Raw genomic sequence first — 56,509 nt, 5'->3', positions numbered from 1 at the left:
CCGCCGACCCGTTCCTCACCGCCGAGGAACGCCCGCCTCGGTGCGGCGCCATCGTCGAGGTGGTGTGGCCCCGGGGAGAGATCGAGCCCGCATCGGAGGGCGGCCTGGGCGAGAACGTACTGATAACAGGGTGACGTTCCGGCAGCAGCCTTAACGGCCGGTTAACCATTCCCGACAAACCTGACCGGGCAGGCAGGAGATGTTCGGGAAGGCTGGGACCGGAATGCTGACAAACATGATTCTCGCTCTCGCCCTGGTCGCGACCTCGGTGGCGGCCGCGCTGATCGCGCTTCTGCTCGTAAGCGTGCTGAGAAGCCGCCAGCAGCCACGGCCGCGGATCGCGGACACCGCGCCTGCGCTGGAACCGACGGTCTTCCTCTTCGATGACCGGACGCTCGTCGACGCGACCGCTCCGGCCTGGGCTCTGCTTCAGGCGACCCCTGTTCGCGGCGACGAGTGGTCGCGCCTGTCCGCCTTCCTCGCGCCGCGGTTCGAGAACTTCGAGGCCCGCATGGGGCGGCTCGCCGAGGAGGTCGTGATCGAACTGGCCGGGTCTGGCGACGCCCCCCTGCGCCTCAGGGCCGAGTATCACGAAGGTCTTGCGAGGATCACCCTTTCGGACCTCACCTCGGAGGGTCAGGCCGTGCTTGTCGACGGGATGTCGCAAAGGGCGCTGGAGGATGAGGTCACCAGTCTGCGCAAGGCTGTCGATTCAGCGCCGATCCTCGTCTGGCGCGAGGACGCCCGGGGTGACATCGTCTGGGCGAACCGGGCCTACCTCCTTCAGTCCGGCGCGCTCGAGGCCGAGGACGAGCTGACCTGGCCGCTCCCCGCGCTCTTCGAGGCTGCGCCAGACGCCAAGGCGGACCCGACCGTCCGGCGCGCCCGGATCGAACGGAACGGCAAGGCCCCGCTCTGGTTCGACTGTCACTCGCTTCCCGCTGCCGACGGTTCGCTGCATTACGCGCTGCCCGCCGACACGGCGGTCAGCGCGGAAATCTCCCTGCGTGAATTCGTTCAGACGCTGACGAAGACCTTCGCCGAGCTTCCGATCGGCCTCGCGATCTTCGACCGGCAGCGGCAACTGCAGCTGTTCAACCCGGCTCTGATCGACCTGACGACGCTCGGCGCCGATTTCCTCTCGGCGCGGCCCACGCTCTTTGCGTTCCTCGACCGTCTGCGCGACGCGCGGATGATGCCGGAGCCGAAGGATTACAGCAGCTGGCGCCAGAAGATGGCCGAACTCGAGAAGGCGGCGGCAAGCGGGCGCTTCGAGGAAACCTGGGCGTTGCCGTCGGGCCAGACCTACCGTGTCACCGGCCGGCCCCATCCCGAGGGCGCCGTGGCCTTCCTGATCGAGGACATCTCGTCCGAGGTTTCCCTGACCCGCCGCTTCCGGTCGGAACTGGAGCTAAGCCAGGCGGTCATCGACGCGATGGACGAGGCGATCGCGGTCTTTTCCACGGCCGGCGTGCTCATCCTGTCGAACCGCGGCTACGCCCACCTCTGGGGAACGGACCCCGGCACGACACTGGGAGAGGTCGGGATCGGTGAAGCGATGAAGACCTGGGAGGCGCAGGGCAACCCGGACCCCGTCTGGGCCGAGGCGCGCGACTTCGTGACCGAAATCGGTCCGCGCGCGAGCTGGGAGGCCAACGCCGGGCTGCGCGACGGCCGTTCGGTCGCCTGCCGCTTCGTTCCCCTCGCAGGCGGCGCGACGCTCGCGGGGTTCCGGGCCATCGGGGAAGCGCCGGCCCGGCGGGATGCGCCGGCGTCACGCGCCGGGACCGCCGGACAGAAGGCCCGCGCGGCCGCCGTCTGACACCCCAGCGAAGCGGCCTTGCGGCTCCTGCGGGGGAGGGTAAAACTCCCCCATGTCGCACGCGCAACTCTTTGATCCGATCACTCTCACGCTCCGCCTCGGGTCCGAGGACGAGACGCGCGCGCTTGCCCAGAAGATCGCGCCCTTGCTCACGCCCGGCGACACGCTTCTCCTCGACGGACCCATCGGCGCGGGAAAGACCTTCTTCGCACGGACCCTTATCCAGACGCTCCAGGAACGCGACGGACGTGTGGAAGAGGTGCCCTCGCCGACCTTTACCCTCGTTCAGACCTATGAGGTGGGCGGGGTCGAAATCTGGCATGCAGACCTTTACCGCCTGACATCACCTGACGAGATCACGGAGCTGGGCCTTGAGGAGGCTTTTGCCAGCGCGATCTGCCTCGTCGAATGGCCCAACCGGCTCGACGATCTGACGCCCGAAAATGCACTGACCCTGAAGTTCAGGGCCGAGCCCGGGACGGAGGCGCGACTGGTCGAGATGGCGGCCACCTCGCCACGGTGGGCGCCGCTCCTTGCAGACCTCGCAGGCTGGACTGGCGGCGATGACTGAGCGTACGGGTCTCGCATCGGCATTCCTCGAAAGCGCGGGCTGGGGAACGGCCGCCAAGACCCCACTCGCCGGCGACGCCTCCGCCCGGCGCTATTTCCGGCTGAAGCGGGGAGACCTCGCGGCCGTCCTGATGGACGCGCCGGCCGACAGGGGGGAAGACATCGCGCCTTTCGTCCGGATGGCGCGATGGCTCCGCGGCGCAGGCTTCAGCGCCCCGGATATCCTCGCCGAAGACGCGGACCGGGGCTTTCTGCTTCTCGAGGACCTGGGCGACGACCTCTTCGCCTCGCTCATGGCAGAGGACCCATCCCGCGAAGTCCCGCTCTACTCCGCCGCCGCGGATTTCCTGACGGATCTGCACCGGCACCAGCCGCCCGGCTGGCTCGTCCCATACGACCCAAGGACCCTTGGCGAGATGGTGCGGATCACATCCGAGTGGTACCTGCCGGCCCTGGGCGCGGACCCTTCGGCGGCCGAAGACCTTCCCGCCCTCGTCCGCGATGCTGGCGAGCGGCTGCTTTCCGACACCTCCGTCGTGTGCCTCAGGGATTTCCATGCGGAAAACCTGATCTGGCTGCCGGAAAGAGAGGGGACCGCGCGCGTCGGGCTTCTCGATTTCCAGGACGCCTTCGCCGGGCATCCGGCCTATGACCTCGTCTCGCTCCTCCAGGACGCCCGGCGCGACGTGCCGCGGCCGGTGGAGGCGATGATCGTCGCGAGGTTCCTCGACGCGAATGGATACGAGCACGAGCGTTTCTCCGCGGCCTATGCCCTGCTCGGCGCCCAGCGCAACCTTCGCATCCTCGGCGTCTTCGCCCGCCTTGCCCTGAGCGCGGGGAAGCCGCAGTATCTGCGCCTGATCCCCCGGGTCTGGGGCTATGTCCGGCGCAATCTCGCCCATCCCGAACTCGCGGCGCTGGCGCGCCTGGTCGGCGAAAGCTTCCCAGACCCCGAACCGAAAACACTGCGAAAGATCGCCGAGAGATGCCTGCCGCCTTTCCCCTGATGCTCTTCGCCGCAGGTTTCGGCACGAGGATGGCGCCCCTGACGGACGACCGGCCGAAGCCTCTCATCAAGGTGGGGGGCCGGGCGCTCATCGACCACGCGCTGGCGCTGGCCGACGAAAGCGGTGTCGTCGCGCGGAAGGTCGTGAACCTGCACTACCTCGCCGACCAGATTCGCGCGCACCTTTCCGACAGGCCCGACATCGCGCTCTCGCACGAGACGCCCGACATACTCGACACCGGGGGCGGTCTCAGGGAGGCGATGCCGCTTCTCGGCGCTGAACATGTCATGGCACTGAACACCGACGCGGTCTGGACCGGCCCGAACCCGCTCGCGGCCCTTGCCGGGGCCTGGGACGCAGACCGCATGGACGCGCTGCTGCTTCTCGTTCCCCGTGAAAGGGCGCTTGGCCACACGGGTAAGGGGGACTTCGCCATCGATCCCGAGGGAAGGCTGACGCGGTCGCCGGGACATGTCTACACCGGGGCGCAGATCCTCTCGACCGGCGTTCTCCGGCATGTGCCGGACCGGGTCTTCTCGCTCAACCGCGTCTGGGACATCGCGCAGTCCCGCGGCCGTCTGTTCGGGATCATCCACGAGGGCGGGTGGTGTGATGTCGGCCGGCCGGATTGCATCGCGATCGCCGAAACGATGCTCCGCGAGGCCGCGGATGTTTGAGCGTTCCGACAAGCCGCGCCTTTTCGCGCTGCCCTCGGGGGCGGACTTCCCGCGACTTCTGGTCGAGGGTCTCCTCGAACGGGCCGGCGCGATGCCGCCCGAGGCGCTCGCCCGCACGACGCTCTACGTCAACACGCGCCGGATGCAGCGCAGGGTGCGCGAGGTGTTCGACGACTTCGGCGCGCGGCTTCTGCCGCGCCTGCGCCTCGTCACGGATATCGGTTCCGACCCGCTGTCGGGCCTCCCCGCGCCGGTTCCCTCGCTGCGCCGGCGGCTCGAGCTTGCGCAGCTCGTCCGGGGGCTCGTCGAGCGGGAAAGCGATTTCGCCCCCGGAACGGCGGTCTTCGACCTCGCGGACAGCCTCGCCGACCTCATGGACGAGATGCACGGCGAAGGCGTCCCGCCCGAGGCGCTGGACCGGCCGTCTCTCGCGGAAAATCACGCCGCGCACTGGGAACGCAGCCTGAAGTTCATCCGCATCGTCGCGCGCTATTTCGACGCCGACGCCGCGCCGGACGCCCAGGCACGGCAGCGGCGCGTGATCGAGGCCCTTGCGGCGCGCTGGCTGACGTCTCCGCCGGAGGATCCCGTGATCGTCGCCGGTTCGACCGGATCGCGCGGCGCGACGGCTCTTTTCCTCCGCGCGGTGGCGGCGCTGCCGCAGGGCGCGGTCGTCCTGCCGGGATACGACTTCGACATGCCGGACGCGATCTGGAACAGCCTCGACGCGGGCCCGAGCCCGGCCGAGGACCACCCGCAGTACCGCTTCCAGAGGCTCGTGCGGGACCTCGGGCTTTCGCATGGCGACGTGGCGCGCTGGACCGGGCACGAACCGCCCTCGCCGCCGCGGAACAGGCTCCTTTCGCTGGCGTTCCGGCCCGCGCCGGTCACCGACCAGTGGATGAGCGAGGGGCCCCGCCTGACCGGCATCGCCGAGGCGACCGAGGGTCTGACCCTGATCGAGGCGCAGGACCCGCGCAGCGAGGCCGTGGCGATCGCCCTTGCCCTGCGCGAGGCGGCGGAGACCGGGGCCCGCGCGGCGCTGATCTCTCCCGACCGCCTGTTGACCCGGCGCGTTGCGGCCGCGCTCGACCGGTGGGGGGTTCTTCCCGACGACAGCGCCGGGCAGCCGCTCGCGCTTTCACCACCGGGAAGGTTCCTGCGGCATGTCGCGGCCTTGGCGGGCCGGCGCGTGACGATGGAGGCGCTGCTGACGCTCCTCAAGCACCCGCTGACCGCTACGGGCTCGGGCGAACGGGGTCCGCATCTGCGCTTCACGCGGGAACTTGAGCTGCACCTGCGCCGCCACGGACCCGCCTTCCCCGACCACGCCGCCCTCTCTGCCTGGGCCGCCAGCCGGCCCGAGGACGGTCGCGCCGAATGGGCCGAATGGCTCGGGCGAACGCTCCATGGCGTCGAGGCCGCCGGGGAAGCGCCGCTTGCGGACTGGGTCGAAGCCCACCTCATGCGCGCAGAGGCGCTTGCGGCCGGCCCCGGCGGCACAGCCGAGGCAAGCGGCCTGTGGCGCGAGGCCGCCGGTGCCGAAGCGTTCCGTGTCATGAGCGAGCTCCGCCGCGAGGCAGAACATGGAGGACCATACACGCCTGCGGGCTATGGCGACCTCCTCGCCTCGCTCCTGGGCGCGGCGAGCGCGCGACAGGCGGAGATCCCCCATCCGACCGTGGCGATCTGGGGCACGCTCGAGGCGCGCGTTCAGGGTGCCGAGCTTGTCATCCTCGGCGGGCTCAACGAAGGCGTCTGGCCGGAGGCCCCGCCCCCCGACCCCTGGCTTTCGCGCCAGATGCGGCAGAAGGCGGGACTTCTGTTGCCGGAACGCAGGATCGGTCTTTCGGCGCATGACTTCGAACAGGCCGCCTGCGCCCCGCGCGTCATCCTGTCGCGCGCCGTGCGCGACGCCGAGGCGCAGACGGTCGCCTCGCGCTGGCTGAACCGGCTCACGAACCTCCTCGACGGGCTCGGCGCGAATGGCGGCCCGGAGGCTCTGGAGGCGATGAAGGATCGCGGCAAGCACTGGCTTTCCCTCGCCGCCGCGCTGGAAACCCCGACCGCCGAGGTTCCCGCCGCGCCACGCCCGGCCCCACGCCCGCCGGCGGCCGCGCGCCCCCGCGAGCTGCCGGTGACCGAGATTTCGCGCCTGATCCGCGACCCTTACGCCGTCTATGCGAAACGCATCCTGCGGCTGCGACAGCTCGACCCGATCCGGCCGGAGCCGGATGCCCGCGAACGCGGCACCGCACTGCACCGGATCGTGGAAGATTTCGTGCGCGGCCATCCCGATGCCGAAACGCCGGAAGCCGCGCGCGCCCGGCTCATGGCGATAACCGACCATGTCCTGTCGGAGGAAATCCCCTGGCCCGCCGCCCGCAGGCTCTGGCGCACGCGGATCGAAAAGATCGCTTCCGCCTTCGTCCGCACCGAAGCTGCGCGTCTTGCGCGGGGCAGGCCGGAATTGCTGGAAGACCCCGGCGCCGTCGTGCTTCCCGAAATCGGCTTCACCCTGACCGCGCGCCCCGACCGGATCGACGTGCTCGAAGATGGGCGGGTGCATATCTACGACTACAAGTCCGGCAAGCCGCCGTCGGAAAAACAGCAGAGACTTTTCGAAAAGCAGCTTCTCCTCGAGGCGGCCATGGCCGAGCGCGGCGGTTTCAAGGCTCTCGGCCCGAGCGAGGTGGAAGGCGCGACCTATATCCGGCTCGGCGGCGAGGGTGAGGAAGAACCCGTGGACGTCGGCCAGGACACTCTGAACCAGGCGTGGGAGGGGCTGATCCGCCTGATCGCCCGCTACCTGTCGAAGGAACAGGGCTACACCTCCCGCCGCGCTGTGGCGAACACCCGCCACGAAGGCGATTACGACCACCTCGCCCGCTGCGGCGAATGGGAGACGAACACACCCCCCGAACCCGAGGACGTGGGCTGATGCGGCGCGACGAAGCTTCCGAACGGCAGGTCCAGGCCGCCGACCCGGGCACGTCCACCTGGCTTTCCGCGAACGCCGGTTCCGGCAAGACGCGCGTTCTGACGGACCGCGTGGCGCGGCTTCTCCTCGAAGGGACCGAACCGCAGCACATTCTCTGCCTGACGTACACCAAGGCCGCCGCGGCCGAGATGCAGAACCGCCTCTTCGCCCGGCTCGGCGCATGGGCGATGCTGCCCGAGGAGAAGCTCCGGGACGAACTGAGGAAACTTGGCGAGGATGGCACGATCGGGACCGAGATGCTCGCCAAGGCCCGCCGCCTCTTCGCGCGCGCAATCGACGCGCCGGGCGGGCTGAAGATCCAGACGATCCACTCCTTCTGCGCCGCGCTCCTGCGCCGTTTCCCGCTGGAGGCCGGCGTATCGCCCGATTTCACCGAGATGGACGACCGCGCCGCCAACCTGATGCGCGCCGAGATCGTCGAGGAACTGGCGGACGGCGCGGACATCGCGGCGGTGGACGCGGTGGCGAGTCTCATGTCGGGCGAGGACTTCGCGCCCCTCCTCGGGGACCTCTGCCGCAACATCGAGGAGTTCTCCCACCCGCTGAACGCCGAGGCGGCCTGGAGCCTGTTCGGCCTTCCGACGGGGTTCGATGCCGGCGCGCTTCTCGGTGAGGTCTTCCTGGGCGGAGAGGCGGAGCTGATCGCAAAGCTCCTGCCGCTTCTACTCGGAAGCTCCACGAACGACGTGAAAGCCGGGAACAAACTCGCGGCGGCGGACTTCTCCGCACCGGGGCCGGCGACGCTGGCGATCTTGGAAAACGTCCTGCTCACCGGTGAAGGTGCGAAAGTGCCTTTCAGCGCCAAGATCGGCTCATTCCCGACGAAGGGCCTTTCGAACGGGCCGGCGGCTCCGTTGATCCCGGCGCTCGAGGCGCTGATGCTGCGCGTCGAAGCGGCGCGCGAACGGCGGATCGCGCTGGCCGCCGCCGAAAAGACCCTCGCGCTCCACCGCTTCGCCGCCGCCTTCCTGCCGCGCTACACGGCGCGCAAGGCCCTGCGCGGCTGGCTCGACTTCGACGACCTCATCACCCGCGCCGCCGCGCTTCTGTCCGACCGGAGCGTCGCGCAGTGGGTGCTCTACCGGCTCGACGGCGGCATCGACCACATCCTCGTCGACGAGGCGCAGGACACGAGCCCCGGACAGTGGACGGTGATCGAGCGCATCGCCGAGGAATTCACCTCGGGCGAGGGCGCGCGGGACCGGGCGCGCACGATCTTCGTCGTCGGCGACAAGAAGCAGTCGATCTACTCCTTCCAGGGAGCGGACCTGCGAGAGTTCGAGCGGATGCGCGAGCATTTCATGGCGAAGTTCGCCGCCGTCCGCCGCCCGATGCAGAGCCTCGAGCTTCAGCATTCGTTTCGGTCATCCGAGGCGATCCTGCGGCTCGTGGACCTCACGATGGACGCACGCGTGAACCACGGCCTCGGCGGGCAGACCACGCATATCGCCTTCCACGAGGCCAAGCCGGGGCGCGTGGACCTCTGGCCGCCCGTCGAGAAGGTCGAGGAACCGGAACCGGAGAACTGGTACGACCCGACCGACCTCCTGGGAGAGGAACATCACACCCTGCGCCTCGCCCGGCGCATCGCGCGCGAAGTGAAGCGGATGATCGACGTCGGCACGCGGATCAAGACGTCGACAGGGCCGCGCGCCATCCATGAGGGCGACGTCCTGATCCTCGTCCAGCGCCGGTCGCCTCTGTTCGCCGAGGTCATCCGAGCCTGCAAGGCGGAAGGGCTCGAAGTTGCCGGGGCGGACCGCCTGAAGCTTGGCGCGGAACTCGCGGTCAAGGACCTCGGCGCGCTCCTGTCGTTTCTCGCGACCCCGGAGGACGACCTGTCGCTCGCCGCCGCGCTCCGCTCGCCCCTTTTCGGGTGGTCCGAGGCCGATCTCTACGCCCTCGCCCAGCCCCGCGCGCACAAGGAATACCTTTGGGCCGCGCTTCGGCAAAAGAAAGAGGAACACCCCGAAACGCTCGAGATCCTCTCGGACCTCCTCGGCCGGGCGGACTACCTCAGACCCTACGAACTGATCGAGCGCGTGCTGACGCGCCATGACGGCCGCCGCAGACTTCTCGCCCGCCTCGGCCCGGAAGCGGAGGACGGCATCGACGAACTTCTTTCCCAGGCCCTCGCCTTCGAGCAGAGCGAGGTGCCGAGCCTCACCGGCTTCCTCGTCTGGCTTCAGACCGACGATGTCGAGGTCAAGCGCCGCCTCGAAGGCGGCGGGCGTTCGATCCGGGTGATGACCGTCCACGGCGCAAAAGGGCTCGAGGCGCCGATCGTCATCCTGCCCGACACGGCGAAATCCAACCCGCCGATGCGCGACGAGGTCTTCAGGGTCGGACAGGGCCACGCGGTCTGGAAGACCGGCAAGACCGAAAGCCCCGCCATCATCGCCGCCGAACGAGCGGAGATGGAGGAGCGGAGGCGTGAGGAACGGATGCGGCTCCTCTACGTCGCCATGACGCGGGCGGAAAGTTGGCTCATCGTCTGCGCGGCCGGCGATGTGGGCAACGGCGAGGACAGCTGGTATTCGCTGATCCGGGACGGGATGGAAAAGGCCGGGGCCGAAACGAATCTGACCGCGGTCGAGGCCGAACTGGGCTTTGGCCCCGTGCAACGGATGCAGTACGGCGACTGGCCGGAACCAAGACGGGACGAGAAGGGCGCGGAAACCCGGCTACCCGCACTGCCCGGCTGGGCGCTGTCCCGAGCCCCGGCGCTGCCGGAACCCGACAAGGCGCTCTCGCCCTCGGACCTCGGCGGCGCCAAGGCCTTGCCCGGCGAGGCGGCGGAGCGCGACGAGGAGGCCGCCAAACGGCACGGGCGGCAGTTGCACCTGCTTCTCGAACATCTGCCTCTCTGGCCCGAGGCGGAATGGGCCGACGTCGCGCGAACCTTGCTGGAAACCGGCGAGGATTCGGCACTTCCGAGTGAAATAGAGCCGCTTTTCGAAGAGGCGCGCAGGGTTCTGACGGCCCCTGCGATGCGCGCCTACCTCGGGCCTTCGGCGCTGGTGGAGGCCGAAATCACCGCGCGTCTTCCCGAACTCGGCGGCCGGCTCATCCACGGCGCCATCGACCGGCTGGTGGTCGAAGCCGACCGGGTCCTGGCGATCGACTACAAGTCGAACGCAGTCGTTCCGCCGTCGGCGCGGGAGGTGCCCGAGGGCATCTTGCGGCAGATGGGTGCATATGCCGCGGCGCTGTCCCGGATCTATCCCGGCAGAGAGATCGCAACCGCAATATTGTGGACGAGGACGGGAGAACTGATGGCGCTCGATCCCGAGGTCGTGAGGGAAGCGCTGACATCCACCCCTATCCCTTGACGCCACCCCACCCCACCAATACCTTCCCATCCGACAAATTCCCAAGGAGACGAAACATGGCCACCGTTGCCGTCAGCGATGCAACTTTCGACGCCGAAGTGCGTCAGTCCGACATTCCCGTCGTCGTGGATTTCTGGGCTGAGTGGTGCGGCCCGTGCAAGATGATCGGTCCGGCTCTCGAAGAGCTGTCGAACGAATACGCCGGCAAGGTGAAGATCGTGAAGGTCAACGTCGATGAAAACCCGAACTCGCCCGCGCAGATGGGCGTTCGCGGCATCCCGGCGCTGTTCCTCTTCAAGGACGGCCAGGTCGTCTCCAACAAGATCGGCGCCGCGCCGAAAGCGGCCCTGCAAAGCTGGATCGACTCCTCGATCTGAGCGACGCGAAACACGGGGAAAGGGGCGCCAGGGGGCGCCCCTTTTTCGTGCGCCGTTGCAGCCGCCCGGGTGCGCGGCCATATAGTCCCTGACAAATGGAGGGCACGCGATGGCGGAAGACAGGTTCCCCGGCTGGCATGGCACGACGATCCTTGCGGTGCGGAGGGGCGGCGAGGTCGTGGTCGCCGGCGACGGGCAGGTGAGCCTCGGCCAGACGGTGATCAAGGGGACGGCCCGCAAGGTGCGGCGCCTCTCGCCGGGCGGGAAGGATGTCGTCGTGGGCTTCGCTGGCTCCACCGCGGATGCCTTCACCCTTCTCGAACGGCTGGAAAAGAAACTCGAAGCCGCGCCGGGGCAGCTTCAGCGCGCCTGCGTCGAGCTGGCCAAGGACTGGCGCACGGACAAGTACCTCCAGAAGCTTGAGGCCATGCTGATCGTGACGGACGGATCGATGATCCTCGTCGTGACCGGCGCTGGTGACGTGCTGGAGCCCGAACACGACGTCGCCGCAATCGGATCGGGCGGAAACTTCGCGCTCGCCGCCGCGCGCGGGCTGATGGCAACCGACCTTCCGGCCGAGGACGTGGCCCGCAAGGCGATGGCGATCGCGGCCGATATCTGCGTCTACACCAACGGCAACCTGACCGTGGAGAAGATCGGTGGCTGACGCGAACGGCTCATTCGGCGCCGATGACGTCCGCGCGGCCGTTCAGGGCGGCATCCTGACCGAGGCGCAGGCGGCCTCCCTCCTCGCGCTGGCGCAATCGCGTGCCGGAACGCGGGGCGCGATGGGGCCGGAGGATGAACCCTTCGAGTTCTTCCGCGGCTTTTCCGAGATCTTCGTTTCCGTCGGTCTCCTGATCCTGCTCTCCGGGGTCGCGGGGCTGGTCAGCGTCGTTGGCGGACTCGGCGCGGTGATGCTCATTCCCCTCGTCATGGCCGGCGTCGCCTGGTGGTGGGCCGGTTACTTCACGCTGCGGCGGCGGATGAACCTGCCCTCGATGGTCCTCGCCTCGGCCTTCGGCCTGGGCATCTTCAGTTCGGCATTCGCGATACTCGGCGACGCGGATTCCCCGGCCCGCTCCGCCCTTGTCGGTGCCTGTCTCCTCGCCGGGGGGGCAATGGCGGCCTGGTACCGCCGTTTCCGTCTGCCGTTCGCGATGTTCGTCCTCGGCCTCTTCGGACTTGGCGCGATCTACGCGATGACAGCCTCGCTGGAGGCGATCCGTGGCTTCGGCGGCGGGTTCCACGGCGGCATATTCGACCTGAGGAACAGCCCTCAGTTCTCGCTCGCCACGCTGGTCTTCGGACTTCTGGCCTTCCTTGGCGGCATGTGGTTCGACACCCGCGACCCGCACCGCCTCGGCCGCTACGCCGCTACCGGGTTCTGGCTGCACCTTCTCGCCGCGCCCGCGCTGGTCAACACCGTGGCGCTCACGCTCTACAACATCGGCGGCTCGACGGGCATGCTCGCCACCGCCGCCGCACTGACGGCCATCGCCGTCCTCGCCCTCGCGATCGACCGCCGCAGCTTCCTGACCGCGGGCATCGTCTACATGGCGCTCCTGATCGCCTGGGCGGTGCGCGGCGACGGCGCGGCGAGCTTCGGCCAGTGGGTCGCGATCCTTCTCATCCTCGGCGCCTTCATCACCGCGCTCGGCACCTGGTGGGTGCCCCTGCGCGCGGGCCTGATGCGGGCGCTTCCCGACTTCCCCGGCAAGTCCCGCCTGCCGCCCTATACGGAGGCCAAATGACCAACCTCACCCCGCGCGAAATCGTCTCGGAACTCGACCGTTTCATCATCGGACAGAAGGACGCCAAGCGCGCCGTCGCGGTGGCGCTCAGGAACCGCTGGCGGCGCAAGCGCCTATCGGAGGACCTGCGCGACGAGGTCTATCCGAAGAACATCCTGATGATCGGGCCGACCGGCGTCGGCAAGACGGAAATCTCCCGCCGGCTCGCGAAGCTCGCCAAGGCTCCGTTCATCAAGATCGAGGCGACGAAGTTCACCGAGGTCGGCTATGTCGGCCGTGACGTCGAACAGATCATCCGGGACCTCGCCGACATCGCGATGGTCGAGACCCGCGAACGGATGCGCGAGGAGGTCAAGGCCCGCGCCCACAAGGCCGCCGAGGAACGCGTGATCGAGGCGATCGCCGGAGAGGACGCGCGGCCCCAGACGCGCGAGATGTTCCGCGAACGGCTGAAGCGCGGCGATCTCGACAACCAGATGATCGAGCTTGAGGTGGCGGAAGCCGGCCCGACGATGCCGACCCTCGACCTTCCCGGCCAGCCCGGCGCGAATATCGGGATGCTGAACCTCGGGGACATCTTCGGAAAGGCCTTCGGCGGCCGGCGCATCCGCAAGCGCATGACCGTGGCCGAAAGCTACGAAGTTCTGATCGGCGAGGAGGCCGACAAGCTTCTCGACGACGAGGCGGTGAAGGCCGCGGCGCTCGATGCCGTGCAGGAGAACGGCATCGTCTTCCTCGACGAGATCGACAAGATCTGTGCGCGCGCGGAAACCCGCGGCGCCGATGTCAGCCGCGAGGGCGTCCAGCGCGACCTCCTGCCGCTGATCGAGGGCACGACCGTTTCCACGAAATACGGCGCGGTGAAGACCGACCACATCCTCTTCATCGCCTCGGGCGCCTTCCATATCGCCAAGCCGTCGGACCTCCTGCCGGAGCTTCAGGGCCGCCTGCCGATCCGGGTGGAACTGCGCGCGCTGACCGAGGAGGACTTCGTCCGCATCCTCACCGAGACCGACAACGCGCTGACCCGGCAATACGCCGCCCTCATGAGCACGGAAGAGGTGAACGTCACCTTCTCCGAGGACGGGATCGCGGCGCTCGCCCGCATCGCGGCCGACGTCAACCGCAGCATCGAGAATATCGGCGCGCGGCGGCTCTATACCGTCATGGAGCGGGTCTTCGAGGAGCTTTCCTTCACCGCGCCCGACCGTTCCGGCGAGGCGGTGACGGTGGACGCGGCCTTCGTCGAGAAGAACGTCGGCGATCTTGCGCGCTCGGCGGATCTCAGCCGTTACGTTCTCTGATCGAAGGCTGGCAGCGCCTCCGCGTTTCGTCTATCCGGGCGTCAGACAAACGCGGAGCGTGGTGCAGTTGGTCCGGGTCCTATTTCTCGTCATTGTGGCTGCGCTCGCGGCTTGCGCGCCCCGAGGCGCGATCACCGTTGTCCCCTCTGCGGCCTCGGTCGGCACCACGCGGACCGTCTTCGTCGGCACCACCCGGGCTTCCGACGCCGAGAATGGCGATCTCTTCGGCTTCCCGCGGAGCCCGGAAACGCGCTTCGCTCGGTTCGACGTCTCCGTGCCTCCCGAGCGCAAGCCAGGAAAGATCGTCTGGCCAAAACCGCATCAGGCGCCCGATCCGGCAACAGAGTTCCTGACCACGCGCGAGGACCTTTTCGAGACCGAGGGTGACTTCCGAGCCGAGCTTGCACGAGCGCTCCGGACGGAGCCGAGCGGCGAACGCGAAGCGATCGTCTTCGTCCACGGCTTCAACAACACCTTCGCGGAAGGGCTCTACCGCGTCGCGCAGCTTGGCCATGACCTCGAACTTTCGGGCGTCAGCGTCCATTATTCGTGGCCCTCGCGCGCCAATCCGCTTGGCTACGCCTATGACCGGGACTCCGCGCTCTTCGCGCGCGACGGCCTGCAGGATCTTCTGAATGAGGTTTCCGCGGCAGGGGCTGACAGCATCATCCTCGTCGCGCATTCGATGGGATCGGCCCTGACGATGGAGACGCTGCGGCAAATTGCGATTGCCGATGACCGCCGGGTGCTGCCGAAGGTTGCCGGCGTGATCCTCATCTCTCCCGACATCGACGTCGACGTGTTCAAGGCCCAGGCCGCCCGGATGGGCAAACTGCCGCAGCCCTTCATCATCTTCACGTCGAGCAAGGACCGCGCTCTCCAGCTGTCCGCCCGCCTGACCGGGCAGCGGGACCGCCTCGGGAACCTCGAGGACATCGAGGAGATCGCCGATCTCGACGTGACGCTTCTGGACGTGAGCGCTTTCTCTGAGGGCCTCGGGCATTTCGCGGTCGGCGACAGCCCGCTTCTCCTTCGGATTCTCGGCCGGATGACCGATCTGGATGCGTCCTTCGCGGCGGATCCCACAGGCCGGACGGGCCTTCTGCCCGGGGTCGTGCTGACGGTGCAGAACGCCACCGAAATCGTCCTGAGCCCCGTCGCCGCGATCGGAGGCGCGGCGCAATAAGGCTGGGCAAAACGCCGAGCCGGGTGCAAGAAGGCGACAGCGAACCGGAGCCCGGCCGATGTCATTCCTTCTGTTCCTTCGGGAAAATGCCCGTTGGCTTGCCGCCGGCGCGCTCCTGTCCTTCCTGTCGAGTTTCGGGCAGACCTTCTTCATCTCGATCTTCGCGGGCGAGATCCGGGCCGAGTTCGGATTGAGCCACGGCCAGTGGGGCGCGATCTACTCGATCGGCACCGGCGCTTCGGCGGCACTCATGCTCTGGGCGGGCGGGCTCGCCGACAGGTTCCGCGTCATGGTGCTCGGACCGGCGGTCGTGGTGCTTCTCGCGCTGGCCTGCACGGCGATGGCGCTCAATCCTTCCGCCCTTCTTCTTCCGTTCGTCATCTTCGCGCTGCGCTTCACCGGACAGGGCATGGCAAGCCACGTTTCCCTCGTCGCGATGGCGCGCTGGTTCGTGGCGACGCGCGGGCGGGCGCTTGCGGTGGCGACGCTTGGTTTCCAGGCAGGCGAGGCGACCATGCCGCTGAGCTTCGTGGCGCTGAAGCGCCTGTTCGACTGGCACTCGCTCTGGCTCTTCGCCGCGGTCTTCGTGCTGGCGACCATTCCTGTCCTCGTCTGGCTTCTGAAGGAGGAGCGCACCCCCCAGGCCATGGCTGAGATCAATTCCTCGCCCGGAATGGGTGGCCGGCACTGGACGCGCGCCGAGGCGCTGCGCCATCCGCTCGTCTGGACGCTTCTTCCGGGGCTCGCAGGCTTTTCGGCCTTCAACACGGCGTTCTGGTTCCAGCAGGTTCACTTCGCCGCCGTGAAGGGCTGGGAACACCTGTCACTGGTTGCCCTTTTCCCGCTGGGAACCGGTGCGTTCATCCTGTCCACCGCCGCTTTCGGCTGGGCGCTCGACCGCTTCGGCTCGCCCCGGCTCATGCCGCTCTACCTGCTGCCGGTTGCGGCGGGCTTCACGTTCCTCGGGCTTGCGCCTTCGGTCCCGGTCGCGGGCTTGGGGATCGTCCTGATAGGTGTCGCGGGCGGCGGGCAGGCCACGCTGCCCTCCGCCTGCTGGGCTGAGTTCTACGGCACGCGCAACATCGGTTCGATCAAGGCCGCCGTCGCCTCGGCGCTCGTTCTGGGATCGGCGCTGGGACCGGGGATTTCGGGGTTCCTGATCGACGCGGGGATCGCGATGCCGACGCAGCTCCTGGGATACGCGGTCTGGTTCATCGCCGCCTCGGCACTGATGGTCCGCCCGATCGCCCGGGCCCGGGCCGAGTTAGGCGCGACGGCGCAGGTAGACGTAGTAGGCACCTGAGCCGCCGTGGCGCAGATGCGCCTCCGTCACCTGGAGGACGACCGCGCCCAGGGGCGGAAGCGCCAGCCATTGCGGCACCTGGTGGCGCAGGACGCCGTATCGCTGCGGGATCGGCCCCTCGTCGCGACCGCGCTTGCCCTTCCCGGTGATGACCAGCGTCAGCCGCTTGCCCTCCGCGTGCGCCCGAAGGATGAAATGCGTGAGCTCCGAATGCGCCTCGGACACCGTCATCCCGTGCAGGTCGATCCGTGCCTCGGGCTTCAGCTTTCCCCGCGTCATCTCGCGATGCATCTTGCTGTCCATCCGCAGCGGCGCCTGAGCGAGACGTTCCCCGGGCGTCGGCGCGAGATCGTGGCGCAGGGGGAATTCCGGCGACGATTGCCCGATCCGGAATTCCTTGACCTCCGGCCGGGTCTTCTTGGGCTTGACGGCATCCGGCAGTTCCAGGGGACGCTGCGGCATCGGATGCATCGCTTTCGCCGTGGAAGCGACGCGCGACCAGAGCTCCCGCTCCTCCGGCGACAGGTGGCGTGGCTTCCGGGTCATGCCCGGCCTTCCGAAAGCGGCAGGAACGTCACCATCCGCCCGGCCCGCCGCATCGCGCCGGCGATCCGGCCAGCTTCCGGTCCGGACCCGCAGAAGAGGTCGCCGCGCTGCGGCCCCTTGATCGCGCTTCCTGTATCCTGAGCGACGGTCAGCCTTCGAAGTTGTTCCGGGCCGTCGACCGCCACCCAGACCGGCGCGCCAAGGGGATGATGCGCGGGATCGACCGCAAGCGTGCGTCCCGCCGTCACGGACCGCCCCATCGCGCCGAGGGGTCCCTTGTCCTCCGGCAGATCCAGAAGACGGAAGAAGACGAAGGATGGATTGTGGCGCAGAAGTCCGGCGACCTCGCCCGGATGCGCGGCGCACCAGCCCCGGATCACCTGCGCGCTCATTTCCGCTTCCGCGATCTCGCCCCGCCGGATCAGTTCCTCCCCGATGGAGCGATACGGATGCCCATTCTTGGCCGCGTGGCCGAAGCGCCGCACCCTTCCCCCCGGAAGCCGCACCCGGACCGAACCCTGAACCTGGACGAAGAAGGCCTCCACCGGGCTCGAAAGCCAGATGAGCTCGCGCCCCGCCAGCAGCGACCTCGTCTCTATCTCGGCCCGGTCATGCCAGGGCTCTCCCGGCACGAGACCATCGGGAACGGAATGGAGCGGATACGCGAATTCCTCCGTCGCCTCGGCGCGACCTTCAAATTCCGGCTCGTAATAGCCGGTGAAAAAGGCTGGCGGCTCTCCCAACGTCACGGCATGGAAATGCCGTTCGAAGAATCCGCGGGGGTCTGCCCAGTCACCCCTTTCGGGGCGGGGCCAGCCCGCGGGCAGCAGATCGGCGGTTTCGCTATAGGCCGAGAGCGCGGCGCCGTGGTCATCCGCCTCCCAGCCAGGCAGGGAGGCGGGCGAAACACGCGCCGCAGGGGACATCATTCCCCCGTGGCGACGAGCTGCCAGTTCGGATCGTTCGACCCCATGACGCGCTCGAACGTCCACACGTCGCGCATCTTCTTAACTTCCTTCGCGCTGCCTTCGATGATCTGACCGGCGCTGTCGCGCACGACCGAGGTCATGTCGCCCTGGAAGCGCACGGAAATCTCGGCCTCGCGCGTGTCCCGGTTGAAGGTCGCATCGGCGAGGGACACCTCGCGCACGCCTAGGAACTGGGCCTCGACCGTCAGGCCCTGGGCCTCCCGCTCGGCAACGACGGCGGCGAAACTCTCGTAGACGTCATTGGCCAGGAACGGCTTCACCGTCTCGAGTTCGCCCTTCTCGAAGGCCATCAGGATCATCTCGTAGGCGCCGCGCGCGCCCTGAAGGAATTCGCCCACCTTGAACTGAGGCTCGACCTGCTTCATGCCCGCAAGGGCCTTCGCCTGTGGGCTTCCCTCTTCGGCGTGGTCGGTGATGTCGAGGTCGGGGCCGCCTTCGATCACCTCGAACCCGCGGCGCGCGGCCTTCTCGCTGGGCGAGGGCATCGGCGCCGGCGGCTTCTCGAAGCCCTCGCGGGAGCCGAGAACACTCCGCAGCTTCAGGATCAGGAATACCGCGATCCCGGCCAGAACAAGCAGTTGGATCACAGCGTTACTCATGAGGGGTCCTCGGCTAGGGGCAGAAATCGGTTCGCCGGGGTTGGTATCTCCGGCACTCCCCACTTATGTAAGTGACGGGTGCGGTCAAGTCCACAACGGCCCGGCCAGCACCCGAAACCGCAGAGGACCCGAAATATGTGGCTTTTGCTGGCCTTTCTGGCCGTGCCCCTGATCGAAATCGCGCTCTTCATCCAGGTGGGGAGCCTGATCGGCGTGTGGCCCACGCTGGCGATCGTCCTGTTGACTGCGGTGGTCGGGACCATGCTCATGCGCACTCAGGGCGCGGCGACGCTTCTGGACCTGCGCCGCTCCTTCGAGGAACTGCGCGACCCCGGCGAACCCCTTGCGCACGGCGCGATGATCCTGTTCGCGGGCGCCCTTCTCCTCACGCCGGGGTTCTTCACCGACACGCTCGGGCTTCTTCTCCTCACGCCGCCGTTCCGGCGCTGGCTCCTCAAGGCGCTCGCGTCGCGCGTCACCGTGGAGCGCTTCGAGATGGGCCGGCGGCCGCCGCGTGAGCCCGATTACCGTCCCGGAGACGTGATCGACGGTGAATTCCAGGAGGTGGACCCCGAAAAGCGGCCGACCCACAGCCCGTCAGGCTGGACGCGGCATTGAGGCCACCCTGCCGAGGTGCTAAGCACCTCGCAAAGAGATAGCGAAACTGGGAGTTTTTCATGGCCGAGACCGGCAACGGTGCAGAAGCGCAAGAACCGCAGCAGCCCCCGCAGATCAAGATGCAGGTGCTCGCGCAGTTCATCCGCGACATGTCCTTCGAGAACGTACTGGCGCAAAAGGGTGTGACGGATTCCAACGTCCAGCCGGAGATACAGGTCCAGGTCAGCCTCGACGCCCGCAAGCGCACCGTCGAGAACCAGTACGAGGTCATCTCCAAGTTCAAGGTGACGTCGAAGAACAAGGCGGACGGCTCGGCCATCTTCCTTCTGGAACTCGAATATGGCGGCATCTTCCGCGTCGAGGGCGTGCCGGAAGAGCAGCTTCACCCCTATCTGCTGATCGAGTGCCCGCGGATGCTTTTCCCGTTCATCCGCCGCATCGTTTCCGACGTCACGCGCGACGGTGGCTTCCCGCCGCTCAACATCGACACGGTGGACTTCCTCGCGCTCTATCGCCAGGAACTCGCCCGCCGCGCCGAAGCGCAGAAGGCTGCGACGCCGGCCTCCTGACCGCGCGGAGGCGAAGACCATCCGATCGAAAGGCCGACGGCACCCGCCGCCGGCCTTTTTTCGTTCGCAGTCAGTCGATGTCCATTTCCTCGAGAAGCACGGCCCAGCCCGCGCCGTGCATGTCGCGGTCCGCACGGGTCCCCTGGATCACTGGCCGGGGAAGGGAGAACTTCACCACGTCCAGCGAGGGGATGTCGAACCGGCGAAGCGCGTCCGGCGAAACGCCGAAAAGCGCCGCGACCCGTTCGGTCGGAAGCCCGGCCGAGACGCGTTCGAACACCTCGCTGCTGCCGCAGAAGATATCGATCGTAAGCCAGAACGGCCCGGCGTTCTTCGACCGCACCTTTTCCACGATCTTTCCCAGCTCAGCCATTCCCGACCTCCCTGAGTTCAAGCCGGAAGGCCGACATCGGGTCCTCCAGCACCAGGACATGGTTCAGGCAGAATTCGTAAAGCGGCCCGCGGCTCATCTCTGCGGGCGAGAAGGGGAAGGCGAAGGTCGGCATCGGCTCCTCCTCCGTCAGGGCGTGATGCAGCAGATAAGGGTTCAGGATCTTCCCGATCTCGTCGGCCTGGGCCTGCGTCGGCGCCGTGACGATCGCCAGAACGCCCACCTCCACCGGATCGGCCGCGCGGGTCTCGAGCGCGCCCAGCGTCGCGTCGATCCCGATCAGGCGCAGTTCGACATCGAACTCCTCACGCGCGATCCCCATCCGCTCGACCGCCCGTGCCGCCGCTCGCGAGGTCACGTCCGCCGCCCAGTCGCGGGCATTCGCGACGTAGCGCCGATCCCTCAGGAGCGTCAGACCCACGGTCTGGTATCCCGCGATCCGCGCCCCTTCGAGCTTCGCCGTATAGGGCCCCGGCACCCAGACCGAGCCTTCGACCCTGACCCGTGCCGCGTCGACGGCGGTGTAGGTCGAATGCCGGACGTCGAGATACCCGCCCGGCTCGTATAGGATGAACGGGTCCGAGTTCTCGTAGAGCATGTGGGCGGACACCGTGTAGGGCGTCGCCCTCGTGTCCTTGCCAAGAGGCGTCAGGGTGAAGCCCGTGTCGTCGAAGTCGATCTGGATGACGCCCGTTTCGGGCCGCGTCGTGGCGAGCGCGCCGCATTCCCCGACCTTCGCCCCGTGCCAGGCCGCGCCGGCGTTGTCGCCCCGCATCAGCGGCAGGGCGGCGATGATCGCCGTGTCGGTCGTCCTCCCTGCAATGACGATGTCGGCGCCGGTCTCCAGAGCCGCCGCGATCTGCTCCGCCCCGGCCAGCGCGACGATGTTCGTGCAGCCGCGCACCAGTTCCGCGTCGATCTCGGGCGCCGCCGGCAGAGGCGCGACCCTGCCCGTCCCAAAGGCCTCCGCCACCGCGTCGGGTGCCTGACCGGAATAAAGCAGCGCGACCCTCAGACGCTGGCCCATCTCCTCTGCCAGTTCGCGCGTGATCTCGAACAGCCAGTCCACGGCCGCATCGGCACCGCAAGTCCCGGCCGTTCCGATCACCAGCGGCACCCCGGCGTCGGCGCGCGCCTGCATCAGTCCGCGCCATTCGGCCTTCGTCGAGGCGCGCGAGTATTTCGACACGCCGCGCCCGAGGTAGGAGGGTCCGCTGTCCGTGGAGCCTCCGTCGATCGCGATGATGTCGGGCCGTGCCGCGATCCCGCGCGCCAGCGCCTCCCGGTCGTAGCCGAGGCCCAGCGCTCCGGAAGGGATCAGGACCCGTGTCATGGTCAGTCCGTGATCCGCTGAGGCTTCCTCAGGACGTTGCGCAGGAACATCGGCGCCACGAAGCCCGCTACGGCAGCGATCCAGAGCCCGATCGATATCGGCGAGGAGAACAGGTAGGTCCAGTCACCGTCCGACAGCACCATCGCCTTGCGCAAGCTGTTCTCCATCTGGTTCCCGAGAAGGATCCCGAGAATGATCGGAACGGTGGGCACGTCGAGTTTCCTCAGGAAATAGCCGATCGCCCCGAAGCCGACCATCAGCAGAAGGTCGAAATAGCTTCCCGTCAGGGCGTAGATCCCGACGAAGGACACCATCGTCACCCCGGGCATGAGGATCCCGGGCGGCACCGACAGGACGCGCACGAAGATCTTCACCATCGGCACGTTCATCACGAGAAGCACGACGTTTGCGATGAGAAGCGAGGCGATGAGGCCCCAGACGACATCGGGCTTTTCGGCGAAAAGTGTCGGTCCCGGCGTGATGTTGAGCGTCATCAGAACCGCGAGCAGCACCGCCGTCGTCCCCGATCCGGGCACGCCGAGCGTGAGCATGGGCACCAGAGCCCCGCCGGCGGCGGCATTGTTGCCCGCCTCGGGCGCCGCGACCCCGCGCGGATCGCCCTGGCCGAACCGGCTGGATTTCCCGGCGATGGCCTTCTCGCTCATGTAGGCGAGGAAGCTGCCGAGCGAGGCCCCCGCGCCAGGAAGGACGCCTGCGAAGAACCCGATGACCGTGGACCGGAGCATCGACCAGAACGAGCGCGCGATCTCGCGCACGGGGATCGTCACCTTGTCCAGCTTCACGCCTATGGCGCTTTCCTTGCCGTGGCTCTCGATGAAGAAGAAGACCTCCGCGATGGCGAAGAGGCCGACGATCGCGACGAGGAAATCGACCCCGTCCATCAGGTGCAGGTTGCCGAAGGTGAAGCGCGGCATTCCCGTGGTGTGGTCCATCCCGACCATCGCGATGCCGAGGCCGATGCAGGCCGACAGGGCCGCCTTCGCCTGGTTGTTGGAGGCGATGCCCCCGAGCGTGCAGAAGGCGAGGATGTAGAGCGCGAAATACTCGGCGGGACCGAACTTGTAGGCGACGCGCGCCAGAAGCGGCGCCAGCAGCATGAGCCCGATGGTCGCGAGGAACCCGCCCGTGAAGCTTGCCACGCCGGAAAGGACGAGCGCGTCGCCTGCGCGCCCCTGCTTGGCCATCGGGTAGCCGTCAAGCGTTGTCATCAGCGCCGGTTCGTCTCCGGGGATGTTGAGCAGGATCGACGAGATCCGCCCGCCATACATCGCTCCGTAGTAGACGGAGGTCAGCAGAACCAGCGACTGGGTCGCGTCGAGGTCCAGCGAGAAGGCGAGCGGGATCAGGATCGCCACGCCGTTCGACGGGCCAAGCCCCGGAAGCGCGCCGATGATCGTCCCGAGAAAGCAGCCCACGATCGCCAGCATCAGCGTGAAGGGCGTAAGCGCCACGGAAAATCCGAGCGCGAGGTTGGATAGGATTTCCATCTCCGTCGGCCTCCCTCAGCCGTGAAGCGACCGGGGCAGCGCGAAAAGGCCAAGCTCCAAGCCGTATCTGAAAAGGATGAACAGCCCCACCGAAAGGCCAACCCCGGTCACGGCGGCCGCCACAGGACGCGGCGTGATCTGGTAGCTCAGGATCGCGGCAGCCAGTGCCGTCGGCAGAAGGAAACCGAGCGGCTTCAGAGCGTAGGCATAGGCGATCAGCACGGCGAGAGCGATCCCGAGATGCAGAAAGGTGCTCATGCCCGGCCATTCCGGATCGGGATCGGGCCGGATCACGATCACCAGTGCGGACAGGGCCGCCACGCCGCCGATCAGCAGCGGGAACGTCTTGGACCCTATCGGGTCCGACAGGAAACTGGTCTGAATCTGGAAGGCGCCGGCGATATACGCCAGCGCCACTGCGATCACGACCAGACCGAAGATCCGGTCGGAGGTCATCACTGGATGACCCCGATCTCTTTGGAGAGCGTCACGGTGTCAGCCACGACCTGGTCGATCCAGGACTGGAAGTCGCCGCCGACCTTGGTGAAGGGCGCAAGCCCGTTGGCCACCATCGCCTCCTTCCACTCGTCGCTGTCAGCGACCGCCTGAAGCCGCTCGGCCCACATGTTGAAGTCGTCGTCGCTGATACCCTTCGGCACATAGAGCCCGCGCCAGTTCACGGCCACGACGTCGTAGCCCTGTTCACGCGCCGTCGGGATATCCTCGAAGCCCGGAACCCGCTCTTCCGTCAGGACGGCGAGCGCCCGCACCTCACCCGACTGGATGAAGCCGACGATCTCGGACATGTCGCCGGTCATCGCCTGGGTGAAGCCGCCGACCGTCTGGGTGATCGCGTCGGCGCCGCCATCGACGCCGATGTACTTGATCGCCTTGATGTCGTCGAAGCCCGCCGCCTTCAGGATCTGAAGCGGTTTCATGTGGTCGAAGCCGCCGGCGGCCGAACCGCCCGCGAACGCGACGGAGCCCGGATCGGCCTTGATCGCCTCGACCATGTCATTGAGCGACTGGAACGGGCTGTCCGCCGCCACGACGATCACGCCCGGGTCGGCGCCGATCGCGCCGACGAAACGGACCTGGTCCGCCGTCGCGCCGCCGAAGGCGTTCTGCGCAAGGCGCGTGGTGGTCGCGGACGAGGCCGCCACGATCAGGTCGTTGTCGGTGTTGCGTTCGTTGACGACATGGGCGAAGGCCACGCCGCCGCCGGCGCCGGCCATGTTCGTCACCTGCACCGGTTCTTCGACCAGCTTCAGGTCATAGAGGATCTTGCCGATCTGGCGGCAGGTGAAGTCCCAGCCGCCGCCGGGGTTGGCCGGCGCGATGCATTCGGTCGACCACGCCGCGGAAGTCGCACCAAGGCTCAGAACGACGCTGGTGCCCAGCGCCTTGAGGATCGAAGCTTTCATTTTGTTCCTCCCAGACATTTCTTTCCTTCGGGTCAGGACGCGCCGGTTTCCCGGCGCGCTCCTCCCCTTGCAGTTCCGGACGATTCGCCCGAAACCTGACACGAACCTGTCATGGGGAAAGTTTCTGGGATGCGCTTCCTGCTTGTCGAGGACAATGATGCCCTGGCCCAGTCGGTGGCCGAACGGCTCATGCTGGACGGGCATGCCGTCGACCGCGCCGCCACGCTTGGCGAGGCGCATGACTGTCTGTCGGCCGCGCCCTACGACCTCATCCTCCTCGACATCTCGCTGCCGGACGGCGACGGACGGGATTTCCTCGCCCATCAGCGCCGCGCGCGCTGTGACACGCCGATCATCGTGATGACCGCACGGGCGGATGTCGCCGACCGGGTGGACGTGCTCGACCTGGGCGCGGACGACTACGTGACGAAGCCTTTCGACTTCGCCGAACTCGAAGCACGCTGCCGCGCCGTCCTCCGGCGCCGCGGTGGGGCGAGCGAGACGGTGCGCCGTTTCGCGGGCTTCACATTCAATCCGCTGACGGCGGAACTGGCCGTCGGAGACGAACGGCGCGACCTGAGGAACCGGGAGCTGAGGCTCCTCGAGATCCTCCTCGGTGCGCCGAACCGTATCTTTTCCAAGGCGCAGCTGTGCGACCGGCTGTTCTCCTACGCCGAAAGCGTGACCGACAACGCGATCGAGGTCTATGTCGCGCGGCTGCGCAAGAAGCTCGACGGATCGGGCGCCAGGATCGAGACGGTGAGGGGCATGGGCTACCGCCTGACCGAAGAATGAGGGGGGCGCCCGTCTCCCTTCGCCGCCGGCTCGTGCTCTGGCTCCTTGCGCTGGCGGCGGGCCTCGCGCTTCTTCTCTTCCTCACGATCCGAACCGTCGCGGGACAGGCTGCGGAGGCCAGCCTCGACGGGGTTCTGGGCGCCGCCACGCTCGCGATCGCAGAGGGCCTGCGCGGCGGCGAGGACGGGGTCGAACTGGACATGCCCTATTCCGCCTTCTCGATCCTCGGCTCGATCAGCGAAGACCGCGTCTTCTACCGGATCGACGTCGCAGGAGAAACGGTCACGGGCTATCCCGACCTTCCGGCGCCGAACGAAACCTCCGAGGGCGTCGGGCCGGCCTTCTACACATCGCCATATCGCGACACCGAAGTCCGTGTCGCCGCGGTTTCCCGCACGGTTCTCGTGGAACGCAGCCCGGTTCCCGTCCTCGTCCTTGTCGCCCAGACCCGCGCCGGGCAGGAGGCGATCGCGCTCAGCGTGGCACGCCGGGCCGGGCTTCTGGGCCTCGGCTTCTTCGCGCTGGCGGCGGTTCTTTCGCTTCTGACCGCTGGCAGCGTTCTCCGCCCGATCGACAGGCTGGCCGAGGCCGTGGCGCGGCGCGGCCCCCGCGACCTCCGACCGGTGAACCACCCCACGCCGCGCGAGCTCGTGCCCCTGCTCGACGCGCTGAACGGCCTGATAAACCGGCTTCGTGGCGCCCTCGCGCGCACCGAGACCTTCATCGCCGAGGCCGCGCACCACATCCGCACGCCGCTGGCAACCGTGCGCACCCGGGCCGAGATCGCCCTCCGCCAGGCCGAGACCGATGAAACCCGCGAGACGCTTCGCAGGGTCATCCGCGCGGTGGAGGAAAGTAGCCGTTCCGCAAGCCAGCTTCTGGATCACGCCACGGTCGTCTACCGCTCCGACCGCCTTGCCGCCGATCAGGTCGACCTCGCGCGCCTCATCGACGGGCTCGCGGACAGATTCGCCCCGACGGCGGAACTGAAGGACCTGAACCTCGTCACGGAGGGCACGGCCGAACCCGTTGCGGTTCCCGGCGACCGCCTCCTTCTCGAAAGCGCTCTGCGCAACCTGATCGACAACGCCATCAAGTATTCCCCTTCGGAATCCGAGGTGATCCTTTGCCTCGGACGGCGTGAGGGCGGAGTGGAGATCACCGTGGCGGATCGCGGTCGGGGACTGCAGGGACAGACGCAATCGAGCCTTTCCCGCCGTTTCACGCGGGGCAAGAACGTCGATGACGTTGTCGGATCGGGCCTCGGCCTGACAATCGTGGAGGAGGTCGCGACCGCCCACAAAGGGCGCTTCGGCCTCGAAGACCGGGAAGGAGGCGGCACATGCGCGCGGCTCTGGCTGCCCTCGGCCTGATCCTTTGCCTCTGCGGCGCGGCACGTGCGCTGGAGCTGGAAGAGGACGCCCTCTTTCCGGCACGGGGCGGCGAAGTGGCGCGCCTTTCCGTGCTTTCCACGACGGACACGGCGGTTTTCCGGCCCGTCATCGAAGCCTTCCAGGCCGACAATCCCGGCATCGCGCTGCGCTACAGCGTCGCGGGAAGCCGCGAACTTTACGCCGCGATCCAGAACGAGGGCGCGGCCTATGACCTCGCCATTTCCTCGGCGATGGATTTGCAGATGAAGCTCGCGAACGACGGTTTCGCGGCGCCCTGGCAATCGGCCCCGCTCGACGCGCTTCCGGACTGGGCGCGCTGGCAGGACCGGCTCTTCGCCTTCGCGCAGGAACCCGTGGTCATGATCGTCTCCCGCAAGGGTCTGGGCGACCTGCCTCTTCCGCAAACCCGCCGTGACCTGATCGAGCTCCTGCGCGATCACCCTTCGGTCTTCGACGGCAGGATCGGGACCTACGATCCGGAGACGTCGGGCGCGGGCTATCTTTTCGCGACGCAGGACGCACGCCTCTCCGACAGTTTCTGGCGGCTCGCCGAGGTGATGGGTGGGCTGTCTCCAAGGCTCTATTCCAGCACGAACGACATGCTTTCGGATCTCGAGCGTGGCCGGCTGATCCTCGCCTACAACGTCCTCGGCAGCTATGCGGCGCCGCGCTTTCCGCCGGGCTCGGACGGCGTCGTTATCGAACCCGAAGACCACACGCTGACGCTTCTGCGCACGGCGCTCATCCCGCGATCGGCCGCCCGACCCGACCTCGGCGGCGCGTTTCTGGACTTCCTTCTCGGCGCGGAGGGTCAGCAGCTCGTCGGGGAAGAGGCCGGGCTGCCCCGGATAGACGAGGCCGCGCTCGCGGCGCGCCCGCATCTCCGGCCGATCCGCCTCGACCCGGGGCTTCTGGTCTATCTGGACCGGCTGCAACGGCGCCGCTTCCTCGAGGAATGGAACGCCGCGCTGATTCAGCCCTGACGTTGCGTAACCTCACGTTTTCGTGCCTCACAGGCCATTTGCCGCCAACCCGGTCTTCAAAGCGCTGGCATTGAGCCGGATTCCTTGCGACTAGTTGAATCGGGCGCAGGAACATGGGCTGGGGGGTCATTTTCGCGTGAGGGACAGAAGATCCGGCTTGGCAGCGCTTCGGCGGCTGGCGCTTGCAGGTTTCGCGACCGCTTCGCTGGCGATGCCTTCTGTTGCGCTGGAACGGCTGGACTTCCTTACCCCGGGCGCCAGCGACGACCTGCGCGACGCGCTGAGGGATGCCTCGCTTCTCATCCAGGCGAGGCGCGACCGGACCGAAGCTGCGCAGGACCTGTTCGCCGCGGCGCGGGCCGACTACGGCCGACTTCTCGGTGTGCTCTATTCCGAGGGCCACTATTCCGCCGTGATCAACATCCGGCTCGACAGCCGCGAGGCGGCGGATATCGCGCCGCTGGACGCGCCGACCCGCATCGAGGCGATCACGGTCACGGTAGAGCCGGGTCCCCGCTTCGTCTTCTCGCGCGCCGCGATTGCTCCCCTGGCCCCGGAAACTGAACTGCCCGAGGACTACGCCGCGGGCCAGGTCGCCCGCTCCGGCGCCATCGTCGACGCGGCCGCGGCAGGGGTCGAGGGCTGGCGTCAGGCAGGTCATGCCAAGGCCGCCGTCGGGGGGCAGAAGATCACAGCCGACCACCGCGCAACCTCCCTGTCGGCCGATATCGCCCTGAGCCCCGGCCCCCGCGTTCGCTTCGGAGAGATGACGATCACCGGGCAGGAGCGCATGCGCACGCGCGCCATCGAGCGCATCGCGGGTTTCCCAACCGGCGAGGTCTTCGACCCTGACGATCTCGACCTCGTGACGAAGCGCCTCCGCCGCACGGGCGTCTTCCGGTCCGCCTCTCTGACCGAAGCCGAAACCCTCGGCCCCGGCGACACGCTGGACGTCGCGCTCGTCGTGGCGGAGGAAAAGCGCCGCCGCCTCGGCTTCGGCGCCGAGATCGGCAGCTTCGAGGGGCTCACGGTTTCGGGCTACTGGCTCCACCGCAATCTCCTTGGCGGGGGCGAGAGGCTCCGCGTCGAAGGCGAAGTCGGCGGAATCGGAGGCGAATCCGGGGGCGAGGACTATCGGCTGGGCGTTCGGATCGATCGCCCCGCAACTTTCGGGCCGGACACTTCGGCCTTCACGGAGGCCGAGGTCGTAAAGCTGACGGAAGAGGATTTCTCGGCCGAGGCTCTTTCATTCTCCTTCGGGGTAACCCGGATATTCAATGAACGCCTGACTGCGGAACTCGGGGTCGGCTTTCTGTTCGCCCGAGTCGAGGACGACGCCGGCAGCATCGATTACAGGGCGATGACGCTTCCCACGTCCCTCACCTGGGAAGGCCGGGACAACGCGCTCGACCCGACGCGGGGACTTTACGTCAATGCTGAACTCACGCCATTCCTCGGTTTCTCCGGAACCGGGACAGGCGCGCGGCTCTGGACAGACGCGAGGGGATATCTCGGCTTCGGGGCCGACGACCGTTTCGTTGCGGCAGGCAGGCTGCAATTCGGCACGGTCCTCGGCGCTTCGATCGAGGACACGCCGCGCGACTACCTCTTCTATTCCGGGGGCGCTGGAACGGTGCGGGGCCAACCCTATCAGTCGTTGGGCGTCAACGTCCTCGGCGGCGGTACCGTGCGTTCGGGCGGCCGCAGCTTCCTCGGACTGTCGGGAGAACTGCGCGCCGACGTGACCAAGAATATCGGCGTCGTGGCCTTCTACGACACCGGATTCGTCAGCGCAGGTGAGCTTTTCGGGAGCGGCGACTGGCACGCCGGCGCGGGCCTCGGCCTGCGCTACAACACCGGAATCGGTCCGATCCGGGTCGACGTGGCGACGCCCGTCTCGGGCGACACGGGCGACGGCGTGCAGCTTTATATCGGCATAGGACAGGCTTTCTGATGCGCCGTCTGCTTCCCCTTGTCCTTTGCCTTCTGCCCGTCGCGGCGCCAGCCCAGGATGACGACCGCGGCTGGCTGACCGGCTATCTGGAGGACAACCTCTCCGGCGCCGGGCGCGAGATCCGTATCGAGGGCTTCGCCGGCGCATTGTCGTCCCGCGCGACCTTCGACAGCCTCACGATCGCGGACGATGACGGAGTCTGGATCACGATCACGGACGGCGCGATCAGCTGGAACCGCTCCGCGCTCCTTTCCGGCCGGGTCGAGATCGCCGAACTCTCCGCCGCATCGATCGATCTGCCGCGCGCGCCCGCGGGCGGCGACGGCCCTTCCGCCGAAGCCTCCGGATTCGCGCTGCCGGAGCTTCCAGTATCCGTCGAAATCGGCTCGATCCGCGCGGACCGGATCACGCTCGGAGAGCCCGTTCTGGGCCAGACGGTCGAGGCCAGCCTGGCCGGCAGCATGAAGCTCGAAGGCGGCGAAGGCTCCGCCTCCCTCTCCGTCAAGCGCGTCGACGGACCGATGGGGGAGGTTTCGCTCACCGGCAGCTATGCCAACGCCACGCGTGTCGCCACGCTCGACCTTCTCGTCAGCGAGGCCGCGAACGGGATCGCCGCAACGAAGATCGGGCTGCCCGGCGCGCCCGCCCTGACGCTCGCCGTCAATGGCACGGGGCCGATCGACGACTTCAAGGCCGACATCGCGCTTTCCACGGACCGCGAGCCCCGGCTCAAAGGCACGGTCACGCTGCTGGCCGAGCCCGGGCCGGAGGGCACTCCGCCCCGCCGGAGTTTCCGCGCCGATCTCGGCGGCGATGTTTCGTCCCTGTTCCTGCCTGACTACCAGGCTTTCTTCGGCCCCTCGGTGCGGCTGCTCGCCGAAGGTGCCCGAGCGCCTTCGGGGGAGCTTTCGCTCGACCGGTTCGCGATCGAAGCCGAAGCCATCAAGGCCGACGGCTCACTTCTCCTTACGCGGGACGGGCTGCCGCGACGGGCCGCGCTCGATGTGGTGCTGGGCCTCGGCGATGGCGATGTCCTTCTTCCGCTCGCCGGCGACAGGACGACCGTACGGTCCGCCACGCTCAACATCACCTACGACGCCGCGAAGGGCGACGGCTGGACGCTCGCGGGCGACCTGCGCGGATTCCGACGCCCCGATCTGGGCATCGACGCGCTCAGGCTGCGGGGTTCGGGCCGCATCGCGCAGGCCCCCCGCGCGGTTATCGGCGGAACGGTGAATTTCCTCGCCGGTGGCGTCTCGGCTTCCGATCCGGCCGTGGCGGAGGCGATCGGCACGACCCTGTCCGGAAGGGTGATTTTTCACCAGGAAGAAGGAAAGCCACTCGCCATCTCCGCGTTCCGGGCCATAGGCCAGGGTTACGCGGCGAATGGCGGCTTCACGGTCGACGGTCTCGACAGCGGCCTCCTGATCGACGGAAGAGCCACGGCGACGATCTCCGATCTGTCCCGGTTTTCGGGCCTGGCGAAGCGTCCCCTGACGGGCTCCGCCGGGGTTTCGGTCGAAGGGTCCGCGGGTCTTCTGTCCGGCATCGCCGACATCTCGGCAACGGTCGAAGGCTCGGACCTGACCGTCGCCCAGCGCGAACTCGACGCACTTCTCGCCGGAAGCTCGCGCATCGCGCTGTCCGCCCGCCGGGACATGAGCGGAACCGAGATCCGCAGCCTGACCCTTTCCGCCAGGACGCTGACTGCCGAATTGTCCGGTGTGCTCCGCACGAATGAAAGCGACCTCGATGCCGTGCTCGACTTCTCGGATCTCTCCGTCCTAGGGAACGGCTGGCGCGGAGCACTCGCCGCACGGGCCGAGTTGTCTGAATCCGGCGGCACGCGCAGGCTGTCGGCAACGGCATCCGGCGAAGGGCTCGGCATCGGCAGCGCACAGATCGACCGGCTTCTTGCCGGCAAGTCGGAACTCGAACTGGCCGCATCCGAGACCGGGGGCAGGGTCACGGTCGAGAGGTTCCGCCTGTCGAACCCGCAACTGGCGGCGAGCGCCACCGGGGTGGCCGAAGGCGACGCGCGCAGGATCGACCTCGAGGCGCGGCTGTCGGACGCGGCACTGATCGCGCCCGGTTTCCCGGGGCCCGTCACCGCAAGTGGCCGTCTGACCGAGGACGGGACGGGCTACGGGCTCGACCTTTCCGGCAGCGGCCCGGGCGGCATCGCGGCCAAGGTCGCTGGCCGGCTGTCGTCGGATTTCGGAACGGCCGACCTCCACATCACCGGCGGCGCGGAATCCGCGCTGGCCAACGCTTTCATCGCACCGCGCTCGATCCAGGGTCCTCTGAGTTTCGACCTTGGCCTTTCCGGCCCCCTGACTGTTTCCTCGCTGTCGGGAACCGTCTCATTGTCCGGAGGCCGGATCGTGGCGCCGGTGCTGGGCTACGCGCTCGAAGCCGTCGAGGCCGGCGCCCGTCTCGGCGGTGGTCGCGCCAACCTCACGGCCGACGCCCGGGTCGTGGGCGGCGGACGGGTGTCGCTGAACGGCCCGGTAACGCTCACGCCGCCCTATCCGGCGGACCTGGCGATCGTCGTCCGCGGGGCAAGGCTCCGCGACCCGCAGCTTTTCGAAACCTCCGTTGACGGCAACCTGAGCGTATCTGGCCCGCTGGCCGGAGGCGCGGTCGTTGCCGGAAGGCTGAACCTTGGTGAAACCGAGATCCGGGTGCCTTCGACCGGCCTTGGTGGCGCTGCGCCAATCCCCGAAGTGACCCATAACGGAGAGCCCGCGGCGGTTCGTTCGACCCGTGCCCGCGCCGGGCTCCTCGGCCGCGAGGCCGAAAGCGTCGGCCGGTCCAATCCCTACGGTCTGGACATCACGCTGGACGCGCCTCGCCGGATCTTCGTCCGCGGCCGCGGCCTAGATGCCGAGCTTGGCGGCTCGCTTCAGCTTCAGGGGACCACCGCCAATATCGTTCCGGCCGGCGACTTCAGCCTGGTCCGTGGCCGCCTGGACCTTCTTGGCAAGCGCTTTTCGCTCGACAAGGGCCTGATCCAGCTCGAAGGCGATTTCGTGCCTTTCCTCAGCTTCTCGGCCTCGACGGAGGTAAACGGCGTGACCGCCACGATCGGGATCGAGGGTCCCGCGACGGAGCCAGAGATCACGATCTCCTCCGCCCCCGAACTTCCGGAGGAGGAAATCCTCGCCCTGCTCCTTTTCGGCCGCGACCTGACGACCCTGTCACCGTTCCAAGCAGCCCAGCTCGCCTCCGCCGTCGCGACGCTCGCCGGCAAGGGCGGCGCGGGTATCGTGGGGCGGTTGCGCCAGGGCTTTGGCCTCGACGATCTCGACGTCGTCACCGATGAACAAGGCGGGACGGCCGTCCGCGTCGGCAAGTACCTGACCGAGAAGCTCTACACCGACGTCACGGTCGGCTCGGAGGGGAAGAGCGAGATCAACCTGAACCTCGACGTCACGCCGAGAGTAACCGCTCGTGGCACGCTGGATTCCGAGGGCGACACTTCGGTCGGGATCTTCTACGAGCGCGACTACTGATCGCCGCCGAGCATGCGCGAGAGTTCCGCGTTGACTGCGGCGCCCAGAAGCACCGTGTAGGCCGAGATGTAGAACCACATGAGCAGCGCCACGACCGCGCCGATGGATCCGTAGATCTTGTTGTAGGTCCCGAAATTCGCGAGGTAGAGCGAAAAGGCGACCGACGCGCCGGCCCAGAGCAGCGCCGCCAGAACCGCGCCTGGCGATACCCAGTGGCCCCTGGCTGACGGCCTGTTCGGCCCGTAGCGGTAGAACATCCCGATCATGCCCAGCACCACGATGAAGAGGACGATCCAGGGCAGTGCCGTGACGAGCCAGCCGCCGACCGGACCAAGGGGCACGAAGGCGAGCGCGACGGGAACGAAGATCACGGTGGCCAGCGCGGCCAGCACAACGGCGATCAGCACGAACGTCAGCAGCACCGCGCGAAGGAAGCGCATGAGCCCGTCCCGTTGCGGCCGCATGTAGATCGCGTTCAGGCCCTGGATCAGCGCGGCGACGCCCGCGCGCGCCGAGTAGAGCGCAACGAGAAGGGACAGCGCCGAGGTCCATCCCAGCGTGCTGACATTCGACGCGACGAGCGCCTTGACCTGGGACTCGAGCAGCGAGAAGGCGTCAGCCGGGATGAATTCCGACAGGGTGTCGAGATAGCTCAGGATAACGGCCGGGTCCGAGAAATAGCCCCACAGCGCGATCGTCGCCGCGATGCCCGGAAAGATCGCGAACAGCCCGTAAAAGGCCACTCCGGCGGCGATCAGCCCCAGATGCCGGTCGTCGGCCGCGTTCCAGACCGCGGCGATCAGCGCGCCGACCAGTTTGAGGGTGCTTCTTGACAGGTCCCGTTCCTCGCTTGCCATGACACCGCCATCTGAATACGGCGCGGCGGCAGATGCAATGTCCCGGCTAGATCTCCGGGATCTCCGGGACGTCGAGGTATTGCATCGGCGGGTCCTCGGGATGCGCGATCCGGTGAATCAGCGCGCGAGCCAGGAAGACTCCGGCCTGGCTCACGTCCTCCTTCACCACGAGGATCTCCCGACGGAAACGCTTCAGGAAGGGGATCGCTTCCTTCGCGGTCAGGTCGAACTCCTTGGCGAGCACCAGGCCGAGGTTTTCCCCGGCCGCGATCACCGCCATCGCGGCCATCGCGGACGGCATGATGAAGCCGTCGCAGGCTTCCGGCCCGACAAGATATCGCGGCGCTGCCTTTTCCACGTCGATGCTGGCGCTGTGGGAGGTGACGCCCTCCACGACGACGAGATCCACACCCAACCGCCTTGCCGCTTCCTTGGCGCCGCGGCGCATGTGGATGGAATAGTACTGGCCCTGCGGCGGCAGAAGGATCGCGATACGCCGCCGGCCTCGCCGCGCAAGCATCTCGACGCAGATCCTGGCCCAGGTTTCGTTGTCGAAATCGGCGAAGGGATGCTGCCACTTCGTTCGCCCATGCGTCGCGAACGGGAAATCCCGTTCCATGAGATAGGCGATGCGCGCGTCTTCCGGTTCGGTCTGGTTGAGGATGACCCCGTCGGCCGAGCCCGTTTCCACGATGTAGCGCACCGGAACCATCGGGTCCTCGGAAGGGAAATACGGCGTGATGATCAGGTGGTAGGGCGTTCCTCTCAATTCCCCCGCGAGAGAGGATATGAGCTTGGCCGTGTGGTTCATCATGTCGTGCTCGGTCGACAGGACAAGCGAGATGACGTTGGTCTTGCCGGTCCTGAGGCGGACGCCGGCGCGGTTCGGGCGGTAACCGATGCGCGTCGCGATCTCGCGCACGCGCTTCTTCGTGTCCTCACCGATGTCCGGCGCATCATTCAGCGCGCGCGAAATCGTCGGGACGGCCAGCCCGGCGAGCCTCGCGATCGTCTTCAGCGTCGGGCGCTCGGCCGATTCGACCCCCTTGCGGCCCGCTCGCGCGACATGATCGCTCTCTTGTTTCTCCTTCGCGTCCATCCGCCGCCATTCCGTCTCGTGCCAAATTCGGGCAAGCCGAATTTCGTTGTCTTTCAACGCGTTCCTGCGGATTCAGCCTGCCTAGGAGCTTTTTCCCTTGTCGATGCTATTCCAGCTTGATCGAAAAGTCCAAATCGTCATAGCTTTTTCTATAACGATTTAGCAACTCGGGGAGGAGTTACTGATGAAGGTATTGAAATCACTCTTGGCGGCCACCGCGCTCACCGGCGCCACGGCTGCCAATGCTGCCGATCTGGAGGTCATGCACTGGTGGACCTCGGGCGGTGAAGCGGCCGCCGTGGCGGAATTCGCCAAGGCGTTCGACGCCACCGGCAACCACTGGGTGGACGCCGCATTCGCCGGGCCCGGCGAACAGGCGCGCGCCGTGATGGTCAGCCGGATCACCGGCGGCGACCCGATGGGCGCCTTCCAGTTCAACCACGGCCGCCAGGCAGAGGACCTGATCGCGGCCGGACTCCTGCGCGACCTGACCGACATCGCCGAAGCCGAGGGCTGGAAGGACGTGGTCAACCCGTCGTCGCTGCTGGACGGCTGCACCGTCGACGGCCGCATTTACTGCACCCCGGTCAATATCCATTCATGGCAATGGATCTGGCTTTCGCACAAGGCGTTCGAGGAAGCCGGCGTGCCGGTTCCCACGAACTGGGACGAATTCGTCGCCGCGGCGCCGGCGCTCGAGGCGGCCGGCAAGGTGCCTCTGGCCATGGGTCAGCAGAGCTGGCAGCAGACCGGTGCCTTCAACGTGCTGATGGCGACGCTGATCCCGAACGAGGTCTTCATGAAAGTCTATGGCGACAAGGATACCGAGGCCGCTGCCGGCCCCGACGTCGCCCGCGTCTTCAAGGCCGCGGCAGACGCCCGCGAACTGTCGAAGAACTCGAACGTTCAGGCCTGGAACGAGGCGACGAACATGGTGATCACCGGCCAGGCCGGCGGCCAGATCATGGGCGACTGGGCGCAGGGTGAATTCCAGGTGGCGGGCCAGACGGCCGGCCAGGACTACACCTGCCTTCCGGGGCTGGGCGTGACAGAGATCCTGGGAACCGGCGGCGACGCGTTCTACTTCCCCGTTCTGAAGGACGAAGCCCAGATCGCCGCGCAGGCCGAGCTGGCGGCGTTGCTTCTGAAGCCCGCCGTTCAGGTGGCGTTCAACCTCAAGAAAGGCTCGCTGCCGGTGCGCGGCGACATCGACCTGTCGACCGCCAACGACTGCATGCAGAAGGGCCTCAAGCTCTTGGCCGAAGGCAAGCTTCTGCCCGACACCAACCAGCTGATCACCCCGGACACGACCTCGCAGATCAACGACATGTTCGCGGAGTTCTTCGCCGATCCGTCGATCACGCCGGAAGCCGCGCAGGCCCGTTTCGTCGAGATCATGTCGGAAGCGGAATGATCCGCCGTTACATCTGACCAGTTGCTGGCCCGCCCTTGCGCGGGCCAGCGGCCTCACCCCGCCGACATCTTCCGCTGAAAAGAGGGGGCACGCATGGTCTCGGAACGCCCGAACCAGCTCTTCCGAAACATGACCGCGAAGATCGCGGCGGTTCCGATGATCCTGACTGCGCTCGTCGTCTTCGTCGGCGGAACGTTCTGGACGATCACATACAGCTTCACGAAGTCCAAGCTGCTGCCCACGACGGATTTCGTGGGCCTCGATCAGTATGAGCGCCTTTGGTCGACGAACCGCTGGATGGTCTCGATCGAGAACCTGTTCATCTATGGCCTCTGCATGCTGGTCTTCTGCTTCGTGATCGGCTTCATCCTCGCCGCGCTCATGGATCAGAAGATCCGCTTCGAGAACACGTTCCGGACCATCATCCTTTATCCCTTCGCGCTGAGCTTCATCGTGACCGGCCTCATCTGGCAGTGGATCCTGAACCCGGATTTCGGCATCCAGGGCATCGTGCGGTCGCTTGGCTGGGAAGGCTTCACCTTCGATCCGCTCTACAATCCCGACATCGCGATCTTCGGCGTGCTGATCGCGGGTCTGTGGCAGGCAACGGGCCTGATCATGGTCCTGATGCTTGCAGGGATGCGGGGCATCGACCAGGAAATCTGGAAAGCCGCGCGCGTCGACGGCATCCCGGCCTGGAAGACCTATGTCTTCATCGTCATCCCGATGATGCGCCCGGTCTTCATCACCACCCTGGTCCTGGTCGCCAGCAGCATCGTGCGGGTCTACGACCTCGTCGTCGCGCAGACCGGCGGCGGCCCGGGCCTCGCGACGGAGATGCCGGCCAAATACGTCTACGACTACATGTTCCGCGCCCAGAACCTCGGCCAGGCCTTCGCCGCCTCGACCATGATGCTTCTGGCGGTCGCCATCGTGATCATCCCCTGGGCCTACCTCGAATTCGGGAGCAAGAAACGTGGCTGACCTCACCGTAACCGCTCTGGAAGGGCCGCAGGGACCGAGGCCACAGCGCCGCTTCACGCGCCGCAACGTCTTTCTGTACGGCACGCTGATCATGGTGGCGCTTTACTACCTGCTGCCGCTTTACGTGATGGTCGTGACCTCTCTGAAGGGAATGCCGGAAATCCGGCTGGGCAACATCTTCTCTCCCCCGGTCGAAATCACGTTCGAGCCCTGGGTAAAGGCGTGGATGGAGGCCTGCACCGGGCTGAACTGCGATGGCCTCAGCCGGGGTTTCTGGAACTCGGTGCAGATCACCGTGCCCTCGGTCGCGGTTTCGATCGCGATCGCCAGCGTGAACGGCTACGCGCTCGCGAACTGGCGGTTCAAGGGGGCCGAGGTCTTCTTCACCATCCTGATCTTCGGTGCCTTCATTCCCTACCAGGTGATGCTCTATCCGCTCGTGATCCTTCTGCGGGAGATCGGGCTCTACGGCTCGCTCTGGGGCCTCATCATCGTGCATTCGATCTTCGGGATGCCGATCCTGACCCTTCTTTTCCGCAACTACTTCGCCTCGCTTCCCGAGGAGCTGTTCAAGGCGGCGCGCGTCGACGGCGCACATTTCTGGGGCATCTATTTCCGCATCATGCTGCCGATGAGCCTGCCGATCTTCGTGGTTGCGATGATCCTGCAGGTGACCGGCATCTGGAACGATTTCCTGTTCGGCGTGGTCTACACCAAGCCCGACACCTGGCCGATGACGGTGCAGCTCAACAACATCGTCAACTCGACGCAGGGCGTGAAGGAATACAACGTCAATATGGCCGCGACGCTGATCACCGGCCTCGTGCCCCTCGTCATCTACTTCGTCTCCGGCAAACTTTTCGTCCGCGGCATCGCCGCGGGCGCGGTGAAAGGCTGACCATGACCGTTTCCGTCAAGGACCTCACACTCAAGTTCGGGGCCCTCACCGTCCTCGACAAGCTGAACCTGGACATCGCGGACGGCGAATTCCTTGTTCTCCTCGGCGCTTCGGGCTGCGGGAAGTCGACCCTTCTGAACTGCATCGCGGGGCTTCTGGACATCTCGGGCGGCCAGATCCACATCAAGGGCCGCAATGTGACCTGGGAGGAGCCCTCGCAGCGCGGCATCGGCATGGTGTTCCAGTCCTACGCGCTTTATCCGCAGATGACGGTCGAGGGGAACCTGAGCTTCGGGCTGAAGAACGCCCGCATCCCGCGCCACGAGATCGCAAAGCGCGTCGCGCGCGCCGCAGAGATCCTCCAGATCGAGCCGCTCCTGAAACGCAAGCCCGCCGCGCTGTCCGGCGGCCAGCGTCAGCGCGTGGCGATCGGCCGGGCGCTGGTGCGGGACGTGGACGTGTTCCTGTTCGACGAGCCCTTGTCGAACCTCGACGCGAAACTGCGCGCCGACCTTCGCGTGGAACTCAAGCGCCTGCACCAGCGGCTCTCGAACACGATGATCTACGTCACCCACGACCAGATCGAGGCGATGACGCTCGCCGACCGGATCGCGATCATGAAGGGCGGGACCATCCAGCAGCTTGCGAGTCCCGCCGAGATCTACAACCGGCCGGTCAACAAGTATGTCGCCGGCTTCATCGGCAGCCCCGAGATGAATTTCTTCGACGGAAAGATCGACGGGATGGACTTCGTGGCCGACGGCGCCCGGCTGCCGCTTCAAGGCTACGAGTTCACGCGCGGCCGAACCGATGGCCCGGCCGCGCTCGGCATCCGGCCCGAACACATCGCCGCCGGCGATGCGGCCCGGGCCATGCCCTTCAGCATCGAGGCGAACGTGGACCTCGTCGAGCCGATGGGCTCCGACACGCTCGTCTGGACGAAGATCGGCGGCACGGACGTGCGTCTGCGAATGGACGGTCAGGCCACCGTGGGCCGTGGCGACGCGCTGCTCGTCGGCTTTGACCCGTCCCGCTTCTCCGTCTTCGACAAAGCGAGCGAGGAGAGGCTCTGAGCCGATGGCCGACCTCGCCGGCATATGGGGCTTTTCCGACGCGGAAGGCCTTGACGTCTCGCTGTCAGTCTCGGCGCTCGCGCCATTCCTCGCGGTCGAGGCGGATGTGCCTGAACGCTCTTCGCCAAACGCCGTCACGCTGTTCCACGGCCACCCTGCCCGGATCGGCTTCACCCCGGCGGACAAGGGGGAAAGGCCCCGCTCCGCCTTCCGCGACCGTCATCCTGCAACTCACAGAGCCCCGAGGATCCAATGACCGCCTTCTCCTATCAGCTCTATTCCTCCCGCAACTTCCCGCCGCTCTCCGATACCCTGAAGATGCTCGCGGAACTCGGCTATGCGCAGGCCGAGGGCTTCGGCGGCATCTACGGCGACGACGCGGCGCTGGCCGAACTTGAGAGGGGGCTCAAGGCGAACGGCCTCGCCATGCCCACCGGCCACTTCTCCTTCGACATGTGCCGGGACAACTCGGCCCGCGTCCTCGGGATCGCGAAGGCGATCGGGATGAAGGGCGTCATCGTCCCCTACATCATGCCCGACCAGCGCCCGAAGGACGCCGCGGGCTGGCGCGACTACGGCGCGAGCCTGGCGAAGGTCGGGCAGCCCTACTGGGACGCGGGTCTCTTCTTCGGTTACCACAACCACGATTTCGAGTTCGTCCCGACCGCCACGGGCGAATTGCCGATCGACCTGATCCTCGGAGCCGACGACCGCCTCGTCCTGGAATTCGACGTGGCCTGGGCCGTGCGCGCCAAGGCCGATCCGCTGGACACGATCCGCAAGTACGGCTCCCGCATCCGCGCCGCGCATGTGAAGGACATCGCTCCGGCGGGCGAGAACAAGGACGAGGACGGCTGGGCCGACATCGGCGACGGGATCGTGGACTGGAAGGCCATCATGCCCGCGCTCCGGGAAGCGGGCTGCGAGTATTTCGTGGTCGAGCACGACAACCCGAAGGACCACCACCGCTTCGCCAGCCGCAGCATCGCGGCGGCCCGGAAGCTTTGAGGAGAGACGGCAAATGATCGGCGTCGGCATCATCGGCTGCGGCAACATCTCGACCGCCTACCTGCGTCTCGCGCCCCTGTTCAAGGGACTCGAGGTCCGCGCGGTCGCGGACATGAACATGACTGCGGCGCAGGCGAGGTCGAAGGAATTCGGCCCCCGCGCGCTTTCGGTGGAGGACCTTCTCGCCGCGAATGACATCGACATCGTCGTCAACCTGACGATTCCGGATGCGCATTTCGCCGTGACGAAAGCGATCCTGAAGGCCGGGAAGCACGCCTATTCGGAAAAACCCTTCGTGCTCACCATCGAGGAGGGGAAGGAGCTTCGCGACCTCGCCGCGAAATCCGGTCTCCGAGTCGGGTCGGCGCCCGACACGTTCTTCGGCGGCGCGCACCAGGCCGCGCGGGCGGCGATCGATTCCGGTCGCGTGGGAGAGATCACCGCCGGCACCGCGCATGTGCTTTCGCACGGGATGGAGCACTGGCACCCCAACCCGGACTTCTTCTTCCTGCCCGGCGGCGGTCCGATGCTCGACCTTGGACCTTACTACGTCACGAACCTCATCCAGCTCATCGGCCCGGTGAAACGGGTGGCCGCGCTGACGTCTGCCGCGACGCCCACGCGCACGATCTCCACCCCGGGGCCGCGCAGGGGCGATGCGATCCCCGTGAAGACGCCGACGAACATCCACGCGCTCCTGGAATTTTTCAATGGCGCGACGATAACGCTTTCGACCAGCTGGGACGTCTGGGCGCACCGCCACGGGAACATGGAGCTTTACGGCACGGAAGGCTCGCTCTTCGTGCCCGATCCGAACTGGTTTTCGGGGCGGGTGGACATTGCCGGGCGTGATGGCAAGATCAGGGAACTGAAGCAGCGCGCTCATCCCTTCGCGGTGCCGAACATGAAGTCGGGCGACGGGGTGATGCGGGCCAACTACCGTACCGCGGGCCTCGCCGAAATGGCTCAAGCCATCGCGCACGATCGAGTGCATCGCTGCTCGCTTGAGCTTGCGCTGCACGCGGTCGAGGTGATGACCGCGGTGCTCAGGTCCGGCGATACGGGCCAGTTCGTGTCGATGACGACGACATGCGAACGCCCGGCCGCCTTGCCCGCGAGCGAGGCTAGGAAGCTGTTGAAGAAATGACCCACCGGCCCCGGGGCCTGTCCCGGGGCACGAACCAACGGAGGCCAAGATGACCTATTTCCCCGCCGAAGACCGCTATGATCGCATGGTCTACCGCCGCTGCGGAAACTCCGGCCTTCAGCTTCCGGCGATCTCGTTGGGCCTGTGGCACAACTTCGGCCACGACACGGCGCACTCGACCAAAAGGGCGATCTGCCGGACGGCCTTCGACCACGGGATCACGCATTTCGACCTGGCCAACAACTACGGACCGCCGCCGGGCAGCGCCGAGGAGGCGTTCGGCGAGATCCTGAAGACCGACTTCGCCGGATATCGCGACGAGCTCATCATCTCCTCAAAGGCCGGATACCTGATGTGGCCCGGACCCTATGGCGAATGGGGAAGCCGGAAGTACCTCATCGCCTCCTGCGATGCCTCCCTGAAGCGGATGGGTCTCGATTATGTCGACATCTTCTATTCCCACCGCTTCGATCCGGACACGCCCCTGGAGGAAACCATGGGCGCGCTCGACCAGATCGTTCGGTCGGGGAAGGCGCTTTATGCGGGGATTTCCAGCTACAATTCCGCCCGGACTCGGGAGGCTGCGGCGATCCTGAAGGACCTCGGCACGCCCTGCCTGATCCACCAGCCCTCCTACAACGTGCTGAACCGCTGGGTGGAGACCGACGGGCTTAAGGACACGCTTCGAGAACTGGGCATCGGCTCCATCGCCTTCACACCGCTCGCGCAGGGAATGCTGACGTCGAAATACCTCAAGGGCATCCCCGAGGGCAGCCGCGTGACGCAGGGCAAGAGCCTTGATCCCGACATGCTTTCCGCGCACGCAATCGAGAACATCCGGAAGCTCAATGAAATCGCGGAACGCCGTGGCCAGACGCTCGCGCAGATGGCGATCGCCTGGGTGCTGCGGGGGGGCGGCATCACCACCGCGCTCATCGGGGCTTCGCGTCCCGAGCAGGTCGTGGACTGCGCCAGCGCCATCGACAACCTCGACTTCACGGCCGAGGAACTCGCGGAGATCGACAAGTATGCCGACGAGGAGAACATCAACCTCTGGGCCCGTTCCTCGGAGACCGATGAATGATCCGAAACCCGATCCTTCCGGGCTTCAACCCCGATCCGAGCATCTGCCGGGTCGGGGAGGATTACTACATCGCGACCTCGACCTTCGAATGGTATCCGGGCGTGCAGATCCACCATTCGCGGGATCTCGTGAACTGGCGGCTGGTGTCGCGCCCTCTCAACCGCGCGGCGCAGCTCGACATGCGCGGCAACCCGGATTCCGGCGGGATCTGGGCGCCCTGCCTTTCCCATGCCGACGGGAAATTCTGGCTGGTCTACACGGACGTGAAGCGGCTCGACGGGGCGTTCAAGGATACGCACAACTACATCGTCACCTGCGAGACGGTCGACGGGGAATGGTCGGACCCGATCTACGTCAACTCGATGGGCTTCGACCCGTCGCTCTTCCATGACGATGACGGTCGGAAATGGTTTCTCGACCTGCGCTGGAACCATCGCGGCAAGGGCACGGGCGGGAACCCGAAGCACGCGAGCTTCGACGGCATCATCCTGCAGGAATGGTCACCCGAGCGCGGCCTGTTCGGCCCGGCGACGAATATCTTCGGGGGCACCGAGCGGGGTCTGACGGAGGGTCCCCACCTCTTCAAGCGGGACGGGTGGTATTACCTCACCGTCGCGGAGGGCGGCACCGGCTACAATCACGCCGTCACCATGGCGCGATCCCGTCGGATCGAAGGGCCCTACGAGGTTCATCCCGAAAAGCACCTCATCACGGCGGCGCATGCGCCCGAACACCCGATCCAGCGCACCGGGCATGGGCAATATGTCGAGGGGCATGACGGCCGGCACTGGCACACCTTCCTGATGGGCCGGCCCCTGAGCACCGAAAACGGCCGCTTCTCCCCCATGGGCCGCGAAACCGGCATCGAGGAGGTCGTCTGGCGCGATGGCTGGCTCTGGCTCAAGGAAGGCGGGCAACTGCCGCGCGCCGAAATTTCCGCCGACGCGAAGCCCGCCGGACCTGCGGCCGTCGAGCACAGCTTCGGCCCGGGCGCGTTGCCGGCCGAGTTCCAGTGGCTTCGCTCGCCCTTCCCGGAACGGATCTTCCGCCTTTCGGACCGGGGCCTGACGCTGATCGGCCGCGAGAGCCTCGGCTCCTGGTTCGAGCAATCGCTCGTCGCCCGGCGTCAGGAGCACTTCGTCTACACGGCGGAAACCGCGCTCGACTTCGCGCCGAAGCATTACCAGCAGGCTGCGGGGCTGACGACTTATTACAACCGTCACAAGCTTCACGCGCTGATTCTGACGAGCGAACCCGGCATCGGCCGCGCGCTGACGATCCTGTCCTGTCCGGGCGATTGGCCAAATTTCGCGCTGACACACCCGATCGCACCCGTTTCGGTTGGCGACGGTCCGGTGGAGCTTCGCGTCGATGTCGATCACGCCGCGCAGCAGTTCTACTGGCGCCAGGGTGGTGACTGGCAGGCGATCGGTCCGGAACTCGACGCCGCCGTGATCTCGGACGAGGGCGGGCGGGGCGAACACGCCTCCTTCACCGGGGCCTTCGTTGGGATGGTCGCCTTCGATACTTCGGGCAGCGCGGCCGAGGCCCACTTCACACGCTTCGCGTATCGCCCGTCATGATCAGGTCCGAGCTTTGCATCTATCGGCTTGCGGACGGGCATGTCGAATCCGTCTTGACGACTCCGCGGCTGATCGAGGCGCCGAACTGGGCCCCGGATGGGGGAAGCCTCCTCGTCAACGGTCATGGCCGACTGTTCCGGGTGGATCTGGAAAACCCGGATCTGGCCAATATAGACACTGATTTTGCCGAACGGCTGAACAACGACCACGGCATTTCACTGGATGGCCGGACGATCGTCATATCGGATTCCAGCCGGACCGAGGGGTCCTGCATCTACACGCTGCCGGCAACGGGTGGAACGCCCCTGCGGATCACGGCAAACACGCCGTCCTGGTGGCACGGCTGGTCCCCGGACGGAAAGTCCCTCACCTATGTCGGTCGTCGCGATGGCGTCTTCGACATCTACACCATCCCCGCTTCGGGCGGCGAGGAGCGCCGGCTGACGCGGGGCGGCGGTCACCATGACGGGCCGGACTACACGCCGGATGGCGAATGGATCTGGTTCAACTCGGACGTCGGGGGTTCGATGCAACTCTGGCGCATCCGCCCGGACGGCACCGGACGCGAGCGGATGACGGATGACGAGCGCGTGAACTGGTTCCCGCACCCGTCGCCCGATGGGCGCCACGTCCTCTACCTGTCCTATCCGCCCGGAACCGAGGGCCACCCGCGCGACCTCGATGTCGAGCTTCGCCTGATGCCGGCCGGGGGCGGCGCGGCGCGCAGCCTCATCGCCTTGTTCGGCGGTCAGGGCAGCGTCAACGTCCCGTGCTGGGCGCCGGAAGGCAACAGGTTCGCCTTCGTGCGCTACCGGCCCGCCGCCTGACACTCATCAGAGGGTCACCCAGGCCGCATCCTTTTGCGAGGAGCGGACGCAGGCGTCGATGAACTTCATGCCGATGAGCCCGTCCGCGATGGTCGGCGCATGGAGCCCCTCGGGCAACGGAGTGCCGTCCTTCTTGTGCCGGACAAGGCGCGCGGCCTCGGCGTAGATCGTCGCGAAGGCTTCCAGATACCCCTCAGGGTGTCCTGGCGGGACGCGCGTCACTCTCGCGGCTTCCGGCCCGGTCCCGGCACCGCCACGGGTGATGATCTGCGCGGGTTCACCGAGACGCGTGTAGCGCAGCGCATTCGGATGCTCCTGTGCCCACTCGATGCCGGCCTTTTCGCCATAGACCCGCAGTCTGAGCCCGTTTTCGTTTCCGGGGGCGACCTGCGTCGCCCAGAGCATTCCCCTCGCGCCGCCCTCGAATCGAAGCCGCACCTGCGCGTCATCGTCTAGGCGCCGGCCAGGGACGAAACTCGTCAGTTCCGCCGAGAGGCTGTTGACCTCCAGTCCCGTGACGAAACTCAGAAGGTTGAAGGCATGCGTGCCTATGTCGCCGATCGCGCCGCCCTCGCCGGATCGCGCCGGGTCCGTGCGCCAGTCGGCCTGTTTCTGCCCGGTCTGCTCGATCGGCTCGGACAACCAGTCCTGCACGTATTCGGCATGAACGAGGCGGATCTTGCCCAGATCCCCACGTGCCACCATCGCCCGTGCGTGCCGGATCAGCGGATAGCCGGTGTAGTTGTGCGTCAGGACGAAGAGCGCCCCGCTTTCTTCCGCGATCTTCGCCAGTGCCTCCGCCTCGCCCAGCGTCGCGGTCAGCGGCTTGTCGCAGATCACGTTGATGCCCGCCTTCAGAAATGCCTCGGCGACCGGTGCGTGCATGTGGTTCGGGGTCACGATGGCCACGGCGTCGATCCCGTCGGTGCGCGCGGCTTCCTGCGCTGCCATCTCTGCAAAGCTGCCATAGGACCGATCCGCCGGGATCCCGAGTTCCGCGGCCGAGTCCTTCGCCCTGTCCGGGTTGGAGGAAAGGGCTCCTGCAACGAGTTCCCAATCCCCGTCGATGCGCGACGCGATCCGATGCACGCCGCCGATGAACGCGCCCTGGCCGCCGCCGACCATTCCGAGCTTCAGCTTCGTCATTTCGAAATCCCCAGCATCGTGCGGATGGCCGCCATGTCCATCTCGCCACCCGCGAAATCGTCGAAGGCCTTCCCTGTTACCTCGATCAGGTGCGAGGCGATGTAGGGCGCGCCCTCGGCCGCGCCCTGTTCGGGGCTCTTGATGCAGCATTCCCACTCAAGGACCGCCCAGCCGCGATAACCGTATTGCGTGAGTTTCGAGAAGATCGCGGCGAAATCCACCTGCCCGTCACCGAGACTACGGAACCGGCCGGCGCGGTTCACCCAGGATTGGTAGCCCGAATAGACGCCCTGGCGGCCGTCCGGATTGAACTCCGCGTCCTTCACGTGAAAGGCGCAGATATGCTCATGGTAGATGTCGATGAAGGATAGGTAGTCGAGCTGCTGCAGGAGGAAATGCGACGGGTCGTAGTTGATCCGCGCGCGCTTGTGCCCGCCGACGGATTCCAGGAACATCTCGTAGGTCGCGCCATCGAAGACGTCCTCGCCGGGGTGGATTTCGAAGCCGATGTCCACGCCCTGATCTTCGTAGGTGTCGAGGATCGGCCGCCAGCGCCGACCGAGTTCCGCAAACGCTTCTTCGATCAGTCCGGCCGGGCGTTGCGGCCAGGGGTAGAGATAGGGAAAAGCGAGCGAGCCGGTGAAGGAAACCGTGGTGTCGAGCCCGAGGTTCCGCGTGGCCCTGGCCGCCTTTTTCACTTGCTCCGTCGCCCATTCGGTCCGTGCCTTTGGGTTTCCGTGCACCGGCTTCGGCGCGAATGCGTCGAAGGCGAGGTCGTAGGCCGGATGCACGGCCACGAGCTGTCCCTGAAGATGCGTCGAAAGCTCGGTGATCTTCACGCCCGCATCCGCGCAGATGCCTTTCACCTCGTCGCAATAGGTCTGGCTCTCCGCAGCCTTGTCGAGATCGAAGAGCCTGCCGTCGAAGGTCGGGATCTGAACGCCCTTGTAGCCGAGGTCCGCCGCCCATTTCGCTATGCCGGGGAGCGTGTTGAACGGAGCCTCATCCCCCGCGAACTGCGCAAGGAAGATCGCGGGTCCCTGTATGCTGCGCGGCGGCGTAATCGATTTAGGCATGCGGCGGACTCCTCCCGGAAATGGCTGTCCAAGTTCTGCATGGCCAAGACCGACCTGTAAAGCCGGAATGGCTCAGCCGAACTTCTTCCAGAGAGCCTTTTCGCCGAGCTTTTCCACGAACGCAGCGTGCGCGGCGGCTTCCTGATCGGTGACCCGCGGAGGAAGTTGCGCCGAACGCGGACGCGGGCGCCAGGTATCGGCCTGGGAGGGGCCGGAGCTGGTCACCGGCCCCGTGGACAGCCCGAAATCCGGCTGCCGTCCGCCGACCAGTTCCAGGTAGACCTCGGCCAGGATTTCACTGTCGAGAAGCGCGCCGTGCTTTTCCCGTGCGGAGTTGTCGACGCCGAAGCGGCGGCACAGCGCGTCGAGCGACGCCGGCGAACCAGGGAACTTCCGGCGCGCGATCGCCACAGTGTCGATGGCCCGGTCGTTCGGCAGAAGCGGCAGATTCAGCCAGCTGAGTTCCGCGTTCAGGAACTTCATGTCGAAGGCAGCGTTGTGAATCACGAGCCGTGAATCCGGCCCGATGAACTCCATGAAATCCTGCGCGATTTCCGCGAAGACCGGTTTGTCGCGCAGGAAGTCGTCGCCGAGACCGTGGACTTCGAAAGCTTCCGCCGGCATTGCGCGCTGAGGGTTGATGTATTGGTGGTAGTTGCGTCCGGTCTGGACGTGGTTGAAGAGCTCTACCGCGCCGATTTCCACGATCCGGTGGCCTTCGGCAGGTTCCAGCCCCGTTGTTTCCGTATCGAGAACGATTTCACGCATTGTTCATGATCTCCCGGATCAGCTTTCGCACGGCCGCGCGCGCCTGTTCAAGCGTCCGCGTCTCGATCACATGCGTTGCGCGGGCCCGCTTCTCCGCGTCAGGCATCTGGCGGGAAAGGATCATCTGGAACTGCGCTTCCGTCATGCCGGGACGCGACAGGACCCGCTCCTGCTGGACTTCTGGCGGGGCGGTCACGACGAGCGTCGCGTCGAGCCACGCATCGGCGCCGGTTTCGAACAGGAGCGGGATGTCAAGCACGACGAGGGTGGCGCCATTTTCGCCTGCATCCCGAATGAATGCGGCGCGGTCGGCGGCGACCAGGGGATGGACAACGGCTTCGATCCGCGAAAGCGCGGTGGGGTCCTCGGCGATCCAGGCTTTCAGGGTCGCACGATCCACGCCGCCGTCGCGGATCGCCTCGGGTCGCAGGCGCGCTATCTCGGGAACGGCCGCACCGCCAGGCGCATAGAGCCGGTGCACGGCGGCATCGGCATCCCAGACGGGAACGCCCTCCTCGGCGAACATGCGCGCGGTCGTGGACTTCCCCATCCCGATCGAACCGGTCAGTCCAAGGAGGAACGGCCGCGTCATCCTTCCAGCACGATCCGCCGCAGTTCTTCCGTCACCTCCGGGCGCACGCCGAACCACCTTTCGAAGCCCGGAGCCGCCTGGTGCAGCAACATCCCGAGTCCGTCGACGGTGGTGCATCCGACGCGCGCCGCGTCCTCGAGGAAGCGTGTGCGCAGCGGCGTATAGACGATGTCGGTGACCGTCGCGGCCGGGGTAAGCGCCTCGACCGGAAGGACGAGGTCGGGCTTCCCGACCATGCCGAGCGACGATGTATTCACCACGGTCATCGTGCCGTCGAGCATGTCGGCGGCGTGGACCCAGTCATACACCGTGAGCTTCGCGCCGAATTCCGAGCGCAGGGTCTCGGCCCTTGCCCGCGTGCGGTTGGCGATGCGGATCTCGGGCGCGCCTGCCTCGATCAGCGCCGATACGATCGCGCGAGCCGCCCCGCCCGCGCCGAAGACAGCGGCGGGACCGGCCGACGCGTCCCAGGAGGGTGCGTATTGGCGGAGATTTGCGAGAAATCCGTAGCCGTCCGTGTTGTCCGCATGGATCTTCCCATCCTTCCGGAAGATCAGCGTGTTGGCCGCACCGATCAGTGCCGCACGGTCAGTAACGACATCGGCGATCGCGAGCGCGGTCTCCTTGTGCGGGATCGTGACGTTGCAGCCGACGAAACCGGCCTTGGGCAGCGCGCCAAGCACATCGGGCAGATCGGCCTGAGCCACGTCCATCGGTATGTAGAATCCCTTGATGCCGTATGTCTTGAGCCAGTGGCCGTGGAGCTTCGGCGACCGGGAATGCGCGATCGGGGAGCCGATCACGCCGGCGAGCGGGATGCGAGGGTGTTCGGTCATCTGGCGATCTCGCCCCTCATGGCCAGCCAGCCGAGAAATTCCATGAGCGGAAGGCCCAGGATCGTGAAATGGTCACCCTCGATGCGCGCGAAAAGACGCACTCCCTCCTCCTCCAGCTTGTAGCAACCGACGCTGTGGCGGATGCTGTCCCAGTTCCGGGAAACATAATCTTCTATATAAGTCTCCGACAGGTCGTGCATCGTCAACCGCGCGGTCCCGACATGTCGCCAGAGCGGCGCGCCATCCCGGAAAACGACAGCTGCGGACAAGAGCCGATGGGTCTTTCCCGAAAGCTCGCGCAGCTGAGCCTTCGCGTCGTCGGGCGTCTCCGGTTTTGAAAACACGCGGCCGCCGAAATCCAGAACCTGATCACAGCCGAGAACCAGCACGCCCGGATGCTTTTCCGCGATCTTGCGTGCCTTCATCTCGGCCAGGGCGTCCGCCAGGTCGCGCGGGCTCGCGCCCTCGGCTTCGAGCGCCGCGCGGATGGCCTCCTCGTCGATGCGCGCCGGACGGGTTTCGACGTCGAGCCCCGCGTTGCGCAGCAGCGTCGCGCGGATCTCCGAGGCGGAAGCAAGGATCAAACGTGAGGTCATGTGGAAAGCCCTGTGGGCAAGCGGCAGGAGATGCGCAGGAACGAAAACGGGATTTCTCGCCCGGCGTATCGGGTTCCCAAAATTCCGCGGGGCTTGTCAAGCGCCAGAGGCCGGATATCCACGTCTGGAAAGGAAGAACGCGAAACTGTGGAGTTTCTCAGTCAGGGTCCGCTTCGGAAGAATGTTGCGCACAGGGAATCGGTGCGATGACGCTTGTAATGTAATGATAATAAAAGAAAAAAGTTTCGCGTTGGGGATCTTCGCTTTTTCCTCACAGAGTTATCCACAGGGTGGGAATTGTGGATGATCGCTGGGAAAGGTGTGTAATCCCCGGCTTCGAGGTTCCTTACTACAACATCATCCTTTCATTTCTTTCTTATTGTTTTTAGTTGGATGCGGATCAGCATGAGAGAGGGACAGAGGTGTCGGACTTCCTGGCTACGATCTATCCGTGGACCAAGGCTCTGCACGTGATGTCGGTAATCGCGTGGATGGCCGGGCTCTTCTACCTGCCCCGCCTGTTCGTCTATCACGCGGAAAGCGTGACCCCCGGCAGCGAGACTGACGCCCTGTTCAAGACCATGGAGGTGAAGCTTCTTCGCCTTATCATGAACCCGGCGATGATCGCGGTCTGGATTTTCGGTCTGGCGCTGGTGTTCACGCCGGGGATCGTCGCGTGGTCGGAGATCTGGCCCTGGGTCAAGGCGGCCTGCGTACTGGCGATGACCTGGTTCCATCACTGGCTCGGCCGGCGCCGGAAGGAATTCCTGCGCGGAGAGAACCGGCTGACTGGCCGGACCTACCGCATGATGAACGAGGTTCCGACGCTTCTGATGGTCGGGATCGTCCTTTCGGTGATCGTGAAATTCTGAGCCACGATTGACTCGGGCGGCCTTCGCGGTGTATCGGAGCGGCTAGCTTGGTCGTCCGACCATGGGCATTCCCCATTCACTTTCCGCGCTGGCCTTCCGCGCCTGACGCCATTTCCGTATGTGAGCCGATGAAACAAGAGCGCCTTAACCTGTCCGATCTCAAGGCCAAGAGCCCGGCCGACCTCCTCGCCATGGCGGAGGAGCTGGAGATCGAGAACGCGTCCACGATGCGCAAGGGCGAGATGATGTTCTCGATCCTGAACGCGCATGCCGAAGAAGGCTGGGAGATCGGCGGCGACGGCGTGTTGGAGGTGCTCCAGGACGGGTTCGGCTTCCTGCGGTCTCCGGAAGCGAACTACCTGCCGGGTCCGGACGATATCTACGTGAGCCCGGACATGATCCGGCAGTTTTCGCTCAGGACCGGCGACACGATCCAGGGCGAGATCCGCGGCCCCGGCGAGACGGAGCGGTATTTCGCGCTGGTCAAGGTCGAGGCGATCAACTTCCAGGATCCTGACAAGGCGCGCCACAAGGTCGCGTTCGACAACCTCACGCCCCTATACCCCGACGAACGGCTGAAGATGGAAATCGAGGACCCGACGATCAAGGATCGCTCGGCCCGGATCATCGACCTCGTCGCGCCGATCGGGAAAGGGCAGCGGGCGCTGATCGTCGCTCCGCCGCGGACCGGCAAGACGGTTCTGCTTCAGAACATCGCGCATTCGATCGAAACGAACCATCCGGAATGCTACCTGATCGTTCTCTTGATCGACGAGCGGCCCGAGGAAGTCACCGACATGCAGCGCAGCGTGAAGGGCGAGGTGATCTCCTCGACCTTCGACGAACCGGCGACGCGGCACGTCGCGGTGGCGGAGATGGTGATCGAGAAGGCCAAGCGCCTCGTCGAGCACAAGCGCGACGTGGTGATCCTCCTCGACTCGATCACGCGTCTCGGCCGGGCCTACAACACGGTGGTTCCGAGCTCGGGCAAGGTGCTGACCGGCGGCGTCGACGCGAATGCCTTGCAGCGTCCGAAGCGTTTCTTCGGCGCCGCGCGGAACATCGAGGAAGGCGGCAGCCTGACGATCATCGCCACCGCGCTGATCGATACCGGCAGCCGCATGGACGAGGTCATCTTCGAAGAGTTCAAGGGTACGGGCAACAGCGAGATCGTGCTGGACCGAAAGGTCGCCGACAAGCGCGTATTCCCGGCGATGGATATCCTCAAGTCCGGCACGCGGAAGGAGGATCTTCTGGTCGACAAGGCCGACCTGCAGAAGACCTATGTCCTGCGCCGGATCCTGAACCCGATGGGGACGACGGACGCCATCGAGTTCCTGATATCGAAACTCAAGCAGACGAAGACGAACTCCGAGTTCTTCGACTCAATGAACGCCTGATTTGTTGTTATAGAACAACAGGTTACACCTATGGACACGATTTTCGCGCTAGCCTCTGCAAGGGGCAAGGCAGGTATTGCGGTAATCCGGATTTCCGGACCGCACGCCTTTGCCGCCGCGCGTTCGCTTGCCGGATCGGTGCCGCGGCCGCGGGTGGCGGGGCTTCGGCAGTTGGCATCGAATGGCGAGGTTCTGGACGAGGCGCTGGTCCTGGCTTTTCCGGCCGGTGCAAGCTTTACCGGCGAAGAGGTCGTGGAGCTTCATCTTCATGGCGCGACGGCGACGGTATCTGCCGTGCTTCGCGCTCTTGGAGCGATCGAGGGGCTGCGTCTTGCAGAAGCTGGCGAATTCACGCGGCGCGCCTTGGAGAATGGCCGCCTGGACCTTGCCCAGGTCGAAGGGCTCGCGGATCTGATCGAGGCCGAGACCGAGGCGCAACGCAAACAGGCGCTTCGGGTACTGTCCGGCGAAATCGGCGCACGGGCGGCGGAGTGGCGGAAGGACCTGATCCGGGCGGCGGCGCTTCTGGAGGCGACGATCGACTTCGCCGACGAGGATGTGCCGGTGGACGTGGCTCCGGAAGTGCTTGCCCTGATTGGCAGAGTTTCGGATTCGCTTTCCATGGAACTTCGCGGGTTCGGTGCTTCCGAACGGATTCGCGATGGCTTCGAAGTGGCGATTGTCGGTCGGCCGAATGCGGGAAAGTCCACGCTTCTCAACGCACTCGCCGGGCGTGAGGCGGCGATCACGTCGGAACATGCCGGAACGACGCGCGACGTCATCGAAGTCCGGATGGACTTGGATGGTCTGGCGGTCACGATCCTCGACACGGCGGGTCTTCGGGAAACCGGGGATGTGGTAGAGGGGATCGGCGTGCAACGTGCTCTGGAGCGTGCTGAACGGGCGGATTTGCGGGTGTTCCTGCTGGACGAGGAGGACGTACCCCTTCTCGGCCCGCGTCCTGGCGACCTTTTGGTGCATGGCAAGGGTGACATAGGCCCGGCTCGTCAGGGGCTCAGCGTATCAGGGAAGACCGGTGCTGGTCTGCGGGAACTGACCGCCGCGATCGGCGCGGCGCTTTCGGATCGGACTGCGGGGGCGGCGACGATCACGCGGGAGCGGCATCGCGCGGCGATATTCCGTGCTGCGGAGGCTTTGGAATCGGCCGGGAATCAGATATCAGGTCGCGGCGGCGTGCCGGAGCTTGCGGCGGATGATCTTCGGCGTGCAGTTCGTGCGCTGGAATCTCTGGTTGGACTGGTGGATGTCGAGGATCTGCTCGACGAGATCTTTGCCAGCTTCTGCATCGGAAAGTGAGGATGTTTCACGTGAAACATTTCGATGTGATTGTCGTCGGGGGCGGCCATGCGGGTGCCGAGGCCGCGCATGCCTCGGCCCGAATGGGTGCGGATACTGCGCTCGTTACCCTGAGTCGGGGTGGTATCGGGGTGATGTCCTGCAATCCCGCAATAGGCGGCCTCGGGAAAGGCCACCTGGTTCGAGAAATCGATGCGCTGGATGGGGTTATGGGCCGCGTGGCCGACCGGGCCGGGATACAGTTTCGCCTGCTCAACCGGCGCAAGGGCCCGGCTGTTCAGGGGCCCCGGGCCCAGGCGGACCGCCGGCTTTACCGCGAGGCGATGCAGTTAGAGATGGACGTCTGCCCGGGTGTTACGGTCATCGAGGGCGAAGTCACCGATCTGATTTCCGAGGGCGCTCGGATCGTTGGTGTCGAGCTGGCGGATGGCAGCAGGATTGCTTCGGCCGCCGTGATTCTGACGTCCGGCACGTTCTTGCGCGGAGTGATTCACATCGGAGATGTGACCCGTCCCGGCGGCCGCTGGGGCGATTCCCCGTCCGTACGCCTTGCGGAGCGCCTTCGTGCGCTTGATCTGCCTTTGGGACGACTGAAAACGGGAACGCCGCCGCGCCTGGACGGCCGAACCATCGCATGGGACAAGCTGGACAGGCAGGAAGGCGACGAGGACCCCGTAATGTTCTCGTTCCTAAACAGGAACCCCTTCGTCCGGCAAATCGCCTGCGGGATCACTCACACGAACTCGCGCACGCATGAAATCATCAGGACTAATCTGGATCGTTCGGCCATGTATGGCGGCCATATCGAGGGCGTGGGCCCGCGCTATTGCCCATCGATCGAGGACAAGGTGGTGCGGTTCGCTGACAAGGACGCGCATCAGGTTTTCCTTGAGCCAGAAGGACTTGATGATCCGACGGTCTACCCGAACGGCATTTCGACCTCCCTCCCCGAGGAGGTTCAGGAATCCTACGTCCGCTCGATTTACGGTCTTGAAGCGGTCGAAATTCTTCAGCCGGGCTACGCGATCGAATACGATTATGTCGATCCGCGGTCCCTGAGAGCCACGCTGGAGCTCAAGGATGCGCCAGGGCTCTTCCTGGCGGGACAGATCAATGGCACGACGGGCTACGAGGAAGCGGCCGCGCAAGGGCTTGTCGCAGGGCTGAACGCCGCTTGCCTGGCGCAAGGAAGGGAGCCGGTCACCTTCCGGCGATCGGAAAGCTACATCGGCGTGATGATCGATGATCTTGTGTCCAGGGGGGTATCCGAACCCTACAGGATGTTTACATCTCGCGCGGAATTCCGGCTTTCGCTTCGCGCCGATAACGCTGATCAACGGCTTACGCCGATCGGATTGTCGCTCGGCTGCGTTGGTGAAGACCGCCGGGCCGCCTTTTCGAAAAAGATGGAAGCCCTGGAGGCGGGCCGCGCCGCGCTCGAATCCCTGCGGCTTTCGCCGCGCGATGCGGCGCGCAACGGCCTGCGCGTCAATCAGGACGGCGTTCGGCGATCGGGTTTTGCCCTCCTGTCGTTTCCGGACGTTACGTTCACCGACCTCGAGCGTATAGAGCCGGACCTGGAGCTCATCGACGCAGAGACGAAGGCGCAGTTGGTGCGGGAAGCGCTTTACGCGAACTACATTGATCGCCAGCTGGAAGACATCGCCGCGATGCGCCGCGACGAAGGACAGCAGATCCCGCCAGACTTCAACTATTCGGAGATGTCCGGGCTGTCGTCGGAGCTGTGCCAGAAGCTTGAGCGCCACCGTCCCGAATCACTCGCTCAGGCGGCACGAATCGAAGGGATGACGCCAGCCGCCCTCACGCTGATTCTCGCGCGGCTGCGCCAGCGGGAAAGGCAGCGCAAGGCGGTATGACCAGAGACGAACTCTCCGAGTTGCGAGGGCGCGATGTTTCACGTGAAACATACGCCCGCCTCGAGACTCACGCGGCGCTGCTCGCGAAGTGGAATCCAAAGATCAACCTCGTGAGTCCGTCGACCCTCGCCGAGGTTTGGAGTCGCCATATCCTTGATTCCATTCAGATATTCGACCTGAATGACCGCCTTGAAGGGGTATGGGTGGACATCGGAACGGGTGGAGGTTTTCCCGGCCTTGTCATAGCGATCCTCGCTGCGGCCGAAGCGCCGGGAATAGCCGTCCATCTGGTGGAGAGCGACCTCCGCAAGTCCGCTTTTCTCGCAACCTGCCTGCGCGAAACTGGTGTGACTGCGAAAATCCACAGCGAGAGGGCCGAATCACTGCCTTCGCTTAACGCCGACGTCCTGAGCGCGCGCGCCCTCGCCTCGCTGACCGCACTTCTCGGCCTCGCTGAAAGGCACCTCGCGCCCGAGGGGCTGGCTCTTTTCCCGAAAGGCGCCAATCACCAGGCGGAGATCGACGAGGCACTTGCAACCTGGCGCTTCCGCCTCCAAAAACACCCAAGCAAGACCGACCCGCTTGCGGTCATCCTGGCAATCGAAGGGCTCTCGCGTGTCTGACTCGTCCAGACCCAACGGAACGCGTATCATCGCGATCGCAAACCAGAAAGGCGGCGTTGGCAAGACGACGACCGCCATCAATCTCGCCGCGGCCTTCGCCGAAAAGGGCCTGCGCGTGCTCGTGATCGACCTCGATCCGCAGGGTAATGCCTCGACCGGCCTCGGGGTCGAGCCCTCGCAACGCGACATGACGACCTATGACCTGCTCCTCGATGAGGCGCCACTCGCCGAGGTGATCCGGACGACGGATATCGAGAACATCTGGATTTGCCCGGCGACAACGGATCTTTCCTCTGCGGACATGGAGCTTGTCGCCAACGAAAAGCGCAGCTTTCTCCTGCATGACGCACTTCGACAACCCGCCATCGACAGCTACGCTTTCGACTACATCCTGATCGACTGCCCGCCGTCCCTCAGCCTTCTGACCGTGAACGCGATGGTGGCGGCGCACTCGGTGCTGGTGCCACTCCAGGCCGAATTC

General features: G+C 66.3%; 52 protein-coding genes (2 of these 52 running past the window's edge). 36 read left to right on the top strand and 16 right to left on the bottom strand.

Features of this window, described 5'->3' with window-relative positions; translation table 11 throughout:
• The 13 genes from regB to ABCN56_RS08835 all read left to right on the top strand — a co-directional run.
• Positions 1–134, top strand: the final stretch of a protein-coding gene (gene regB, locus ABCN56_RS08895) for a sensor histidine kinase RegB (RefSeq protein WP_343080456.1). It extends 1,255 nt beyond the left edge of the window; 134 of the gene's 1,389 nt are visible here — the last part of the coding sequence; the start codon falls outside the window, past its left edge; it ends in the stop codon at positions 132–134.
• Between the two features lie 65 nt (positions 135–199).
• Positions 200–1,822 carry a PAS-domain containing protein gene (locus tag ABCN56_RS08890; RefSeq protein WP_343080455.1) on the top strand — a complete coding sequence of 541 codons (1,623 nt, stop codon included), beginning with the start codon at positions 200–202 and terminating at the stop codon, positions 1,820–1,822.
• Between the two features lie 52 nt (positions 1,823–1,874).
• Positions 1,875–2,393, top strand: coding sequence for a tRNA (adenosine(37)-N6)-threonylcarbamoyltransferase complex ATPase subunit type 1 TsaE (tsaE, locus tag ABCN56_RS08885; protein ID WP_343080454.1), 519 nt, complete (start codon positions 1,875–1,877; stop codon positions 2,391–2,393).
• Positions 2,386–3,399, top strand: coding sequence for an aminoglycoside phosphotransferase family protein (locus ABCN56_RS08880; protein WP_343080453.1), 1,014 nt, complete (start codon positions 2,386–2,388; stop codon positions 3,397–3,399). The genes tsaE and ABCN56_RS08880 overlap by 8 nt, the downstream gene beginning before the upstream one ends.
• Positions 3,399–4,076, top strand: a complete 678-nt coding sequence (locus tag ABCN56_RS08875; RefSeq protein ID WP_343080452.1) for a nucleotidyltransferase family protein — start codon at positions 3,399–3,401, stop codon at positions 4,074–4,076. Before ABCN56_RS08880 ends, ABCN56_RS08875 begins: the two co-directional genes overlap by 1 nt.
• Positions 4,069–7,017 (top strand): double-strand break repair protein AddB, encoded by a 2,949-nt coding sequence (addB, locus tag ABCN56_RS08870; RefSeq protein WP_343080451.1) that lies wholly within the window; start codon positions 4,069–4,071, stop codon positions 7,015–7,017. The genes ABCN56_RS08875 and addB overlap by 8 nt, the downstream gene beginning before the upstream one ends.
• The gene (gene addA / locus ABCN56_RS08865; RefSeq protein WP_343080450.1) at positions 7,017–10,409 is read left to right on the top strand and encodes a double-strand break repair helicase AddA; all 3,393 of its coding nucleotides are present in this window, start codon (positions 7,017–7,019) and stop codon (positions 10,407–10,409) included. Before addB ends, addA begins: the two co-directional genes overlap by 1 nt.
• A 56-nt stretch (positions 10,410–10,465) precedes the next feature.
• Positions 10,466–10,786 (top strand): thioredoxin, encoded by a 321-nt coding sequence (gene trxA / locus ABCN56_RS08860; RefSeq protein WP_343080449.1) that lies wholly within the window; start codon positions 10,466–10,468, stop codon positions 10,784–10,786.
• A 109-nt stretch (positions 10,787–10,895) separates the two neighbouring features.
• Complete coding sequence (gene hslV / locus ABCN56_RS08855; RefSeq protein ID WP_343080448.1) at positions 10,896–11,453, top strand: ATP-dependent protease subunit HslV; 558 nt, start codon at positions 10,896–10,898, stop codon at positions 11,451–11,453.
• Positions 11,446–12,540 carry a hypothetical protein gene (locus ABCN56_RS08850; RefSeq protein WP_343080447.1) on the top strand — a complete coding sequence of 365 codons (1,095 nt, stop codon included), beginning with the start codon at positions 11,446–11,448 and terminating at the stop codon, positions 12,538–12,540. Before hslV ends, ABCN56_RS08850 begins: the two co-directional genes overlap by 8 nt.
• A complete protein-coding gene (gene hslU / locus ABCN56_RS08845) occupies positions 12,537–13,844 on the top strand; it encodes an ATP-dependent protease ATPase subunit HslU (protein ID WP_343080446.1) in 1,308 nt (435 codons plus the stop codon). Before ABCN56_RS08850 ends, hslU begins: the two co-directional genes overlap by 4 nt.
• Positions 13,845–13,905: 61 nt before the next feature.
• The gene (locus tag ABCN56_RS08840; protein WP_343080445.1) at positions 13,906–15,030 is read left to right on the top strand and encodes an alpha/beta hydrolase; all 1,125 of its coding nucleotides are present in this window, start codon (positions 13,906–13,908) and stop codon (positions 15,028–15,030) included.
• Between the two features lie 58 nt (positions 15,031–15,088).
• Positions 15,089–16,333, top strand: a complete 1,245-nt coding sequence (locus ABCN56_RS08835; protein ID WP_343080444.1) for an MFS transporter — start codon at positions 15,089–15,091, stop codon at positions 16,331–16,333.
• Here ABCN56_RS08835 and ABCN56_RS08830 read toward each other — a convergent pair.
• From ABCN56_RS08830 to ABCN56_RS08820, 3 genes are read right to left on the bottom strand one after another with little or no spacing between them, the layout of a single operon-like run.
• On the bottom strand, positions 16,295–16,879 hold the full coding sequence (locus ABCN56_RS08830; protein ID WP_343080443.1) for a Smr/MutS family protein: 585 nt from the start codon (positions 16,877–16,879) through the stop codon (positions 16,295–16,297). The two genes, ABCN56_RS08835 and ABCN56_RS08830, sit on opposite strands and share 39 nt — an antisense overlap.
• Complete coding sequence (mltA, locus tag ABCN56_RS08825) at positions 16,876–17,808, bottom strand: murein transglycosylase A (RefSeq protein ID WP_343080442.1); 933 nt, start codon at positions 17,806–17,808, stop codon at positions 16,876–16,878. Before mltA ends, ABCN56_RS08830 begins: the two co-directional genes overlap by 4 nt.
• Entirely contained in the window at positions 17,805–18,467 is a 663-nt protein-coding gene (locus ABCN56_RS08820; protein WP_343080441.1) for a Tim44/TimA family putative adaptor protein, read from the bottom strand. Before ABCN56_RS08820 ends, mltA begins: the two co-directional genes overlap by 4 nt.
• Before the next feature lie 135 nt (positions 18,468–18,602).
• Here ABCN56_RS08820 and ABCN56_RS08815 point away from each other — a divergent pair, with 135 nt between their 5' ends.
• Both ABCN56_RS08815 and secB read left to right on the top strand, forming a co-directional pair.
• Positions 18,603–19,085, top strand: coding sequence for an FxsA family protein (locus ABCN56_RS08815; RefSeq protein WP_343080440.1), 483 nt, complete (start codon positions 18,603–18,605; stop codon positions 19,083–19,085).
• 59 nt (positions 19,086–19,144) lie between these two features.
• A complete protein-coding gene (gene secB / locus ABCN56_RS08810; RefSeq protein WP_343080439.1) occupies positions 19,145–19,654 on the top strand; it encodes a protein-export chaperone SecB in 510 nt (169 codons plus the stop codon).
• Between the two features lie 70 nt (positions 19,655–19,724).
• Here the strand turns inward: secB and ABCN56_RS08805 are convergent, their stop codons facing one another.
• Genes ABCN56_RS08805 through ABCN56_RS08785 form a run of 5 tightly spaced genes read right to left on the bottom strand, consistent with a single transcriptional unit; the run spans position 19,725 to position 24,310 of the window.
• Positions 19,725–20,027 (bottom strand): DUF4387 family protein, encoded by a 303-nt coding sequence (locus ABCN56_RS08805; protein WP_343080438.1) that lies wholly within the window; start codon positions 20,025–20,027, stop codon positions 19,725–19,727.
• The gene (locus ABCN56_RS08800) at positions 20,020–21,378 is read right to left on the bottom strand and encodes an acyclic terpene utilization AtuA family protein (RefSeq protein ID WP_343080437.1); all 1,359 of its coding nucleotides are present in this window, start codon (positions 21,376–21,378) and stop codon (positions 20,020–20,022) included. The genes ABCN56_RS08805 and ABCN56_RS08800 overlap by 8 nt, the downstream gene beginning before the upstream one ends.
• 2 nt (positions 21,379–21,380) lie before the next feature.
• On the bottom strand, positions 21,381–22,886 hold the full coding sequence (locus tag ABCN56_RS08795; RefSeq protein WP_343080436.1) for a tripartite tricarboxylate transporter permease: 1,506 nt from the start codon (positions 22,884–22,886) through the stop codon (positions 21,381–21,383).
• A 15-nt stretch (positions 22,887–22,901) separates the two neighbouring features.
• Positions 22,902–23,342 (bottom strand): tripartite tricarboxylate transporter TctB family protein, encoded by a 441-nt coding sequence (locus ABCN56_RS08790; RefSeq protein WP_343080435.1) that lies wholly within the window; start codon positions 23,340–23,342, stop codon positions 22,902–22,904.
• The gene (locus ABCN56_RS08785) at positions 23,342–24,310 is read right to left on the bottom strand and encodes a Bug family tripartite tricarboxylate transporter substrate binding protein (RefSeq protein WP_343080434.1); all 969 of its coding nucleotides are present in this window, start codon (positions 24,308–24,310) and stop codon (positions 23,342–23,344) included. Before ABCN56_RS08785 ends, ABCN56_RS08790 begins: the two co-directional genes overlap by 1 nt.
• Before the next feature lie 129 nt (positions 24,311–24,439).
• On the opposite strand from ABCN56_RS08785, the gene ABCN56_RS08780 reads away from it, so the two are divergent.
• From ABCN56_RS08780 to ABCN56_RS08760, 5 genes are all read left to right on the top strand, one after another.
• Positions 24,440–25,105 (top strand): response regulator transcription factor, encoded by a 666-nt coding sequence (locus tag ABCN56_RS08780; protein ID WP_343081455.1) that lies wholly within the window; start codon positions 24,440–24,442, stop codon positions 25,103–25,105.
• On the top strand, positions 25,102–26,478 hold the full coding sequence (locus ABCN56_RS08775; RefSeq protein ID WP_343080433.1) for a sensor histidine kinase: 1,377 nt from the start codon (positions 25,102–25,104) through the stop codon (positions 26,476–26,478). Before ABCN56_RS08780 ends, ABCN56_RS08775 begins: the two co-directional genes overlap by 4 nt.
• The gene (locus tag ABCN56_RS08770) at positions 26,448–27,482 is read left to right on the top strand and encodes an ABC transporter substrate-binding protein (RefSeq protein WP_343080432.1); all 1,035 of its coding nucleotides are present in this window, start codon (positions 26,448–26,450) and stop codon (positions 27,480–27,482) included. Before ABCN56_RS08775 ends, ABCN56_RS08770 begins: the two co-directional genes overlap by 31 nt.
• A 211-nt stretch (positions 27,483–27,693) precedes the next feature.
• A complete protein-coding gene (locus ABCN56_RS08765) occupies positions 27,694–29,436 on the top strand; it encodes an autotransporter assembly complex protein TamA (protein ID WP_425466105.1) in 1,743 nt (580 codons plus the stop codon).
• Positions 29,436–32,951, top strand: coding sequence for a translocation/assembly module TamB domain-containing protein (locus ABCN56_RS08760; RefSeq protein ID WP_343080430.1), 3,516 nt, complete (start codon positions 29,436–29,438; stop codon positions 32,949–32,951). The genes ABCN56_RS08765 and ABCN56_RS08760 overlap by 1 nt, the downstream gene beginning before the upstream one ends.
• Here ABCN56_RS08760 and ABCN56_RS08755 read toward each other — a convergent pair.
• Both ABCN56_RS08755 and ABCN56_RS08750 read right to left on the bottom strand, forming a co-directional pair.
• Entirely contained in the window at positions 32,945–33,808 is an 864-nt protein-coding gene (locus ABCN56_RS08755; RefSeq protein ID WP_343080429.1) for a YihY/virulence factor BrkB family protein, read from the bottom strand. The two genes, ABCN56_RS08760 and ABCN56_RS08755, sit on opposite strands and share 7 nt — an antisense overlap.
• 46 nt (positions 33,809–33,854) lie before the next feature.
• The gene (locus ABCN56_RS08750; protein WP_343080428.1) at positions 33,855–34,907 is read right to left on the bottom strand and encodes a LacI family transcriptional regulator; all 1,053 of its coding nucleotides are present in this window, start codon (positions 34,905–34,907) and stop codon (positions 33,855–33,857) included.
• Between the two features lie 184 nt (positions 34,908–35,091).
• On the opposite strand from ABCN56_RS08750, the gene ABCN56_RS08745 reads away from it, so the two are divergent.
• The 10 genes from ABCN56_RS08745 to ABCN56_RS08700 all read left to right on the top strand — a co-directional run bounded on the left by ABCN56_RS08745 (position 35,092) and on the right by ABCN56_RS08700 (position 44,925).
• Positions 35,092–36,321 (top strand): ABC transporter substrate-binding protein, encoded by a 1,230-nt coding sequence (locus ABCN56_RS08745; RefSeq protein WP_343080427.1) that lies wholly within the window; start codon positions 35,092–35,094, stop codon positions 36,319–36,321.
• A gap of 129 nt (positions 36,322–36,450) precedes the next feature.
• Positions 36,451–37,305: a carbohydrate ABC transporter permease gene (locus tag ABCN56_RS08740; RefSeq protein ID WP_343080426.1), complete on the top strand. Its 855-nt coding sequence runs from the start codon at positions 36,451–36,453 to the stop codon at positions 37,303–37,305.
• On the top strand, positions 37,298–38,203 hold the full coding sequence (locus ABCN56_RS08735) for a carbohydrate ABC transporter permease (RefSeq protein WP_343080425.1): 906 nt from the start codon (positions 37,298–37,300) through the stop codon (positions 38,201–38,203). Before ABCN56_RS08740 ends, ABCN56_RS08735 begins: the two co-directional genes overlap by 8 nt.
• A 2-nt stretch (positions 38,204–38,205) precedes the next feature.
• Positions 38,206–39,276: an ABC transporter ATP-binding protein gene (locus ABCN56_RS08730; RefSeq protein WP_343080424.1), complete on the top strand. Its 1,071-nt coding sequence runs from the start codon at positions 38,206–38,208 to the stop codon at positions 39,274–39,276.
• Positions 39,277–39,280: 4 nt separating this feature from the next.
• Positions 39,281–39,532 carry a glycoside hydrolase family 2 protein gene (locus ABCN56_RS08725; RefSeq protein WP_343080423.1) on the top strand — a complete coding sequence of 84 codons (252 nt, stop codon included), beginning with the start codon at positions 39,281–39,283 and terminating at the stop codon, positions 39,530–39,532.
• Positions 39,529–40,284, top strand: a complete 756-nt coding sequence (locus ABCN56_RS08720; RefSeq protein ID WP_343080422.1) for a sugar phosphate isomerase/epimerase family protein — start codon at positions 39,529–39,531, stop codon at positions 40,282–40,284. The genes ABCN56_RS08725 and ABCN56_RS08720 overlap by 4 nt, the downstream gene beginning before the upstream one ends.
• 13 nt (positions 40,285–40,297) lie before the next feature.
• Positions 40,298–41,431, top strand: coding sequence for a Gfo/Idh/MocA family protein (locus ABCN56_RS08715; protein WP_343080421.1), 1,134 nt, complete (start codon positions 40,298–40,300; stop codon positions 41,429–41,431).
• A 49-nt stretch (positions 41,432–41,480) separates the two neighbouring features.
• Positions 41,481–42,515, top strand: a complete 1,035-nt coding sequence (gene mgrA / locus ABCN56_RS08710) for an L-glyceraldehyde 3-phosphate reductase (protein ID WP_343080420.1) — start codon at positions 41,481–41,483, stop codon at positions 42,513–42,515.
• Entirely contained in the window at positions 42,512–44,098 is a 1,587-nt protein-coding gene (locus ABCN56_RS08705; RefSeq protein ID WP_343080419.1) for a glycoside hydrolase family 43 protein, read from the top strand. Before mgrA ends, ABCN56_RS08705 begins: the two co-directional genes overlap by 4 nt.
• Positions 44,095–44,925: a TolB family protein gene (locus tag ABCN56_RS08700; RefSeq protein WP_343080418.1), complete on the top strand. Its 831-nt coding sequence runs from the start codon at positions 44,095–44,097 to the stop codon at positions 44,923–44,925. The genes ABCN56_RS08705 and ABCN56_RS08700 overlap by 4 nt, the downstream gene beginning before the upstream one ends.
• 6 nt (positions 44,926–44,931) lie before the next feature.
• Here the strand turns inward: ABCN56_RS08700 and ABCN56_RS08695 are convergent, their stop codons facing one another.
• The 6 genes from ABCN56_RS08695 to ABCN56_RS08670 form a co-directional block, all read right to left on the bottom strand.
• Positions 44,932–46,071 (bottom strand): Gfo/Idh/MocA family protein, encoded by a 1,140-nt coding sequence (locus ABCN56_RS08695; RefSeq protein WP_343080417.1) that lies wholly within the window; start codon positions 46,069–46,071, stop codon positions 44,932–44,934.
• Positions 46,068–47,147, bottom strand: a complete 1,080-nt coding sequence (locus ABCN56_RS08690) for a sugar phosphate isomerase/epimerase family protein (protein WP_343080416.1) — start codon at positions 47,145–47,147, stop codon at positions 46,068–46,070. The genes ABCN56_RS08695 and ABCN56_RS08690 overlap by 4 nt, the downstream gene beginning before the upstream one ends.
• Positions 47,148–47,219: 72 nt before the next feature.
• A complete protein-coding gene (gene dnaQ / locus ABCN56_RS08685; RefSeq protein ID WP_343080415.1) occupies positions 47,220–47,915 on the bottom strand; it encodes a DNA polymerase III subunit epsilon in 696 nt (231 codons plus the stop codon).
• Entirely contained in the window at positions 47,908–48,507 is a 600-nt protein-coding gene (gene coaE, locus ABCN56_RS08680) for a dephospho-CoA kinase (protein ID WP_343080414.1), read from the bottom strand. Before coaE ends, dnaQ begins: the two co-directional genes overlap by 8 nt.
• Positions 48,504–49,343 (bottom strand): shikimate dehydrogenase, encoded by an 840-nt coding sequence (locus ABCN56_RS08675; protein WP_343080413.1) that lies wholly within the window; start codon positions 49,341–49,343, stop codon positions 48,504–48,506. Before ABCN56_RS08675 ends, coaE begins: the two co-directional genes overlap by 4 nt.
• Complete coding sequence (locus ABCN56_RS08670) at positions 49,340–49,939, bottom strand: Maf family nucleotide pyrophosphatase (protein WP_343080412.1); 600 nt, start codon at positions 49,937–49,939, stop codon at positions 49,340–49,342. The genes ABCN56_RS08675 and ABCN56_RS08670 overlap by 4 nt, the downstream gene beginning before the upstream one ends.
• Positions 49,940–50,361: 422 nt before the next feature.
• Here ABCN56_RS08670 and hemJ point away from each other — a divergent pair, with 422 nt between their 5' ends.
• The 6 genes from hemJ to ABCN56_RS08640 form a co-directional block, all read left to right on the top strand.
• Positions 50,362–50,811 (top strand): protoporphyrinogen oxidase HemJ, encoded by a 450-nt coding sequence (hemJ, locus tag ABCN56_RS08665; RefSeq protein WP_343080411.1) that lies wholly within the window; start codon positions 50,362–50,364, stop codon positions 50,809–50,811.
• 128 nt (positions 50,812–50,939) lie between these two features.
• Complete coding sequence (rho, locus tag ABCN56_RS08660; protein WP_343080410.1) at positions 50,940–52,211, top strand: transcription termination factor Rho; 1,272 nt, start codon at positions 50,940–50,942, stop codon at positions 52,209–52,211.
• Positions 52,212–52,241: 30 nt separating this feature from the next.
• Positions 52,242–53,528: a tRNA uridine-5-carboxymethylaminomethyl(34) synthesis GTPase MnmE gene (mnmE, locus tag ABCN56_RS08655; protein WP_343080409.1), complete on the top strand. Its 1,287-nt coding sequence runs from the start codon at positions 52,242–52,244 to the stop codon at positions 53,526–53,528.
• Positions 53,529–53,530: 2 nt separating this feature from the next.
• Positions 53,531–55,405, top strand: a complete 1,875-nt coding sequence (gene mnmG, locus ABCN56_RS08650; RefSeq protein WP_343080408.1) for a tRNA uridine-5-carboxymethylaminomethyl(34) synthesis enzyme MnmG — start codon at positions 53,531–53,533, stop codon at positions 55,403–55,405.
• Positions 55,402–56,028 carry a 16S rRNA (guanine(527)-N(7))-methyltransferase RsmG gene (gene rsmG, locus ABCN56_RS08645; RefSeq protein ID WP_343080407.1) on the top strand — a complete coding sequence of 209 codons (627 nt, stop codon included), beginning with the start codon at positions 55,402–55,404 and terminating at the stop codon, positions 56,026–56,028. Before mnmG ends, rsmG begins: the two co-directional genes overlap by 4 nt.
• On the top strand, positions 56,021–56,509 hold the 5' portion of the coding sequence (locus tag ABCN56_RS08640; protein WP_343080406.1) for a ParA family protein. It continues 312 nt past the right edge of the window; 489 of the gene's 801 nt are visible here — the first part of the coding sequence; its start codon is at positions 56,021–56,023; its stop codon lies beyond the right edge, outside the window. Before rsmG ends, ABCN56_RS08640 begins: the two co-directional genes overlap by 8 nt.

This window comes from Ostreiculturibacter nitratireducens, assembly GCF_032670585.1.
Classification (GTDB): Bacteria; Pseudomonadota; Alphaproteobacteria; order Rhodobacterales; family Rhodobacteraceae; genus Ostreiculturibacter; species Ostreiculturibacter nitratireducens.
The sequence above is the reverse complement of the archived record's forward strand: the minus strand, read 5'-3'. Positions and strand labels throughout refer to the sequence as shown.

Coding starts and splice junctions, on each gene's coding strand:
- addA (WP_343080450.1), top strand. CDS start 7,017: ATGCGGCGCGACGAAGCTTCCGAACGGCAGGTCCAGGCCGCCGACCCG.
- addB (WP_343080451.1), top strand. CDS start 4,069: ATGTTTGAGCGTTCCGACAAGCCGCGCCTTTTCGCGCTGCCCTCGGGG.
- ABCN56_RS08700 (WP_343080418.1), top strand. CDS start 44,095: ATGATCAGGTCCGAGCTTTGCATCTATCGGCTTGCGGACGGGCATGTC.
- ABCN56_RS08670 (WP_343080412.1), bottom strand. CDS start 49,939: ATGACCTCACGTTTGATCCTTGCTTCCGCCTCGGAGATCCGCGCGACG.
- ABCN56_RS08755 (WP_343080429.1), bottom strand. CDS start 33,808: ATGGCAAGCGAGGAACGGGACCTGTCAAGAAGCACCCTCAAACTGGTC.
- ABCN56_RS08780 (WP_343081455.1), top strand. CDS start 24,440: ATGCGCTTCCTGCTTGTCGAGGACAATGATGCCCTGGCCCAGTCGGTG.
- ABCN56_RS08705 (WP_343080419.1), top strand. CDS start 42,512: ATGATCCGAAACCCGATCCTTCCGGGCTTCAACCCCGATCCGAGCATC.
- ABCN56_RS08830 (WP_343080443.1), bottom strand. CDS start 16,879: ATGACCCGGAAGCCACGCCACCTGTCGCCGGAGGAGCGGGAGCTCTGG.
- ABCN56_RS08745 (WP_343080427.1), top strand. CDS start 35,092: ATGAAGGTATTGAAATCACTCTTGGCGGCCACCGCGCTCACCGGCGCC.
- ABCN56_RS08835 (WP_343080444.1), top strand. CDS start 15,089: ATGTCATTCCTTCTGTTCCTTCGGGAAAATGCCCGTTGGCTTGCCGCC.
- ABCN56_RS08690 (WP_343080416.1), bottom strand. CDS start 47,147: ATGCCTAAATCGATTACGCCGCCGCGCAGCATACAGGGACCCGCGATC.
- rsmG (WP_343080407.1), top strand. CDS start 55,402: ATGACCAGAGACGAACTCTCCGAGTTGCGAGGGCGCGATGTTTCACGT.
- ABCN56_RS08715 (WP_343080421.1), top strand. CDS start 40,298: ATGATCGGCGTCGGCATCATCGGCTGCGGCAACATCTCGACCGCCTAC.
- mnmG (WP_343080408.1), top strand. CDS start 53,531: ATGTTTCACGTGAAACATTTCGATGTGATTGTCGTCGGGGGCGGCCAT.
- ABCN56_RS08880 (WP_343080453.1), top strand. CDS start 2,386: ATGACTGAGCGTACGGGTCTCGCATCGGCATTCCTCGAAAGCGCGGGC.
- ABCN56_RS08800 (WP_343080437.1), bottom strand. CDS start 21,378: ATGACACGGGTCCTGATCCCTTCCGGAGCGCTGGGCCTCGGCTACGAC.
- coaE (WP_343080414.1), bottom strand. CDS start 48,507: ATGACGCGGCCGTTCCTCCTTGGACTGACCGGTTCGATCGGGATGGGG.
- ABCN56_RS08720 (WP_343080422.1), top strand. CDS start 39,529: ATGACCGCCTTCTCCTATCAGCTCTATTCCTCCCGCAACTTCCCGCCG.
- ABCN56_RS08875 (WP_343080452.1), top strand. CDS start 3,399: ATGCTCTTCGCCGCAGGTTTCGGCACGAGGATGGCGCCCCTGACGGAC.
- ABCN56_RS08730 (WP_343080424.1), top strand. CDS start 38,206: ATGACCGTTTCCGTCAAGGACCTCACACTCAAGTTCGGGGCCCTCACC.
- ABCN56_RS08775 (WP_343080433.1), top strand. CDS start 25,102: ATGAGGGGGGCGCCCGTCTCCCTTCGCCGCCGGCTCGTGCTCTGGCTC.
- ABCN56_RS08790 (WP_343080435.1), bottom strand. CDS start 23,342: ATGACCTCCGACCGGATCTTCGGTCTGGTCGTGATCGCAGTGGCGCTG.
- ABCN56_RS08820 (WP_343080441.1), bottom strand. CDS start 18,467: ATGAGTAACGCTGTGATCCAACTGCTTGTTCTGGCCGGGATCGCGGTA.
- ABCN56_RS08815 (WP_343080440.1), top strand. CDS start 18,603: ATGTGGCTTTTGCTGGCCTTTCTGGCCGTGCCCCTGATCGAAATCGCG.
- ABCN56_RS08750 (WP_343080428.1), bottom strand. CDS start 34,907: ATGGACGCGAAGGAGAAACAAGAGAGCGATCATGTCGCGCGAGCGGGC.
- ABCN56_RS08805 (WP_343080438.1), bottom strand. CDS start 20,027: ATGGCTGAGCTGGGAAAGATCGTGGAAAAGGTGCGGTCGAAGAACGCC.
- hslV (WP_343080448.1), top strand. CDS start 10,896: ATGGCGGAAGACAGGTTCCCCGGCTGGCATGGCACGACGATCCTTGCG.
- ABCN56_RS08725 (WP_343080423.1), top strand. CDS start 39,281: ATGGCCGACCTCGCCGGCATATGGGGCTTTTCCGACGCGGAAGGCCTT.
- secB (WP_343080439.1), top strand. CDS start 19,145: ATGGCCGAGACCGGCAACGGTGCAGAAGCGCAAGAACCGCAGCAGCCC.
- hslU (WP_343080446.1), top strand. CDS start 12,537: ATGACCAACCTCACCCCGCGCGAAATCGTCTCGGAACTCGACCGTTTC.
- dnaQ (WP_343080415.1), bottom strand. CDS start 47,915: ATGCGTGAAATCGTTCTCGATACGGAAACAACGGGGCTGGAACCTGCC.
- ABCN56_RS08695 (WP_343080417.1), bottom strand. CDS start 46,071: ATGACGAAGCTGAAGCTCGGAATGGTCGGCGGCGGCCAGGGCGCGTTC.
- ABCN56_RS08785 (WP_343080434.1), bottom strand. CDS start 24,310: ATGAAAGCTTCGATCCTCAAGGCGCTGGGCACCAGCGTCGTTCTGAGC.
- ABCN56_RS08765 (WP_425466105.1), top strand. CDS start 27,694: ATGCCTTCTGTTGCGCTGGAACGGCTGGACTTCCTTACCCCGGGCGCC.
- mltA (WP_343080442.1), bottom strand. CDS start 17,808: ATGATGTCCCCTGCGGCGCGTGTTTCGCCCGCCTCCCTGCCTGGCTGG.
- ABCN56_RS08740 (WP_343080426.1), top strand. CDS start 36,451: ATGACCGCGAAGATCGCGGCGGTTCCGATGATCCTGACTGCGCTCGTC.
- trxA (WP_343080449.1), top strand. CDS start 10,466: ATGGCCACCGTTGCCGTCAGCGATGCAACTTTCGACGCCGAAGTGCGT.
- mgrA (WP_343080420.1), top strand. CDS start 41,481: ATGACCTATTTCCCCGCCGAAGACCGCTATGATCGCATGGTCTACCGC.
- ABCN56_RS08795 (WP_343080436.1), bottom strand. CDS start 22,886: ATGGAAATCCTATCCAACCTCGCGCTCGGATTTTCCGTGGCGCTTACG.
- ABCN56_RS08675 (WP_343080413.1), bottom strand. CDS start 49,343: ATGACCGAACACCCTCGCATCCCGCTCGCCGGCGTGATCGGCTCCCCG.
- ABCN56_RS08760 (WP_343080430.1), top strand. CDS start 29,436: ATGCGCCGTCTGCTTCCCCTTGTCCTTTGCCTTCTGCCCGTCGCGGCG.
- mnmE (WP_343080409.1), top strand. CDS start 52,242: ATGGACACGATTTTCGCGCTAGCCTCTGCAAGGGGCAAGGCAGGTATT.
- ABCN56_RS08890 (WP_343080455.1), top strand. CDS start 200: ATGTTCGGGAAGGCTGGGACCGGAATGCTGACAAACATGATTCTCGCT.
- rho (WP_343080410.1), top strand. CDS start 50,940: ATGAAACAAGAGCGCCTTAACCTGTCCGATCTCAAGGCCAAGAGCCCG.
- tsaE (WP_343080454.1), top strand. CDS start 1,875: ATGTCGCACGCGCAACTCTTTGATCCGATCACTCTCACGCTCCGCCTC.
- ABCN56_RS08770 (WP_343080432.1), top strand. CDS start 26,448: ATGCGCGCGGCTCTGGCTGCCCTCGGCCTGATCCTTTGCCTCTGCGGC.